Source organism: Idiomarina sp. OXR-189 (assembly GCF_034373425.1).
GTDB classification, from domain to species: Bacteria; Pseudomonadota; Gammaproteobacteria; order Enterobacterales; family Alteromonadaceae; genus Idiomarina; species Idiomarina zobellii.
The window spans coordinates 288,358-343,505 of sequence record NZ_CP139706.1 but is presented as its reverse complement, the minus strand read 5'-3'; the positions used below and the strand labels follow the sequence as shown (position 1 = coordinate 343,505).

Genomic DNA, 55,148 nt, shown 5'->3' with positions numbered 1-55,148 from the left:
CTACTCTTTTCATAATGGTCTCCTATTTACTGACCCAGTACTCAGTTTAGTATTAGCCAGAAACAAGGATTTAGTCAGGCATCAAATGAAGAATAAATAAAAACTGAATAGCTGTGCCTAGCCAGGCTTTTTGAAAACAAAGACATTAGTTAATTGCCGGAATAAAGTCTTCTTTTTCCAACACTTGAATTAAGCTTCTCATCAAGAAGTTATTCATAAAGCTCACGCTATAGGTACGCCCATTTTCCTTGAGAGGACGAATAAAACCCGATTCTTTCATCTTAGACACCAAATGCGTTCGTTGTCGAGCACTTAAAGCACCTAATTCCTCTTTCAGTTCACCGGCTTTAAAGTGCTGCTTTTTTATCCCCACACTCAATACTCTGGCCTCTTCGCTGTTGATATAGCCTCTTTCAATAGCGAGCTCGAGAGTCGGCACCAGAATTTTTTTATAGAGAAGCTTGAAGTCCAAAAGCTTATTGACTTTAGTTACCTCGTGCAAAATACCCGTAAGCACGTAATCACACCAGCTCAGTAAAGACTCGTCTGTTCCTGTATCTGCATCTGATAGTCGCTGATAATAAAAGTCTTTATCGTTACAAAAAACGGCTGTTGGATTGAGTATCTTGCCGTCTTTTACGTTAAACCCATATTTAATAAGTAATGCATAGGTCAACAGCCTAACAACTCTGCCATTCCCGTTACCAAAAGGGTGGATCCAAGTAAACCGGTGGTGTGCGAGTGCCGTTTTCAGAAGGTCGTATTTATCTGCGCTTTTTTCATTGATGAATTCAACCAGTTCATCCATATAAGACTGCACCCGAAATGATTCAGGTGGAACGTGGTTTGATTGAGTAATTTCCACGTTCCAAGTTCGGTAAGCTCCGGGCGTTCGATCGCCTTCGCGCCCCAAGTCACCAACGACTAAATGGTGTAACTCTCGAATAAAATGGTGAGTAATGTCAGAGCCTTCATCAATATTCTCTTCAATAAAGTCCATGGCAGCTTCAACATTAGCAATCTCTGAGAATCGTTCATTTGAACGTTCACTACTCTCAATTTTCTTTTCAATATATTCAGAAATTGTCGTTCTGTTGCCTTCGATTCTTGCCGAGCCAACACTTTCCAAAATATGGAAAATTTCTTTAAGTTGAAAAAAAATCCACGGAGCCGTCGTTCCTTGCAAGCGCAGTTTTCGCAAGTGGTTTAACTCAATTAACGTATCTGTTAACTGAGAGTCGAAACTTGGACTAACAAGCCTTAACGAGAATTCCATTTTGCCACCATAGGAAATACACCAATTTAACTTTAGTGATTGATTTATATAAACTTTATAAAGTAAGTAAAACTCAGTTATTTACATTGTAGCTTATGTGGTAATTACAACAAGAGAATTTATAAGAACAAAACAGAAGGAGGCGAATCAGCGGCCTTTCACCCACTTTCGCTAATGTTCGAAGTCGATTTCCAGGGTTTTATATTCTGAAGTTGCTCTTTCAGCTCTTCTTTAGCTACCTCAGTGTCATAAGCAACTTGGGCGCGTAGCCAGTATCCATTAGACAGACCAAAGAAACGGCATAATCTAAGATCAGTATCCGCCGTTATAGAGCGCTTTCCAGCGACAATTTGCCCAATTCTCTGAGCAGGGACATTAATTTCTTTTGCCAGACGATACTGAGAAATTCCCATCGGCTCCAGGAACTCTTCTTTTAGTAGCTCCCCAGGCGTTACAGCATAAATTTTTTGCATGACTACCTCTCAGTGATAATCGACTATTTCAACATCTTCCGCACCAACGTTAGTCCACAGAAAGCAAATTCTGAACTGTCTGTTAATACGAATACTATACTGGCCGTAACGCCCCCCCCCACAAAGGCTCTAATCTATTACCTGGAGGAACTTTTAAGTCATCTAGCTGATTAGCTACTTGAAGTTGCCTTATTTTTCTTAAAGCCACTCGCTCTATGCTAACAAACCGCCTAACACGGTACCCCATGGCCAGCTTTTCAGTTTCTCTACATTTAAATGATATTATCATGCATTATTAACGCGCTGCGTTAATAATGCAACACGTTACCATCAGAAATTAATTTGCATGAGTTTAATGGTGTAGCTTTGGTGGGTCGACAGCTTCGATTAAGTTTACGAAATAATCAGAAACATTATACGTTAGGTCTTACAGCTTCTCGGAGGTACGCTTGTAGTGCAAGCGATACAAAACAGCACTCCCGCTAAATGCAAAATATCCCCGAATGAGTTGGTCAACATGCTGGTACCAAATAGCGTGGCAGTGCCTGAAACATGAGACACCGCCTGGTGCTCAAAACCAAGCAAGCCGATGGGCATTAATGCACCCGGCAACAAATGCCAGTACAAACGCACCATACTCAATCCATTTAGGTAGCTTAGATATCAATTTTTTTGGTCTTCTCCCGGTAGTTTCTGGAGATTTTAATGCCTGCTAAAAGCTCTAAGTTACAGCCACAACTTCTTACCATCAATCCAGCGAATAGAAACGGCATACCAGTAGGCAGAGCCCCAAAACACTAAAAATATGAGCAGGAAAGGATGAAAATACATGCCAACCAAGCCTAAGAACCCAATCACAAAGCAGGCTAACTCCCACCTTAAAACCGCGCTCCGTTTACGAATACCCCATACGCCCATACGAACCCACAGTGGAGCTTCTTTCCAGGCTTCTGCATCTTTATCAATCACGTCAATCTCCTCGGTTAACTTTGTAATATCAGTTTCAAATACCGAAGAGAGTGAGTTGATGGTTTCCATGCTCGCTGCATGACCAGCTTCAACACGCTGAATAGTTCTAAGACTTAAACCAGACAATGTTGCCAAGTGATCCTGAGACCATCTTCTTTTCTTTCGAAGTGTTTTTATTATCATAATTCGACTCCTCGGTGAGCGGCTAACCTACCGAAATTACTACGTTGTCGGTAACGACAGGAAGACGACATTACCCCGCCAGAGCATATGAAAGCTATTCTTAAGCAATAACTTCCAAGCCCTTTTTCTCTGCGATGGTCAACATTTTCAAAGCTGCCCCCCGAGGTTTACTATCCCCTTGTTCCCATTTCTTTACCAATTTATCACTGACATTAAGGTATTGGGCAAATACAGGCTGTGACAATTTATACTTAAGCCTCAAGGCTCTGACTTGATCAGCGGTAAACTCATGAACATTAGTTAAACATAATGCATCAAACTGACGCATTGTCGTTTTATCTATCACTCCAGAGCTTTTCAGCCCTTTTGCTGTTCGATGAACAGACTTTAAAATATCACTCATAGCTCACCTACCTCCATAAGTTCACCATCTTCTACAAGCCTATTTAGCTGAGATGAGTCCAAACTGACCAACGTTTTTGCCAACTCTTTTAACGCCAACTTTTCCTTAGGGCTAATATTCGCTTTTTTATTTTTCGCAAACACGTATAGAAAAAAGTATTTTTTACCAATAGCGGCTGCGATAATTGCTCTAAAACCACCCCGCTTTCCTCTCTTTCCAACAGCAAAACGCTTTTTAAATAAGTTACAGCCCAGATCCACATCAATAAGCCCTTCGCTCATTTCCCTACAAGCTTCAATCAAGTCGGTATCAGACACAGCTTCTTTCTTTAATAAAGAAGCAAACTCCCTCGTCTTATATATCAAAGTATACTCCATAAGGGTACATTTAAAAAGGAGCGTTTACTTTATATCGCTTTGAAGAGAGGTTTATAGTGGTCAGGAGAGTAATTTAATGTCCGACTTTCATCCAACATTAGGTCACGATGACGTCACCACCTGATTCCGCCCGTCGCGCTTACCTTCATAAAGCCTGTTGTCGGCGCGGGTAATGAGTGTGTCGAGGTCGTCTTCTGGGGTGGCAACGGCAACGCCTATAGTCACGCTCAGTTGCAGGTCTTTAAACTCTCCACCTAACGATAATGCTTCGACGCCCTGCTTTAAGCGCTCGGCGACGGCGGTGGCGTCATTAGGGCTGGTGTGTGGTAAGCCAACCACAAACTCTTCTCCACCAAAACGGCCAATAATGTCGGTTGGGCGAAGTGAGTGCTGACAGACTTCAGCTATTTTAGTCAATATCACGTCGCCCTGAGTGTGGCCCCAAGTGTCATTGATTTTCTTAAAATGGTCGACATCTATCATGAACAAACAAAATGGCATCTCTTCCAGACGTGAGCGCTGAAGTAACGCCTGAGCTCGTTTCATAAAATAACTACGGCTATCCACGCCGGTGAGAGTGTCACGCTCCGCGACCATACGCAGTTGTGCTTCTAATGACTTGCGGTGTTTTATTTCCTGCAGCAGTTCACGGTTTTGATCGCGTTCCTCATTGAGCAAGGCATACTGTTGACGCTGCAACCGCTCCAGGCGTCTTAGTGAGGAGTAGCCGACAATATTGGCCATTGCGAGTAATAGCCCAATGCGAACAGCGCCTTCTGCACTCACTCCGGCATATATCATCGCTGCGGCTAAAAAGGTAATACTGACAAACGCACTTGCCAGCGCTGCTACCGTCAATAAATTCGGAATCAGCAAATAGAACGCGACTATCGCAACGGCAATAGAGGTGACCTGAGTTGAGAGACTCTCAGGTCGAAGCGGGACAATAAGAATAATACCTATGGCAAAAATCCAGAGAGGCAGTGCGTGTAACCAGGCTTTGTCAGCATAGCCACCTACTTTGCCAATAATGAAAGCCAACGCTAAGCACGAACTCACCACCGTAATGCGCATAGCCAGCAGTAAATAATACTCTTGGCTTAGCCCGAGGAGGTTATAGTCAGTAATGCCAAACATGGCGAAAATAGCAGACGCCAGAATTAACGCCAGCCGAGCGTCGGACCGAACGTTTGATTCAGTAGAATGCCGATAACTTATTTCTTTTTGGCGGTCACTAAATTGGCCTGTCAGCCAGTGTATGTCATTTTGTTTTTGTTGTTGTGACAAATGCTGTTCCTGTTAAAACGGTGTCGATTATTAGCCAACTGTTTTGATTTTGACCTTTTCTTCACCGTTTTGCAGTACTTTTTTAACGTTTCATGAACAAAAACACTAACCTTTCAACGCCTGCACGGTCTTTCTCGTGTTACTAATGTTCTCAGTCAGCTCATTAAGCAGCTTTTGATACTCCGCAGATTTTTGTCCCAGCTTAGTGTTTTTTACTGCTGTCTCTAACGCCCCATCTTCCTGCAGGCATTTATCCAGAATTGCGTTCTTCGCATCGACCGATAACAGCTTCGTCAGCTCACCTTCAATAACCTGCATCAACGTTTTGTCGGGGTCGGGTTTGGCCGGCAACTCACCCAGATCTTTTACAACATTTTGAAACGGTTCAATAAAAGACGCCCGCTCATTAGCAATGGCTTCCAGCTTATTTGCTAACTCACCGTCTTCTAACACGTTCGTTATTTCGCGATAGTAGTCCTTGGTTTCAACAACCAATTTTAGAATTTCAATACTATCGGCTTGGTCATCTGTGCGTAATATCGACATATTATTCTTTGCTCTCAATTGACTGTGGCATATTGCCCACAATAACCTCTATTGCTTCGGGTATCACCTCAAAGTCAGCTGGCGTGTCTGTTTTATGTTCACCGTCGGCATGAATCTGTTTGGGCTTAGACGTTTTAATACTGACTTTCTTCGCTTTTTTACATACGACGCGCTCCGCCACCCGCAAGTTGCCGTTTCGCAAATTAAACCCCAGCAACAACAACTGCCACCAGCGCTGCGGCTTCAGACAAAATAAGTTCAGCTGGCCGTCTAGCAGGGTTGAGTCTTCATCCACAATATTGCCGCCACCATAGAAACGACCATTACCAACCGCCAAGTGAATTGCTCTTAAGGATTCCTCGCAGCCGTCAGCCTTTATATTCACCTTGAAGCTTTTATTGCGCTTAATAACGCTAATAAAAGCTCCCAAATACGCGAACACACCAAAGTACTTTTTCATGTCTGAGGTAAGCTCGTGCGTAACCTCTACTCCCAGACCGATATGAGCCACATTCACAAAGTAATGGTCATTCACCTTCGCAAGGTTAATGCACTTTCGTTTGTTATTGGCAATAACCTGGGCCGCCGGCACTATATCCTGCGGCACACCCAAGGAGCGCGCCAAATCATTCGCTGTACCCATGGGCAAAATTGCCAGGGTTTGCTGTGTTTTATGCACCGACTCCAGCGCTGCGCTAATAGTTCCGTCGCCCCCTGCGACAATAATGACACCGTCTTTCTGCTCGTAATTTTCAATACAGGACACCATGTCCGAGGGGCTTTCAGTAACGCACACGTCCACTTCAACGCCAGCGCTCTGAAGCAAATCAGTTGCTTGATCAAGCTCTTCAGAGTGGCCATTACGGCTTTTCGGGTTCACCAATAACAACGCATGCTGCATTGCTTCAGGTCCTCTTTAACAAGTGCTGATTTTAATATAAGCGGTTTATTGGGGAGCTTCAAAGCGCTGACGGAACCTTTACGTTGGAATTTCTGATAGGGAGACCAATACACATTGAGCATTGTGCCTCTGGAGGCACTTTTACATTGCTGTGTTACCTAATATCAGCTGCCTAAAGAGAAAAACACACCGACAGCCAGCTCCGCCCAAACATAGATAAAACTCATTAAGACAACAATGGCTGCAAGCTGGAATTGTTTTTGGACAGCTTTCGAGCGAGAAGTATTAGTGAAGAGCCAACCACTAACAATAACGCACCCATTATCACGAAATCGGAAAGAGCCCAGTGAACCTCGTTGCTAAACTGCATGGCAACCAGCGGAATAAATAGAAGGCCGCAGGTAATCAGTAAGACCCAGGCAAATGCGGTTTTTTGTTGCAGTGTTTCTCTCATGGTTCTATTCCTTTGATACGGGCTACGAACACAACGCTCAGCCACATCATTAGTAGTCTTTTCAATCAGCATTTGTTTCAAGTTCATCCCACGCAGATAAGTTATGCTTCCGGGCTGTGAACTTATAATTAATACCCATAGCAAGTCCGAATACACAACCAACAACTACCACGGTGGTGACGAAATGCGTCAATGGCATATTGAAAGAGTATAGCTGCAAAAACCAGCATAATGGCGCCCAGAAGGCAGTGAAGCCCAAACCCATAAACAGTGTATTTCGGGAGAAGCTGTTGTAATGGAAGGGCCTTACATTTAAGCCCAGCCACCACAAAAACAGCAAAGCCGGCGGCTTAGAATTAGTTTCCCAAATTCCCGCTTCCTTAAGCTCTCTTAGAGCAGCCTCTTTTTGTGCTTCGAACGACATTTTCTTAAAATTCCCTTTTATTCTTTTTAGTCTGTTTGGCCTTCAACCATGAGCCAATTTAAGACCAACAATACCCGCACAAATTAACCCTAAACTGACCAGTTTCAGAGCGTCCGCTGACTCGCCGAACAAAAACATACCCATAACCGCTGTACCGACGGCACCAATGCCCACCCAAATAGCGTAGGCAGTACCGACGGGTAACGTTTTCAGTGCCAAGCCTAACAAGACAAAGCTACCGACAAGAGCAACTGTGGTGCCAATGGTTGGCCAAAGTTTGGTAAAGCCGTCTGTGTATTTTAGACCAACCGCCCAAGCGACTTCCAAAAGACCCGCGATAAATAGAATGACCCAACTCATAAGCACCTCTTCATGATTGTGGGGCCGTCCCCGAATGCAAATTGAGCGGTGAGGTCGTCCTCACTTCCGCTTAGTTTACGCCATAAGCGCAATACTAACTTTCATCGTGGTTATTATCACGATATAAGCCAGAAAGCCTATCGATTTTCTGCGCCTTTGAGGCAGCAATTCCGAAACAACAGAGCCGTCACTATTTCGCAATTTAGAAAACCAAAAGATCATCCAAAATATTGTTAGCGTCGCAGGCTTATCGTTAATGACTAACTTACTTCTTCTAAACGGCAGCAAGCCAAGAAAGACTGAGTAAACCAGAGTGCCATTTTCTTTTAGCTCGAACTTTGTCGTCAGACGGTCATAAGAAACATCCAGCTCTGACGATTCAAATTTATGTTGTCGCTTTTGGAATCTTTGGAATTTCATTTTAAACACTTATGCACCGCATGTGGTCAATAATTCGGCTTATCCTGCTCACGTTGCTTAGCTTTGCCTTCTTTGTATTGAGCAATCGATTTATTCAAATGTTCAGCATTCGCCGGTGAACGAAGCAAGTGAACAGTTTCCATTAGGCTGTTGTAATAACTTAAAGGCATCACCACAACATCTTCAGAACCGCTGCGGGTAATAACCGTTGTATCGGCATCTTTTATTACGCTATCCAAAACTTCTTTTAAGTCTTTTCTGGCTTCGTTCAAAGAAACTATTTTCATTTGTCACCTCAATATGCCCTCTCTTAATTGGGCATGTGCAGTATTTATTCTGGCTCGCTGGCCGCTTACTCAGGTAACGCATCAAAACTCGGCACATTACTCAAATCAGCTGACCACGCAGCGCAGTCAGCAACAAAGATCTTAGCCGTAGGCGTAACTGATATTGGCGTATCGAGGCTACCGGCCGGCACCACAACACAATCAATAGACTCAGCGACTGTGAGAAGTGCGGAGCCGCAACACTGACAAAAACTCTTCGTATGCAGCGAGCCAGAGTATTGATAATGGGTTACGTCCGCCTCGCCTTTTAACCAAACCAACCGCCCTGCTTTAGCAAACAAGTTAGCCGCATGAGCAGAGCCCGTGTCTTTCTGGCAGCGGCTACAATGACATAAATAAAATGCGTCAAAGTCACCACTGACCTCGTAGCTGACACGACCGCAAAGACACGAACCGTAATATTTATTCACCATGACATTACCTGTTAAATAAACCTGCCTATCAATTGGCTTGGTTAGCCACTGCGTCCAGTAAAACATCTTCCAATTTTGAGAACAGCAAACCGGTTTAGCTAAATTTTTCCATAACAAAGTTACGCAGCTTCTGACCACGAATTTCTATCGTTTGCTCCTTTGCGACCTTAAAGCCAAATTTCTCGTAAAACGGACGAGCTGTAATGCTCACCTCAGAGTAAAACCGAGTAATTCCTTGTAACTCACCCACTCTCAGCACGTGCTCCATTAAGTGACGCCCGATACCTTTCCCCTGATGCTCATGGTGGCAAAAGAAATGATCAAGTAGCCCATCTTCCTGCAGGTCGGCATAACCAACAATTTCTCCGTCACTTTCAGCAACAAACGGAGAGATAGCATTCATTTTTCGCTGCCATACCTCAGGAGAGAAATCGTCCGGCGCCCATGCTTCGACCTGCGCTTGTGTGTAGTCACGTGAGTTCACATTACGAATGGTGTGATAAAAAATTGCCCATAAATCACGCGCGTCTGATTCGTTATATTTTCTGATGTTTATCATGTTGGTGTTTGCCGCTCACGCTCAATCACTATCATGACCGAGGTCTAAATAAGCGATGAGATACCCATATTCTTTATCCGTAAGCATCCCTTTTGCATGATGCTGCTTTGCCAGCTCATGGCTCCACGCTTTTCCTTCGGGAGGGGGCGGAACCAACAAATCTTTTTCGAGAAGAGCGGTATCTTCGACCGTGTACCCTCTGGATACCGCTTCTTGAGCGCAGTGCGCCAGAACATATTCAACCGCATACTTATCAACACTCGGCTGCCATGTGTATTCCGTTTCGCACGCAACCTTTCGCTCGCCCTCGGCGGTGAAATACTCCAAACGCCCCGATGTGCAAGCCGATACGAATAAAGCCAAAGCGAAAACAATACAGGTACTTTTAATTTTCACCGGTGTGGTTCCTGTTTATATAACGCCCGCGTCACAGGCTTCATTGGAATGGAGCCTTTTGGCATATAATTGCGCAGCACTGCTAAAAGGTGTAACGGAAGTTAAGTCCTTGGTGGACGCGCTTGTTACAACTGTTATCTTGTGGTAATATGCCACAATTGATGCAAAATGACACAGGAGCTCTAATTATGGCTACAAACAGCATAAGATTAGACCAAGAACTTGTAGAAAAGGCTACTATTATAGCCAAGGCTTATAACAGAACGCCGCCTAAACAAATTGAGCACTGGGCTAGGATTGGTGAAATTATGGAAGATAACCCAGAGCTACCCTATGAGTTTGTGAAACAAGCTATTATTGCGCAAGCTGAAAAAGATGCGGGTAAGCTCGAGAGTTACGATTTTGACTAAAGTTAAAACAGTATTACAAACGCCAACTTTTAAGAAGGCCGTTAAAAAGTTAAAGCCTAACCAAAAGAAAGATCTCGACAATGCAATCAGGGAGTTGATGAGTGATCCATTTTTAGGCCAGCAGAAAAAGGGGGATTTAAGTTTTTTACGGGTTCACAAATTTAAAATGAATAAGCAGCTCACTTTACTTGGCTATAGTTATGATGACGGAGTTTTTGCTTTAGAACTTATGACTTTGGGCAGCCATGAAAACTTTTATCGTGATGTGAAACGAGTTTTCTAAGGTTGTAACGCTCGAGCACAGCGACACGAACAATGTGACTGTCCTGCACCGCAGACGCGAGCTGCTGTGACTTGTTATCCGCTATCCGAAAAAACACGCGTATTCATCTTCTATCACTACCTCAAGAAACCTGCTCAGTGTCTTCACTTTTATTTCTGGCTCATATTCATGCCATTTTAAGTCAGCTCTCATCCAAAATATTTTCCAACAGTTCTCAGTTTTAACAAATGTGGTCTTCGCAACGGGGTGCTCCAATATTTCTGAATAATCATCCCATTGGGGTCTTATCTCGAATATCTCGATACTTTGCCCATTAATTCTGTAGCCAAGATCTAACTCACTTCTAATGTGCATGGGAGGACGATGCTTCTCCAGAAAAGCATTCAGCTGTCTTTCATATTTTTTAATTTCAAATTCACTAAAAGCCATAAGATCCACGATTATTTAATTTGGCACATAACGCTCGCAACAGTGGAAATTGCGAGCACAGCGAGTAATTTTCCGGCTGCTTGCGCTTGTTATACTTTACCAGCATTCACTTCACCATGGCCTAATTCGGCCAGAAGCAGACATTAAATTTTCCTATGACTCTGACCCCGTTGACCACCATACCATCAACTTTAAAATCTAGACCACTCCAAGCACCGCGCCGCCCGGTATTACATACGGCTAAACCAGCAATATAAGTCTTCATTCCGGGATGAATTCTCCCCGTAATTTATCCAAGTACGACAGCGTGTGGCCCAGAAGTATGTTTAAACCGTTTCAAATATTGTAGTCATCAAAAAACCGACTTATTGATAATGCTGGTACACGAGGGTCTTGTTCTAAGGCATTATTTAAAGCTTCTCGGTTATCCCTTAACATCCTGCGAAGATTCCGAATATCTTCTGGAACCCCAAGGGAATCCAAGAACCTAGCAACTCCAAATACAGCTAGCCTATCTGTAACCCCAGAGTTAATTAATCTCAAGTGAATCTGACGATTGACACCATATTGCATATACTGAGGCCAATTCACGACATGATCTGGAACTTCGTCTTCATAAAGTTCAATTGCGAAACGTGTAAGCTGAGATAATGTTTGCTGTAATTCAAAGCCTATAACTGTACAGACATAGCTAACAACATCATCTACATCCTGCTCAAGATCTTCAGCTATTTCTATATAAAAGCTACCAGATACCCAACCATTTAATACATCTATTATAAGATCAGCACTATCCTCATAGCCAATATGATTCAACACTGGCTTAATTATATTTTTATACCAGTGAGATTCCTGTGGAGCGGTTAGAGATCGCCATATATCCTGATCAAGTATCTGACTTGCTTCAACATAATTAAGAAAGTTAAGCGAAGAACCTGTGTTCCTCATTATGGCTCTCATTGCAGGGTCTGTCTCATTGAATATTCGTTCAGTCCTTAAAGAAAAAACCATTTTTAATAGATCGGTTAAACCCTCTTCATCACAAAACTTAGATGCTAAATTTTCAGACAGCATCTGATCTAAAAATGTATCTATGTCTTCTTCAGGAATGTCTTCTGGTAAAGACTGTAAAAGTGACATATCAATTGATTCAAAGATATAAGAAATATCTTGTGCAACATTGGAATCAAAGAACTCCTGATTCAAGGTTAAGTTCGTTGCCTCTAGATAGTTTTTAAGAGCTTTAATGAGCGAGAATAAAAAGCCATGAGCTGACTCCAAATCAACATCATTTATAACTTCTAGGGCATAGTCTCTTTCTGATTCATTAGCAAAAATAACTCTGCCACGAGTTTCCTTTCCCGCTCTACCTGCTCTACCAATAATATTTTTTATATTCCTCTTTTCAATAAAATCCTTAATTCTTCCATTGAATCGCTTGACCGTATGTAAAACTATAGTCCTGATTGGAAGATTTACGCCTTCCGCTAAAGTGGAAGTGCATATCAATATATTTAATTTTTGATCATTAATTGCTTGTTCCATTTCTCGACGTAATTCTTGAGGAAGATCCCCATGATGATACCCAATTTTCCTCTGAACCAATCTCGTTAACAAATGCCCTTCGCCTAAAACTGTTGAAATATAATTAACAAGGTCTACGGGCTGACCTTCCTCTTGATACTGTTGTGTAATAAACGCATTTTTTTCCAACATATCCAAACATTTATTCGCCAAACCTCTAACACCAGACTGACCTTTTTCTGTAGTAAATAGAATTACAGAACCTGATATAGAAGACTTAAAAGCTGAAGCACAAGCCAAAGTTAACAGTGAACTCCAATTTGGTAAGAGATTACTATTCCCTGTACTTTGATTAGTAAATTTCAGTTCGTCTTTTTGAATGAAGTCGCTTAAAAAATAACTATAAGGCTGATCCAAGTGAGGGTTAAAATCCAAAAACCACTTATCATTAACAGGTCTAACAAAAGAGTAATCTGTTACCACAGGCTTATAAGTTGAGTTAATTAAACTGCTCTCATCACCACCTAACCAGTCATTGATCTCTGAAACATTTGGCAGGATAGCTGATATAAAAACAATCTTATCTACAGGGTTCTCTCGTCTTTTAAATTTGGTCAGCAATAATTCATATTGCAGCCCTCGATTACCATCATCAATTAGGTGCCCCTCATCACAGATCAAAACATCAAACCTATCAATGAAATCAGGGATAACTTGACAGAGCGCCTCAAATTTTTCAGGCGTAGAAATAACAACATCAGAATTTTCTACAGTCGTAGACTCTGATCGAGTAGGTATATTACCCCCATAACTAGCTGAAACTTCTATACCAACATTACTCAGCCTAGAATACATTCCAGCCTTTACTTCTGCTGCAAGCGCCCTGAAAGGCACAAGAAATAAAACTTTATTGCCCCTTACTTTAACTTCATTAAAAATGATAATTTCACACAGAGAAGTCTTTCCTGCAGAAGTTGGCATCTGCATGCTATAAGCAGGTTTTTCTCCAGTAAGGATTCCAGATTCCACTGCTTTCACTTGTGAGGGCAATAACTCCCAGATAGGATGACCTCCGTTTGACGATAGCAACTCATTCCATACGGACATATCCTCACAGTCAGAATATCGCTCAAGAAGAATCCAAACATTTACACTTTTAAATCTATTAATACACTCATGAGCAATTTTTGAGCTAACAAAAAGCAATGGATCATGCTGAAGCCCTATTGCAACCTGCTCAGATAATATATCAAGAATATGGTCAAACCTTTGATACTCGCCCCTATTCACCGCGTCAAAAATCTCAACAGATAACTCGGTTTCTTCATCAGAAATGCGAGATAAAAATGAATATAGGAATTTCTCCTGCTCTATTTCAAAAATATCTGGATCAATATCTTTTGCAATTAGAAATGCTGTTGGTGGTTGGTCTGCAAGATAATAAAGTGCCGCTGAATACAAAAGGTTACGATTTTTCTCTACTCCACTTATATACTTTGATGCTGCACTCTTTGAGAAAACCAGTAATGTCTTAGCACATGATAAAAGATTAGATTTCTTATCATCAGATTCTTCCCTCAACGTATTAAAAATATGAGAAAAAGTAGCTATATAAAGATCATCCACTCTATCATTAACAGTATAATCAGCCCAGCTCTGTTGAGGTATATTGAACTCAGCTGCGGCCTCCCAGGACTCAAACTCAGCCATCATATGAAGTAATAACTCACTCATAAATCAGCCTCAGAACAAGCTCGTTCAAAAACTGATTCATAACGAACTTTAAGGTCATCTATCCCGATAACAATTACTTCAAATTCATCGGTTCTGTCTGGAAGGTCAATATCTTTTGTTATTTCATCATCTAAAAGATCTCTATCAACAACCGCTACAGCCTTGTATAACTTCGAGTAAGTAGTATTCAACCCGTCAGCGAATCGTGATGCTAAAGCTATATCATCTTGCTCCCCTTCATCAATGGCTTTTTCTTTAAGCCATACAAGTGTTTTGGCAAGCCTGCCAGTTCTATCTGACTCATATCCTGAGATAGCACTTGTAATAGGATCAAATGTACTAGAAGTTGCTTTCTGTTTAGATTCAGCGCATATAACAAAGTCATCCTCTGAAGGATTATTAAAATCTTCAATATTAAATAAAACAACATCTGAGTGTGGCGCGGCCTTTTTCCTATCTTGCTTGTATCTCCACTTCTTAATTAGTTTCAAATTTTCTTCGTACTGCCTATCTAAAAAATAAAGAGTGAATATTTCTCCGAAATCACCTGACATTACACTTCCCTTATCAGGAATCTTATTAGCGATCAATTCACTATAGGCTAGTCCTGTTTGATTAGCCCTTTCTTGCAGTTTTTCTTGAGAGATATAACAGCTGGCCAGCCTATCTACAAGATAATCCTCTAGCTGCTGTGCAGAATTGTCGGATAAAACATGGCAAGTAACATCTAAGCTACCTTCAGGACGCTCGTTCAGCTCTTCTATAAAATCCATTATTATTTCTTCTTAAAATTCTCAGACTGCTCAAATCTGTATAAACCTCATCAAACCAACGGAGTCATACCTTACACTTGACACTAAAAGATACCTATCCACCGTCCGCTTCGGGTTAAGATCGGACTAACTACAACACCGTATAACTCCGGTGTAATTTGCAGAGTGAAGCGAAGCGTAACGATGTCAAATTGACACCTTTGTTAGGCAATTCACCCGAACAAGTTGGGGTTGCGCCATAGCTCACACATTCTCTGTTCAATAATATCTCTGCGTCCCCAGAGTGAGTTAGCAGAGTATGAGTTTCCAAAAAGCTGTATTTGATATTCTTTAGCCATTTTCTCTCGATCGTTTTCTGTCGAAAGAATCACGGCCATGATTATTCCAGTGATGTATGTACTAGGAAGACACCACACTTTTCCAATTTTTATCTCACCACTTTCGTTAATCTGTAAGCGTTCATCTAGCTCGCCTTCATGAACAATGCTAGTGCGACCGAATTTGTATATGGCCGTGGGAAAATCGACATCGTCGACCATAATCCCTTTAAATACATTGTTTGTTGCAATCCCGGTAATAAGTGCTTCTTCATCTCGAATGAAAGCCTTAACTCTAGAGCCTACACCTTCTTTCGGACGCCGTTTCTTCGCAGTTTTGTCAACCGCAGGGAAAAGTTGTATAAACGTAGCCTCAAAATCTTTTGCTTGTAAAGCCGCAATACTTCTATCTATACATCGACTAATTGACGTTGTCATTTCTCGCCTGCCTAACGCCTAAATCAGCTGCGCGTTTTTTGCGTCGGCTGTATTTTCTTGTTAGCTGTATCTGGGATGCACTCTGCTCGAATATACAACACACCACCTTCACTCATAAATTCTTGCTCTACATATTTCACTAGCACTTCGCGCTGAGGGGAACCTAAAAATATTACCTTTAAATCGCGATCGATATTCGTACAGCTATGCATGCCAAAATCAGCAAAGTCGGCGATTTGTTCTATTTTTTCTTTATATGTATCTTCATTCCAAAATAGGCTAGATGTAGGTCCACCAATCAACCCTAGAATAATTCCGTTAACAAAAAAGATGATTACCTTCATCCAACCAGTACCAGAATCATCTTCACTGGGCTTCACCATCTGTTTAAACATTACAATTAGGGCCAGCCCTAGATAGGTAAGGAAGAAAGGCATAAACAAGCTAAATGCGTATAAAACGTAAGCAATAACTTTTGTATAAACTAAAGCCGAACTATCGGCTAGAAATACTTCATTTAAGAGTTCCGATGAACGCATCGAAGCATAGAAAATAAAAGCTGACACTAACAAACCGGTTATTACGGAAGAGGTTTTAAAAGACCAAAACCATTTAGTAAAAGCCGACTTTTCAACCGCTACCAGACAGACCCATGTTGATACTAAGAAAGCAAATGTAAAAAGGGCATACGAAAGAATACCAGGTGACTCTATGTTGGCTGCTCCCAGCATGATAAGAAATGCCAATATGCTGAAACCGACCAAGGGGATTAATACGTCTTCTTCTTTTTCTTTCACTGCTTCCTCAGAATTTAGATTCTTGCTCATTTTTTCCCTATACAGCTAACGCCGCCATAAGCCGCGCGAGCTTGCGAGCGTCGGGCGACCGAAGGGAGCGTACTTGATAGCTTGGTTATGCATATTATAGGTCTCCTGCGTCCTGAACTACTTCAGACCAAGATTTATCGGAATGCCACTCGTCGTACTTTACCATCATTGGCAAGTAATGCTCTGGAATGTCTGATTCCGGTGCGTTGCTATACACATACGCCATACCTTCTCTAAACCATTCAGGTTTCATCATGGTCGAAACAGGGCCAATTTCATAAAATTGGAACCAATGAACCAATTCGTGCTGAGTGATGTAGCGTTGCCACGATTCAGGAGCTATAACCGTACCGAGAAACGGATAAGAAATCGCTCGCTCATTTCCTCCACCAAACGACTGGTAGCACTCTGCAGTAGAGCAATAAACAAACGTGGGGCTAGCTCTAAGTGGAAGTTGAGCTGCAGAGATGTTCTTTACCGCAGAGCCATAAAGCTCAATAGCTTGATACATCCCACTCGTATCCTCCACGCACACTGAGCTGTTGCACGTCACTCCATTTAAATGAGGCAGAAGTAACCTTAACGGCTTTGCATATGACCAAGCGAGCGCTGGAATTGACGCAATTACTAAAACCAGAAATAGTTTTCGTATCACACTGAGTCCTTATGCATAACGCCCGGCACAGCGGCAGCCGTAACGGAGCGGTTTTGTGTTAATGTTTGAGCGCAGCGAATAACACAAAACCGCGTAGTATAGGCTGTCCGTCTGCTGCCGATTGTTAGATGCCAGTGCCACTTAATGAACGCTTGCTTTAGAAAGCAAATTTAAAACCAATACACCGCAAACTATTAAACTAATACCCACGAAACCCCATGCATCAATCTTTTGCCCGTAAAGCCCCCATGCAACAGCAGTGACTAATACTACGCCAAGGCCAGACCAAATTGCATAGGCCACCCCTATAGGAATAGACTTCAAGACCAATGAAAGGAAATAAAATGCAATTCCATAGCCAACAATTACGATGAAAGATGGTACGAGCTTCGTAAAACCTTCACTGGACTTTAATGCAGATGTTGCAACTACCTCTCCAAGAATTGCAACAGTAAGAAATAACCAGCTTTTCATGATCCGCCTCCAATATGATTCGAAAGGATTATGTGTTCTTTTCTCTTAAAGTTGCAGTCTTGAAGAAAAAAATTATTCGTGCGCAACTTTCCGGTTAATTACATCTAACATTTGTATATTGTGCGTGCGCACTTTGTTCTCCGTTAAACGGCAGATATTTTTTCGTAACTATTTAATAACTCAATCTATTTTTCAAAGAAGCTGCAAAAAAAACGAAAAAACAATCCGAGCATGCTCATTTCCATTCTAACGAGTGCACGGTATCTAACTTTACGTTTTTATTATGTCATTGACATTAAACGAGTTAAATACGTAATACAACAACAAACTATGCATTATTGCTTACAAAACTAAGCCACAAGTTAAGCTAAAGTAAATCACTCAATTCAAAAATCGAGGATGGTAATTGATGTCTAGCCCATTTATTGAGCAATTACGCGCTGATATGCGCTTACGTGGTTACAGTTTAAAGACTGAAAAATCATACTTAGGCTGGGTCCGTCAGTACATTTTCTTTCATAAAAAGCAACACCCTAAAAATCTGGGCAGTAATGAAGTTCGCGAGTTTCTAAGTTGGCTAGCTAACGAGCGCCATGTCGCTATCAATACTCAAAAAACGGCTTTAAATGCTTTGGTCTACCTCTATCAGAAAGCGCTTGGTATAACGCTAGGGGATTTAAATTTCAGCCTAGCAACCAAGCAGAGACAATTGCCAGTTGTTTTATCGCCCAACGAAGTGATGAGTATTCTTAGCCAATTATCTGGACGTAACCGCTTAGTCATTGAATTACTTTACGGCAGCGGCCTTAGAATAAGTGAGGCGCTAAATTTACGAATTCAGGATGTGAACCTAGAAAATCTTTCTATTACCATTCGTGATGGGAAAGGCAAGAAGGATCGGCAAACTTTGTTAAGCGAACGCTTAATTCCTCAGATTAAAGAGGCGATAAGTACAGCATTAAAGATACAAGCTAATGATAACAGTAACGGCGTCGGCCCATCACTACCCAGTGCACTTGATAGAAAATATCCCAACGCTTTCAAGCAACCAGGTTGGATGTTTATCTTTCCATCGGCTTCTTTGTGCGCACACCCATACACCGGCGTTATTTGTCGACATCATCTTCACAGCAGCGTTATTAGAAAGGCTCTTAAACCAGCAGTCATTCAAGCGAAGGTTTTCAAAAAAGTTAATTGCCACACTTTTCGCCATTCCTTTGCCACACATCTGCTGCAAAGCGGTTGCGATATTCGTACAGTTCAGGAGCTGCTGGGCCACAACGATGTTAAGACCACCCAAATATACACGCATGTTGTTGGTCAACATTACGCGGGTACATCGAGCCCGTTAGACAATCTGGCATTTCCCTCAAACTAATAACCCAGTAAAATCCCCTAATCATTCAACGCAGGCACAACGAATCAGCGTATGAAAACCAATTTAATTACCCTTGGCGGTTATGAAAAGTTGCAACAGGAACTCGAGCACCTTTGGCGGGTGGAGCGGCGCGAAACCGTGGATAAGGTGTCGTGGGCGGCGAGCCTGGGCGACCGGTCGGAGAACGCAGACTACAAATATAACAAACAAAAGCTACGCAAAATTGATGGTCGTATTCGCTACTTAACCAAACGCCTGGAACAGGTGAAAGTGGTGGACTATTCGCCGCAACAAGACGGTAAAGTGTTTTTTGGTGCCTGGGTAGAAATTGAGGACGAGGACGAGAACGTTCGCGCCTTTCAAATTGTTGGGCCGGACGAGATTTATGATCGCAAAGACGCGGTGTCTATCGACTCGCCCATGGCGCGTGCACTGCTGAAGAAAGAGGTGGACGACGAGGCCGAGGTACGCACGCCGCAGGGCACCAAGACCTGGTTTATTAATAAGATAAGTTACCAACAGCCCGCGTAGTCAATTCGTGATAGTATTCGTCCCCATTATTTGTCGTAACGTTTTAAAACCAAGAGATGTACTATGAGCCAGATACCGCAATTACTTGCTAATGAACTGAAGGTCGACGAGCGTCAGATTGCCGCTGTTATCCAGTTGCTGGACGAAGGCTCGACGGTGCCTTTTATTGCCCGTTACCGTAAAGAGGTCACCGGCGGTTTAGACGACACGCAATTACGTCAGCTTCATCAGCGCCTGAACTATCTGCGCGAGCTGGACGACCGCCGTCAGGTGATACTGAAGTCGATTGACGAGCAAGGCAAGCTGACCGACGAACTGGCTCAAAGCATTAAAACCGCCGACTCGAAAACCGAACTGGAAGATTTATACCTGCCTTACAAGCCTAAGCGCCGCACCAAAGGCCAAATTGCGATTGAAGCAGGCATTGAGCCGCTGGCCGATTTACTGTGGAAAGACCCAACGCAGAGCCCTGAACAAGCCGCGGCTGACTACGTTGACGCCGACAAAGGCTTTGCGGACGCCAAAGCGGTGTTAGACGGTGCCCGTGCCATTTTAATGGAGCGCTTTGCCGAGCAGGCGGAGTTGCTGAAGCGTTTACGTTCACACTTGTGGCAGAACGCGCACTTAACCAGCACCGTTGCTGCGGGCAAAGAAAAAGAAGGCGCTAAGTTCCGCGACTACTTTGAATTCTCTGAGCTGTTTAAAACCATTCCGTCGCACCGCACGCTGGCGTTGCTGCGCGGTCGTAATGAAGGCTTTTTGCAGCTGTCTATGGACGCTGACCCGGGTAGTGAAGACAAAACCTCCGGCTCGCACTGCGAAGTCATTATTGCTGACTTCCTGAACTTTGAGCATAAAGGCCGCGCTGCCGACGACTGGCTGCGTCAGGTGATTCAATGGACATGGCGGGTGAAGCTGTCACTGCATATGGAAACCGAGCTTATGGCTCGTGTGCGTGAGCGCGCCGAAGAAGCGGCCATTCAAGTATTTGCCAGCAACCTGAAAGACTTGCTGATGGCGGCACCTGCGGGTGCTAAAACCACCATGGGCTTAGACCCGGGCGTTCGTACCGGTGTTAAGGTTGCGGTCGTGGACGAAACCGGTAAAGCGGTTGCTACTAACACGGTATTCCCGTTCCAGCCGCAAAACCAAATGGACAAAGCCATGCGCACGCTGGCAACCTTGTGCAAGCAGTACAAGGTTGAGCTTATCAGCATTGGCAACGGTACTCACTCGCGCGAGACCGACAAAATGGTCGGTGACATGCTAAAACAGCACAGCGAAATTAAAGCCACCAAGGTTATAGTGAACGAGGCTGGTGCATCGGTTTACTCGGCGTCTGAACTGGCAGCGCAAGAATTTCCCGATATGGACGTGTCATTGCGTGGCGCAGTGTCTATTGCCCGTCGCTTACAGGATCCATTAGCCGAGTTGGTTAAAATTGAGCCTAAATCCATCGGTGTTGGCCAGTATCAGCACGACGTTAGCCAGTCACAACTGGCTCATAGCCTGGATGCAGTGGTTGAGGACTGTGTAAACGCAGTGGGCGTGGATGCCAACATGGCTTCTGCGGCATTGCTTCAGCGCGTATCGGGTTTGTCGAAAACGCTAGCGAAAAACATTGTTGATTACCGCGACGCCAACGGTGCCTTTGCTAACCGTAAACAGTTACTCGATGTACCACGCATGGGACCGAAAGCCTTTGAACAGGCGGCGGGTTTTATGCGCATTAATAATGGCGAACAGCCGTTAGACGCGTCGGCCGTTCACCCGGAAGCCTATTCAGTGGTCGAGCGTATGGCAAAAGCGAATGAACTGCCGGTACAAGAGCTTATTGGCAACCATTCATTGGTTAAAAGCCTGAACGCTGCCGACTACACCGACGAGCGCTTTGGCCTGCCAACGGTCACCGATATTTTGGCTGAACTGGAAAAACCAGGCCGCGACCCGCGCCCTGAGTTCAAAACGGCAGAATTTAAAGAAGGTGTTGAGAAAGTCAGCGACCTGAAGCCCGGCATGCAGTTAGAAGGTGTAGTGACTAACGTGGCTAACTTTGGTGCCTTTGTCGATGTTGGCGTGCATCAAGACGGTTTGGTTCACATTTCCGCTTTGGCAGACAAGTTTGTCAGCGACCCACGCGAAGTGGTGAAAGCCGGCGATATTGTTAAGGTAAAAGTGCTGGAAGTAGACATTGAGCGTAACCGTATTGGTTTAACCATGCGTTTAAATGACGAAGTGTCTGCGAAGCCGGCAGCTAAGACTAAACCACAGGGTAGCAGCTCTAGTAAAGGCAAGCCTCAGCGTGATCGTGGTCAGCCAAACAAGCAACCACAAAATGCTGCCATGGGTAATGCCTTAGCCGACGCTTTCGCAAAAGCGAAACAAAAATAAATAAGAGAAAGGATTAAGCGGTAGCGCTGAATGAGTCCACGGATGGACGAACTTTATTGTCGTAGAAAGAAGCAACCATAGCGCCGCGCTCTGGCGCAGACAGAGTTTTCTTGCCTTGCTCAGCGGGTGCTGCGCTGTCAGAAGAGTCTTTGTCCGAGCCCTCACCTTCTAAGCTTTTCTTAAATGGCGCATTAATGCTGATATCAGGTGCTTGCTCGCCGTCTTTCTCTTCACCTTGTACTTGCTGTTGCGCTAATTCTGCACGAGCTTGTGTGGCTTTGTTAGCAGCATCCGCAGCAATTGAGCGGTCAGCGGCGGAGGGTTGTGCCGGTGCTAATGCTGCACGGCGTACCACCTGCATTTTCTGAATGGTGGCTTGCGGGTCGCCCTGAACCGGGCTGACATCAATTTGAACCTCACCACCGACGGCATAAGACTTGCCGTCAGGCCCTCGTTCGTATTCATAAGAAGGTGAACCGGCATATTGTCCGCCAACGGCGGCATGTGCTTGCTCGTGCACACGCACTTCCTGATCACGACTTTTCAGTTCATCAACTTTTTCGAGCTCCTGCTCGTCCAGTTGTTGGCCATTCGGTTTCTTTTCTTCGGTCGCGTCAGCTTTTTTCTCGTCCTTAGTTTCTTCGGACTCAGAGCCTTTAGTCTCAGCACCTTTTTCACCCTCAGCTGAGTCCTGGCCTTTTTTGGCGACCTTGCCATTGGGTGAATAAGTGGGGGCTGCGCTGTCCGCGCTGTTGTTTTGCTTTTCTGTTGCGGTAGGTTCACTGACCAGCGCTTTAGCGGCATTGTCCGTCTGCATCGACTCCATAGGAGGAGCCGATGTAACAGGAATAGCCGGTAGCGCTGTAGTGATATTCATGGCTAGAACATTCAGTTACGCACTAGTATCGATAAGAGTGCCCAACATTTCGTCAGCGGTTTCTACTGTACGAGTATTGGCTTCAAAGTTAGTCTGCCCTTCGTTTAACGAAACCAGCGAGTCAGTTGTACTGGCGGCGTTAACACTTTGCGCCGTTTCAGTCGCTGTTTCGGTAGCTGGCTGACCACCATTTGTATTGGCATTGTCTTGCTGCTGCACGTCGTTACGACCCGCTGCAGATGCAATTTCCTGGCTTGCTTCAGACACTTGCTGGTTTGCACGTTGCATGCCCTGCAGGCCTGTATTCATTGCTGCGCCAATTTCCATAGTCACCTCTCTTGCACAATAAATTCATTGCGCCTACTTCGAAGAATGTACCCTCCAGTATTGATTATATTTTGTTCATTTTCAAGTACTGAAGGGTTAAATTCTTTTACGCGTGTTGTTGAATTTGGTTCAACAAAGCTTTCCAGTGACGCTTCTGCTCAGCAAGAGATTCACGCATGTCATCGACCTGTTTTTTCAATGCATCAATGTCATGGTTTAAGTGATCTTTTAAGTCCTGCGTTTTAGAGTCCAGCAGCTTTTTACGTGCTTTGTAGTATTCGCGTAACTGCGTACCCAGTTGTTCGTAGTGCTCGTGCGCTTTTTCGAACAATGACTCTGGTGCGCTCAGGGCCTTCTGACGGGCAACTTTTAACTGCATTTGCAGCTTCGCTCGCTCAACCTGATACGGCGAGCTGCGTTTTAGGTTACGTGCTAAGCCAAACCAACTGCTGGCACGAATAAGCCATTTGGTCGGGTCAAACTGCCACCAGCGAATGCCGTTGCGATAATCACTCGCAAAAATATGGTGATAGTTATGGTAGCCCTCGCCGAAGGTCATAAACGCCAGTACGCCATTGTCGCGCGCCGTGTTTTTGTCCGTGTAAGGCTGTTTGCCCCAAATATGCGCCAGCGAGTTAATAAAGAACGTCGTGTGGTGGTTAAGCACCAGGCGCAATACACCAATAACCAATAAGCCGGCCCAAACATCGCCCAGCATAAAGCCGGCGGCAATTGGCCAACCGAAGTTCACGAACAGCGTCAGCGGCAGGTAATACTTGTGCTGCCACATAACGATAGGATCTTTCTGTAAGTCTTTGACATTGTCGTAGTCGGAATAACGACTCGCCTGATACTCGCGTAGCATCCAGCCAATGTGCGAATACCAAAAACCACGCTTCGCCGAATACGGGTCTTTGTCGTTGTCATCGACATGTGTGTGGTGCACACGGTGATCGGACGACCAGTGCAAGGCACTGTTTTGCAGCGCCACAGCGCCGCCTATTGCGAATAAAAAGCGCAATACCGGGTTAGCGTCGTACGTACGGTGCGCCCATAAACGATGGTAGCCCGCAGTAATGGAAATACCCGCAAAACATGCGGTACCAAACATAACCCACCAAAATTCTGCGCCAATACCGACGGTGAACGCATATAAAGGAACACCAATGGCGGCTATAGCGAAAGTAATGGAGAACACTAGGGTGTTAAGCCAAATAAGAGGGGGTTTTTCAAAATTCTTTTGCATGTATATAACCTAAAACAATCAAAAAAGTCAGGTGACAAAACAGCGTACACCTGTTCGCTGAATGTACGGGTTTTGCGTTCAAATTACAAGCGGAAAATGTGTAAAGACCTGTGTTACTATTCGTTCAATAACAGCGAAGGATGGCAACAAATATGGCTGGGGTTCGAGCAAAACAGAAAGAAAAAACGCGCCGCGCACTAATAAATGCGGCAATGAATCAGCTTAGCGCTGAAGCCGGCTTTTCCAGCTTAAGTTTACGAGAAGTAGCACGCGAGGCAGGTATTGCACCAACGTCTTTTTACCGGCACTTCCGCGACATGGATGAGTTAGGGCTCACTCTGGTTGATGAGTGCGGTTTAGCCTTGCGTCAACTACTTCGCCAGGCACGACAACGCATTGAAACCGGCGGCTCTATTATCCGAGTGTCAGTAGAAACTTTTATGCAATTTGTGGCGGAAAACACGGCAATTTTTCGGCTACTTCTGCAAGAGCGCTCGGGCCGTTCGCGCAGCTTTCGTTTGGCGGTTGTGCGTGAAATTGAGCATTTTAAAGCAGAGCTCGAAGAGTATTTAGTGAATGAGCAGTCGTTCTCTCGTGAATTAGCAGAGCTGCAGTCAGACACTATCGCCAAGATTGTATTCAGTGCCGGTGCTGACTGTTTCGACGTAAACGAAGAAGAACGCGAACGCATTACCGAAACGACTATAACGCAAGTGCGTCTGGTTGCGCGTGGCGCCGAAGCAACAAAACGATTTATGAAGTAAACCTAAACATTAGAACAACAACGGAGACAACTATGCTTTTACGTGTAGCAGGGGGTATCGCGTTAGCGACTTGGGCAGTCGATGCCGACGCCCGTGAAATGACGCTAATGGATACCGTAACAACAGAGTCAGTACGTATGGCTGACCTATCGCCAACAGGCGAATTTACTGCGGTCCTTCGCTCTATTCCACGTGCGCCGTATGAAGACGACGATGGTTACGGATACACTGAGTTAGCGCTTATTAACACGCAAGGCGAAGCTACGTCTTACCTGAGCAAAGATGACAAGTTCAGCCGCGTTAGCTTTGGCCCCAAAGGAGAGTACCTTTATTTCACCGCTAAAAAAGACGGCGACGACTACCAGGAATTGTACCGCATGCCGGTTAATGGTGGTGGCGTACAGTCGGTGTTTGAATTCGACGGTAATATTGGCAGCTACGATTTAAGCGAAGACGGCGCACAGTTAGTATTCTTGTCGTCTGGCCCTAAAGACAGCGACAAAGAAAAGCTGTCTAAAAAAGGTTTTAAAGCCGAAGTGTATGAAGAGGACTTAACCTACACCCAGGCTTATCACGTAACGCTTGGTGAGGAAGACACTGAAGCTAAGGCGGTAACGCCGGATGATCAGCAAGTTTACTCAGTAGCATTTCACCCGAACAACGAACAGCTATTAGTTCGCACAGCGCCCACACCGCTTATCGATGACAACTATATGAGCAGCCAATACCAGTTAATTGGTTTAGATGGCGAAGTGGCTGCTACTTTTGAGGCTGAAGGCAAGTTGGGTCGTGCTGAGTTTTCACCGGACGGTCGCTACTTAGCCATGATTCGTGCAGCAGACTATAACGACCCGTCTGCCGGCTCTTTGTTTGTTTACGACACTCGCGAACAAGAGCATCGCAACGTATTGCCTAACTACGAAGGCTCGGTGAAAGACTTCATCTGGCGCACCGGTGAAGAGCTAGTCTGGCTTGGCCACCGTGGTACAGAGTCAGAAGTTCAGGCATTAACGCTTAAATTCCTGGAAAGCCGCGTTCTGGTTGAGCCGGGTGAAGCCATTGTGACCAGCATTGACGGCGAAGCCGGTAAGTCGGAATTTGTACTGACTGCACACCGCCCTTCTCACCCAAGCGAAGCTTTTAAGTACGCCAACGGTGGGTTAGAGCGCTTAACAGACTCGAACCCTTGGTTGTCAGAAATTGATATGCCACGTCAGGAAACCATTACCTATGAAGCGCGCGATGGTTTAGAGCTGGAAGGTATTTTGGTTTATCCGAAAGACTACGAAGAAGGCAAAAGCTACCCGACCGTTATGGTCATTCATGGTGGTCCTGAGTCGCATTACAGCAACGGCTGGTTAGATCGCTATGCGTCGCCGGTTAAGCATGCTGCGTCTAAAGGCTATGCATTGTTCTTCCCGAACTACCGTGGCAGCACCGGACGTGGCGTTGAGTTCTCAAAGCTTGGCCAAAACGACTACGCGGGTAAAGAATTCGACGACATTGTTGATGCCAAAGAGCACCTAGTGGCCATGGGCATTGCTGATGAGTCTCGCGTTGGTATTACCGGCGGCTCTTACGGTGGTTATGCTTCCGCCTGGGGCGCAACGGCGCAAACTGAGCACTTCGCAGCTAGCGTTATGTTCGTCGGTATTAGCAATAACTTGTCAAAATTCGGCACCACCGATATTCCTAAAGAAATGCACGCCGTTCACGCGCGTAGCTACCCTTGGGATAAGTGGGAATGGTACTTAGAGCGCAGCCCTATTTACCATGCAGAGAAGGCTCGTACGCCAATTCTGATTATGCACGGTAAAGAAGACACGCGTGTGCATCCGTCACAGTCGATGGAGCTATACCGTTACCTGAAAACTCACGGTAATGTGCCAGTACGTTTGGTGTTCTACCCGGGCGAAGGCCATGGTAACCGCAAAGTGGCGGCACAGCTAGACTACAGCATGCGCTTCATGCGTTGGATGGACACCTTCTTAATGGAGAAATCAGAAGAGAAGCCTCCGTTTGAACTGCCGCACGCAGAACAACTGAAGTAAGTCTTATCGCCCCGTTCAATCGGGGCATTAAAAAACCCCGCAGCACATAGTGTGTTGCGGGGTTTTTAGTATTTAACCTTATACCGTTGGCTAAAGCTTAGGACCAGCTGCCACTAAGGCTTTACCGTTCTCGGTGTCGGTAAACTTCTCGAAATTGGCCACGAAACGTTCCGCTAAGTCTTTAGCACGAACGTCCCACTCGCCGTCTTCTTCATAAGTTTTACGCGGGTCTAAAATGCTGCTGTCTTCAACACCAGCTAACTGAGTTGGCATAGCCAGGTTAAAGTAAGGCAGTTCAACAAACTCAGCGTCTTCAATAGAGCCGTCTAAAATAGAGTCGATGATAGCGCGCGTTGCCTTAATAGAAATACGCTTGCCTGTACCGTTCCAACCCGTGTTAACCAGGTAAGCTTCTGCGCCAGCTGCTTCCATACGTTTTACCAGTACTTCTGCATACTGAGTTGGGTGCAAACTTAAGAATGCCGCACCAAAACAGCTTGAGAAAGTTGGTGTTGGCTCAGTCACACCGCGCTCAGTACCCGCCAATTTCGCGGTAAAGCCAGACAAGAAGTGATACTGCGCCTGCTCTTTAGTCAGCTTAGACACTGGAGGTAATACGCCAAACGCGTCAGCCGTCAGGAAAATAACTTTCTTCGCGTGACCCGCTTTAGACACCGGCTTAACAATGTTGTCGATGTGGTAAATAGGGTAAGAAACACGAGTGTTCTCGGTTTTCGAGTTGTCATCAAAGTCGACAACGCCATTTTCATCAACCGCAACGTTTTCTAATAGCGCGTCGCGACGAATCGCGTTGTAAATATCCGGTTCTGCTTCTTTCGACAGGTTGATGGTTTTCGCATAACAGCCGCCTTCAAAGTTGAAGACACCATCGTCGTCCCAACCGTGCTCGTCGTCACCAATCAGTGCGCGTTTAGGGTCAGTCGACAGCGTGGTTTTACCGGTACCTGACAAGCCAAAGAAGATAGCAACGTCACCTTCTTTACCCACGTTTGCTGAACAGTGCATTGACGCAATGCCTTTTAGCGGCAGGAAGTAGTTCATCATTGAGAACATACCTTTCTTCATTTCGCCGCCGTACCAGGTACCGCCAATTAACTGGATTTTCTCAGTTAAGTTAAACGCCACAAAGTTTTCAGAGTTCAGCTCTTGTTCTTGCCACTTAGGGTTAATGCATTTCGCACCGTTCATGACCACGAAGTCTGGCTCGAACGTTTCCAGCTCTTCTTCGCTTGGGCGAATGAACATGTTTTTCACGAAGTGCGCCTGCCATGCCACTTCAGTAATGAAGCGAACCGCTAAGCGTGTATCTTCGTTAGCACCGCAATAGGTGTCGACGACAAACAAGCGTTTGTTCGACAGCTGCTCAGTTACTAAGCCTTTCAGTTCTTTCCAGGTTTCGGTCGACAGAGGTTTGTTGTCGTTTTTACCCTGATCAGCCCACCACACAGTGTCACGCGTAGTGTCGTCACGAACAATATATTTATCTTTTGGTGAACGGCCGGTGAATATTCCGGTATCGACAGCAACCGCTCCTAAATCCGTTACCGTGCCTTTTTCGTAACCCTGCAGGTCATCGCGAGTTTCTTCTTCAAACAGCAGGTCGTAGGACGGGTTGTGGACGATTTCTTCGACATCGGTGATGCCGTAGCGGCTCAGATCCAGATTTGGCATGACGTAAGGCTCCTGAGATTACGGTCTTGTACGTTAACGTTTAGGTCAGCTGCGTTTACTCGAAACGTCCTGTTCAGTAATTGGGCAACCGGCTGAAATTCAGGGCGCGAATAGTAACCCGATTGACTAAAAAAAGATAGGGCAAAATTTTCTCAGTTCGTTAGAATGCCCGCCTGACTTAAGTAGGGGCAGTAAGCTTTTTGGACATTTATGCGTGATTCATTTCATAGCCGCATTGGCTTTATTTTAGCGGCCGCGGGTTCCGCTGTCGGACTCGGCAACATTTGGGGCTTTCCGACGCAAGTAGCCAACCATGGTGGTGGCGCTTTTTTACTCGTGTACCTGTGCGTTATTTTTATTTTGGCTATTCCCGCCCTTTATAGCGAACTGCTCATAGGTCACAGCGCACAGGCTAACCCGGTTAAGTCATTGACTCTGCTTTCCGGCGGTAAAGCTCGCCCGGTCGGTAGGTTAATGGGCTATTTGAACGTACTGGGCTCATGCTTAATGCTGAGCTTCTATCACGTAGTCGCCGGTTGGATGGTGGTTCACGCACTCGGCTTCTTAGCCAAAGGCGTTGGCCTCACATCGGTGTCCGAATTCCTGCTGAACAGCTCTATGCCGCGCGACTTAATATTCACGGGGCTGTTTTTAACCGCCACCGCATTAGTCGTCTTCCAGGGCGTGGAAAAAGGTATTGAGCGTTGGTCCAAGCGTTTAATGCCAACATTGGTGGTTCTGCTAGTCGGCCTGATTATTTACATGCTGACGTTACCAGGCGCCAGCGTCGGTTTAGAACGTTACCTGATACCGGACTTCACACAAATAACCAATACCAGTATTTTAGTTGCCGCTATGGGTCAGGCATTCTTCTCACTGTCGATTGGCCTGGGCGGCATGATGATTTATGGCTCGTACTTAAAGCCCGGTGCAAAACTGGGTCGTTTGAGCCTTTCAGTTGCAGCGCTTGATACCTTCATAGCGTTTTTAGCCGGCTTACTGATTATTCCAGCACTATACGCAGGCATTCATTTAGGCGTTTCCGTTGGTGAAGGCACCGAGCTGGTTGGCGAAGGACAGCTCATTTTTGCGGTACTGCCGGAGCTATTCAACAGCATGGGCGTTGCCGGGCCGTTTGTCGCGTTTGCATTCTTTAGCTTACTGAGTATTGCCGCGCTAACCTCGACCATTGCTCAGGCGGAAGTTCCTGTGTCTTATTGCATTGAAGAGCGCAAACTGAGCCGCCCGGTTGCAACCGCCGCGTCATTAGCGCTTATTGGTGTGTTCTCACTATTACTGATTTTATTCTTCGAGCCACTGTTTGGTTGGGTCGTCACCGCTGTGACACAGTTCCAGCTGCCGCTGTCTGGCTTATTCTATTTACTGGTAGTGGGTTGGTTATGGCGCCGCAGCAACCACTTAAAAGAAATTGCTGCGGGCAGTTTCGGGCTTACGTTATTGCGCTGGCACATTCGTTACTTATGCCCGGTTCTAATGAGTATCGTATTTTACCACGTAGCCCTTAGCTAATACTGTCGGGTCAGGCATTACTGACCCGGACGTTTCCCCGCAAATTTCTGCTCTAAAGCCGACGCCACTCGCGCGTCGGTAAAGCCAGATACATCACCGCCATGCAATGCCACTTCTTTCACCAGCGACGACGAAATGAACGAGTTTTCTTCAGCTGGTGTTAGAAAGACGCTTTCCAAATTAGGATCCAAACGGCGGTTCATGTTCGCCAGCTGGAATTCATACTCAAAGTCGGACACCGCACGCAGTCCACGAATAAGCACCGTTGCATCGTATTCGTGAGCAAAGTCCACCAAAAGACCCGAAAAACCGACCACACTGACATTATCGAGCTTTTCGGTCACTTGCTGCGCCAGTAAAACCCGCTCTTCTAGCGTGAATAAAGGTTTTTTACTGGGGCTTTCTGCTATACCAACAACCACTTCGTTGAATAGCGCTGCTGCGCGTTCAATAAGGTCTGCATGCCCATTGGTAATAGGGTCAAAAGTGCCTGGGTAAATAGCTCGGCGATGCATAAACTCTCCTAAACCGACAAATTATCGCTCAAATTTCCCTAAAGAGTACACGCAATTGGACACCAAACAAAAGTCTGAAATTGAAATTAAGGATGCGAGTTGGGGCTAACATCAGTAAACTAGAGGGTAACGAATTTTTCAAATCATGGAGTCGAACATGAGTTCTGCGTTTTACCAGCAACTGGCCGACCAACTGGCTGAAACCAAAGCCGAAGGGCTTTACAAGAAAGAGCGTATTATTACCTCTGACCAAAGTTCTGAAATTACTGTTAATGACCACCGTGTGCTTAACTTCTGCGCCAATAACTACTTAGGTTTGGCGAACCACCCTGACCTTATTGCGGCAGCCAAAAAAGGTCTGGACGAGCATGGTTTTGGTACGGCTTCTGTCCGTTTTATTTGCGGTACACAGGACATTCACAAAACGCTGGAACAAAAGCTGAGTGACTTTTTAGGCACCGAAGACACCATTTTGTATTCGTCGTGCTTTGATGCGAACGGCGGCTTGTTCGAAACGCTTATGGGGCCGGAAGATGCCATTATTAGTGACGAGCTGAACCACGCCAGCATCATTGACGGCATCCGTTTGAGCAAAGCCAAGCGTTACCGTTACAAAAACAACAATCTGGAAGACCTGGAAGCACAGCTTAAGCAGGCTGACGCTGACGGCGCACGTCATAAGCTTATTGCGACCGACGGCGTGTTCTCTATGGACGGTGTTATTGCGGACTTAAAAGGCATTTGTGACCTGGCCGACAAATACAACGCACTGGTTATGATGGACGACTGTCACGCCACTGGTTTCTTAGGTGAGAACGGCAAAGGTACACACGAATACTGTGACGTATTGGGCCGTGTCGATATTATCACCGGCACCTTAGGTAAAGCATTAGGCGGTGCATCTGGTGGCTACACTTCAGGCAAGAAAGAAGTGATTGATTGGTTACGTCAGCGTTCACGCCCATACCTGTTCTCTAACTCGGTAGCACCAGCCATTGTTCAGGCGTCTATTCGCGTACTGGAAATGCTGGAAAACGGTCATGAACTGCGCGCTCAGTTGTGGGAAAACGCCCAGTACTTCCGTGAGAAAATGACCGCGGCCGGCTTTACCCTGAGCGGTGCTGATCACGCCATTATTCCAGTCATGGTTGGCGACGCACGCTTAGCATCGGAAATGGCGGATAAATTGCTGGAAGAAGATATCTACGTGATCGGATTCTCCTTCCCTGTCGTTCCTAAAGGCAAAGCTCGTATCCGCACGCAAATGTCGGCGGCTCACACACGCGAACAATTGGATCGCACCATTGAAGCCTTTACCCGCATTGGTAAAGAGCTGGGTGTGATTTAAGGAGTATTGAAATGAAAGCTTTGGCGAAACTGCATTCCAAACCCGGCATTTGGATGACCGATGTCGAGAAGCCGGAATGCGGCTATAACGATATTCTGATTAAAATTAAGAAAACGGCAATTTGTGGTACCGACGTACACATTTACAAGTGGGACGACTGGTCGCAAAAAACCATTCCGGTACCTATGGTAGTCGGTCACGAGTACGTGGGCGAAGTTGCTGCTATGGGCGACGGTGTTCGTGGTTTTGAGATTGGTGATCGCGTTTCTGGCGAAGGCCATATTACTTGCGGCCACTGCCGTAACTGCCGCGCCGGCCGCCGTCACTTATGTCGTAATACGTATGGCGTTGGTGTTAACCGTCCGGGCGCATTCGCTGAGTATTTAGCACTGCCCGCCGAAAATGCGTTTAAACTGCCAGACGACGTGACCGACGAAATGGCGTCTATTTTTGACCCATTCGGTAATGCAGTACACACAGCGTTGGCTTTCGATTTAGTCGGCGAAGACGTATTGATTACTGGCGCTGGCCCTATCGGCATTATGGCGGCAGCGGTGGCTCGTCACGTTGGCGCGCGCCATGTGGTTATTACCGATGTTAACGAATACCGCCTGGACTTAGCCCGTAAAATGGGTGTCACCCGTGCGGTCGACGTCAGCAAAGAAAAGCTGTCTGACGTAATGACAGAGCTCGGCATGAAAGAAGGCTTTGACGTGGGACTTGAAATGTCAGGTGTACCTTCTGCGTTTTCACAAATGCTGGCGACCATGAACCACGGCGGCAAAATTGCTATGTTAGGTATTCCGCCAGAGAATGTCGCCATTGACTGGAACGAAGTTATTTTCAAAGGTCTGGTCATTAAAGGCATTTACGGTCGTGAAATGTTCGAAACTTGGTACAAAATGGCGAGCTTGCTACAGTCAGGCTTAGATATTTCGCCGATATTAACGCACGAAATGTCAGTCGACGACTTCGAAAAAGGCTTTGAAACCATGATTTCAGGTCAGTCGGGTAAAGTCATTCTGAACTGGGACTAAACCCTATGAGTGCAGACGAACGTACCTACGAATTAGTGGAGCTAAACACCGCGGCAGAGCACTGGCAAGCCGGTGATGCGGTGTTTGCCGACATTCGCGACCCACAGTCTTTTGCGATGGGTCACATTCCGGGTGCGCAGCGCATCGACAACAGTAATTTGGGCGTATTTTTGGAGTCTGTCGACAAAAACGCCCCTATTATTGTGGTTTGTTATCACGGTATTAGTAGCCAGGGCGCCGCAGAATATATTGCGGCGCAGGGCTTTACTAATGTCAGTAGCATGAACGGCGGTTTTACCGCCTGGTCAATGTCTTACCCCGAGCACGTTAACAAGGAATAAACCATGCGCCGATTGCTGAGCAGTAAAGACCCGGAATGGATGCGAAAGCTCTACCAATATCTGCGTCAGCACGGCATACCGGTTAGCGTCACGGAAAAAGGCGAGCAACTTGAACTATGGCTGCACCAAAGCAGCTACGAGGCGCTCGCTAAAGATCTTGTTCAACAATGCAAAGCGAACCCTGAGCTGCTCGACGAAAAGCCGCAGCAGTCGGCTTCAACACAAGACTCAAACCAACCTTCTTCAACGTCGCGTCGCTCAGCGCCTATTTCCTTGACACTTTTAGCGCAAAGTGGCTGGCTCACACGAATAGTCGCAGCACTAGCGGCTTTGGTCTTTTTAGTTCTGAATATGTGGCCTGAAGCTACGTTAGAAGCTCTAAAAATCAGTCGCTTCTTTAACGCACTGCCCTTTGACCAGCCCTGGCGTTTTGTCACTCCGGTCTTCATGCATTTCACGCTGCTTCATATTGTGTTTAATGTATTTTGGTGGTGGTATTTAGGCGGTCGTATAGAGAAGACACTGGGCACTTCCTGGCTACTGGCCCTATTCTTGTTTTCCGGCATTACCGCCAATGTTATTCAGTACCTAATGAATGGTCCTAACTTTGGTGGCATGTCCGGTGTGGTTTATGGTCTGCTTGGTTTCTGCTGGGTGTATAGCTTCCGCCGGGCGACACCGCTGTATCTGCCGCCGGGGCTCATTGTCTTTATGCTGCTTTGGCTAGTGCTGGGTTACACCGGCGTACTTTGGGTCAACGTAGCCAACGAGGCGCATTTAGCCGGATTACTGTCAGGGTGCTTAGCGGGCTTTGTGGTGCGGGCGCTAAACCCGACACCCAAAATTCGTTACTGATAAATATACTTGGTAAAAATAACTTCTTTTATGACCGGGTTGCCGGTTTCCTGAGTCATTAACTCTTTGGCGCGCTCCAGGCATTTGAGTCGCAGCTGGTCACGTCCTGTCATAGTCCGAACCTGACGCTCCGTTGCCGTACTGAATATGTTTATAAAGGCATCCCGCAGTAACGGTGCATGATGTTCGACCACACTCACGTAGCTAGGGTCCGGAACCATAACTTCTACCGCAACGCGCACAAACCCCAGGCGGTAATCATTCCCTTCTTTTAAAAAGTTTGTTGTTATGTCGGGTTCAAAACCATAGTACGCAACCTCGTCTTGCGCGCTTGCAACTGTGCTTAATAAACACATTGTTAGCAGTAAACCCAATGTCCGAATCAGTTTCATATAGCCACCCAGCTTTCGCTGTTCAATTGTTTCCTTTTTGCTATCATAGCGATAGAGCTTGATAACGCCAATACAAATGACAACAGAGTTATACCCAGCACCAACATTTCCTGTCAGTGAACCGCTTAAATGGCAGGCTCCTGATAAGGTCGAGCTAACCTCTACACAGCATGACTGGCTGTGCTTCGAGGGCTCTTTAACCCAGCGTCTGAAAAGTAATTGCGGGCATTTTGAGGTTCGTTTATTAGGGCAACAGGAAATGCTGCCTCATGACGAAGAGTGCCGTCGCTTAAAGCAGAGTCAGCCCGCGGTAGTGCGCGAAGTACTGCTATACTGTGATGGTAAACCCTGGGTGTTTGCCCGCAGTATTTTCGCAAAAAGCGCCGAAAACAACGAGCAGTTGCAACTTTCAGAATTAGGTAACCGTTCACTCGGCGACTCGTTGTTTCAACGAGAGGACTTAACTTCAGGGCCCATTGAAGTAGCGACTGTGGCGGAATCTCATGTTATAGGCAAACTGAACCAGCAATGGTTTAGTCAGTCGAAACCCTTATTAGGCCGCCGCCGAATATTCTCGACCGCAGGCGAGCAACTGTTAGTGAGCGAGATATTCTTAACGTCGTCACCACTTTACGACCATGTGTTAGAGGTACAGAGCAAGTGATAGCACAAAAACTTCAGGCTTTTTGGCAGTTAATGCGGGCGGACCGTCCCATTGGTACTTATTTGCTGGCGTGGCCGACAATATGGGCTTTGCTAATTGCCGGCACTGGTAACCCGCCGCTGAAAATTGTGGTGATATTTTTGCTGGGCACTTTTGTGATGCGTTCCGCCGGTTGTGTGATCAATGACTTTGCCGACCGCAACTTTGATGGTCATGTCAGGCGCACTAAGCAACGCCCTATTCCCGCCGGAAAAATTTCCGCAACGGAAGCTATTATTGGTTTCTTTATTTTGCTGGCTATTGCTTTTGGACTGGTGCTTCAGCTGAATACCAACACCGTTATGCTGAGCTTCCTGGCTGCCGGCGTTGCCGCACTTTACCCTTTCTGCAAACGCTGGACTCACCTACCCCAAGTGGTACTGGGCATAGCCTTCAGTTTCGGCATACTCATGGCGTTTACGGCACTAGAGTCCAGTGAGTGGTTTATCGCTGCTCTGTTGTTTATCGCCAATATTATTTGGACCGTGGCTTACGATACCGAATACGCCATGGCCGACCGGGAAGACGACTTAAAAATTGGTCTGCAAAGCACGGCTATTTTATTTGGCCGTTACGACAAACTCATCATTGCGTTATTGCAACTGGTTGTCATCGGGTTGCTGGCATGGGTGCTCTATATACTCACAGCGGACTGGATAGCCTGGGCGGCGCTTGCGGTAAGTATACTACTGTTTGCGCACCAGCATTGGTTAATACGCCATCGCGAGCCAATGAAATGCTTCCAGGCCTTTTTGCACAACCATTACGTCGGTATGGTTTTCGCGATAGGCCTGGCGTTACATTACTGGTATTAAGGTTAAGCGCTATTCACTCGGCTGATTGACGAACTGCTGCACCGACTGCCTTATCGTTTGCAGGACAGGCCCGTCAATCAGCTCATCGACCTGGTCACTTAACGCCCCAACCGGCTCTGCGGCAATTTGCTGACCATCGTCATCAATTTCAACCAGCCCCTGCTGCTTAAGACTAGCAATTAATGTCGCCATGACTTTCTTGTCATAAAACTCCGGCGCGTCAATTCCGTGGATAGAACTCAAACGCTCGGCCAGAGTAATAGACTGTTTCTCAAGCTCCGCCCGCATTATCGGCTGTGCCTGCTGCAGAAGCTCTAACACAATACAGTAGCGCTGCAGAGTTTCACTGGCACTGTTGGCTAGCAAGCGCAAACGATACCACTGCGCACTTTCACGCTTCGCAATGACACAGTCGCTACCTTCGCGGGTAATTAATTGCTGACGTGCCAGCTCCTCACACAGCGCCTCTACCCACAGCGGAATATCCTCGGCGGTGTGACTCAGGTAAAGTTCAGCTTTTAGCATGGGGTAAATTGCTTGAGTGCGCTCGACAATTTCATCTACCGACACGCGCTTTTTCGCCATAATGATTGAGGCAATAATGCCCGGCACAACCATCATGTGCAGTATGTTGTTGCGGTAGTATGTCATCGCAATAGCCGACATACGTTCGAGCGAGATAACTTCGCCCATAGTATCTGACTCAACTTTAAACTTATCGGTGCGCAGCGCCTGCTGCCACAATTCTTCCGGTGTTTCTTTAGGCACACTAATATCGGTACTGTAAGGCACTTCTTTTAACACACCCAGATACACTTCCAGCTGAGCTAATAGCTCTTCTTTCGTCAGCGCATGATGCTCAGAGCTGAGTAATGCCAGAGCCGTTAGGTTCACACTGTTTGCGGCTGCAGAGTCGTTTATGCCCTGCATAACACGCTCAGCCAAACCATTGACCACGGGGGTTAACCAATTCGGTCTTAGCGGCTCTTCGGCCCCTCGCGTTACCGACTTATGCCAGTCGGGCGCATTACAGTCTAGCGTATGCTTTAAATCGATAGGCTGGCCGAAAGTTACAAAGCCCTGACCAAAATTACGCAATTTGGTAATTGTTTTTAGAATTTGAAAAACGGATTCTTTCTCTTTGTCCTTACCTTTTAACTCCTTCAGGTAAGTGGCGACTTCCATGATGTGTTCATAACCAAGATACACCGGCACCAACGACACTGGACGTTGTTGATCACGCAGCATACCCTGAACGGTCATAGCGAGCATGCCAGTCTTTGGCGGCAATAAACGCCCAGTTCTGGAACGACCGCCTTCACTGAAGTATTCCACCGGGTAGCCTTTTTGAAACAGCCAGCACAAGTACTCGCGAAATACCGCGGAATAAAGCTTATTGCCACGGAAACTGCGGCGTATAAAGAATGCTCCACCACGACGGAAAATGCCGCCAACCGGGAAGAAGTTCAGATTGACCCCTGCTGCAATATGCGGAGGCACCAAGCCTTCTTTATAAATAACATAGCTCAGTAGCAAGTAATCCATGTGACTTCTGTGACACGGCACGTAGATAATTTCGTGTCCCTGCTGAGCAAGACGACGTATGCGTTCACCGCCTTTTACATGAATACCGTTATAAATACGGTTCCACATCCAGGTCATAAAGCGGTCAAGTACTCGCACTAACGTCGAGCTGTAATTCGCCGCAATTTCGTCAATGTAAGAGAGTGCTTTTTTGCGAGCTTCCTCTTCACTAATTTTTTTGCCTTTGGCCTCGTCGGCAACGGCCTTCTTGAGCGCTGGCGTGTTAATGAGCTGCGCCATAAGCTCTTTCCGATGACTGAGCTTGGGTCCGGCAACTGCATGACGCATGCGAACAAAGTGAACACGGGCAACACGCGCCAATTTATGGGCTATGCGCATGTCTGCGCCGTAATCATTAGCCATTTGACCTAAACTGACGCTACGCGAGAAGCGCAACAAGACCTGACGACCTGAAAAAAGCACAAGCCAGAATTTACGAATAGCGCCTGGGTTATCGAGGTCACCTGTCATTGCCTTGCCGGCAATTGCTTCCTGGCCTGCCTGGCGCCCCCAGAACACCCCAGCGGGTATCAGCTGTAAGTCGAGGTTGCTATTGTCTTTATGTAACTTCAATAACTGATGGAATTCTTCCACCGCTTTTTCAGAGGTTTCGTTGGCAAATTCTTCCAAATACATAACCCGGCTGTATTCTTTGCCATTAATTTCAAGCGGTTCGAGAGGATCAGGCAGGCCTCGGCGCTTAGCTGCACGCTGCAATATGGACAGATCAGCAGTGGAGGTTGAACGCATAACGTAAGCCACCGGCTTTTGCACCGTGGTTTTGTGATCAGTTTCATCGCCGTCCCAAATATCTTCGAACCGTGTTAGCCAACGTAACGGATACTTCAACACCGCGTAAAAAGGGCTTTTTTTGCTCATACATCAACCTCTGTTTTAAACAGAGCTATAGGATACCAACTTAAAAAATAAAAGTCGTTGGTGAAATGACTTGCGAAATAAAAATACCTGTATATACTCACAGTATAACTGTACATAAACACAGGTTCGAATATGCGCCCTTTAACACCAAGACAGTCTGAAATATTAGAGCTTATTAAAGACAACCTGCACGCAACCGGTATGCCGCCGACACGTGCGGAAATTGCTTCCAAGCTTGGCTTTCGTTCTGCCAACGCCGCCGAAGAGCATTTAAAGGCGTTAGCGCGTAAAGGTGTTATTGAAATTATGCCAGGTATGTCTCGCGGCATTCGCTTAGTGGGCGACGACTTTGATGTCGCCGAAGGTTTGCCGCTGATTGGCCAGGTCGCCGCCGGTGAGCCGCTGCTTGCAGAACAGCATGTTGAAGGGCATTACAAAGTCGACGAATCATTATTTCAGCCTGCCGCCAGCTTTCTCCTGAAAGTTAACGGTATGAGCATGAGAGACATTGGTATCTTGGACGGTGACTTACTTGCCGTGCATAAAACTGAGCAAGCCAGAAATGGACAGGTTGTTGTTGCTCGGGTTGAAGACGAAGTCACGGTAAAACGGTTTGAGCGCAAAGGTCGCACTGTCTTGTTACATCCGGAAAATCCAGAATTCTCCACCATCACTGTTGATCTAGCATCGCAAGTATTCGCGATTGAAGGTCTGGCGGTTGGTGTTATCAGAAATGGAGCTGCACTATGAAAATTCAACAGAACAACAAATTGCACCACCCGGGTTTGTGGAAAGCTGCACCGACGGATATTAAGTTTGAACAAGAAACAGGCGCAGAGGCAGTCGAGACAGACGCCTTATCACCAGCTGTTCAGAATGCTTTACAACAAAAGCCAAGTGAGTGGGTTACTGTTATCGGCGGTGACAAAAATGTCATTGCCCAGCTTATTGAATCCGGTGTTGCGGAGCATCAAATTCGTTGGTTACGCAGTCACTCTGCCGAACGTTGTGAGTGGGCATTGGAGCAAGCGCTATTAGCGGGAAACAGCAGTATGGTTATTGCCTATCTCGACTCTGTCTCAAGCCGCACATGGCAGCGCGCAAAAATGGCAAGTAAATTAAGTCACACTCAATACTTCCTGTTTGATAAAAACACACTAACATCCCACCTCCACTAAATCCTCGTTAGTGTGTTTCTTCCTTGATAGGCTGCTTCGGCAGCCTTTTTTTAACAGATCAGTTCATTTATTGACCATTTGTTTGATTTGATCTGGATCTTTCTTTGTAAATTAGTTAATAAATGTACTACCCGACTATAAAAATATTATAACAACGATAATTATAACAAAGAGTCTGTAGAGAAAGTGATTTCTGGGGAGAAGCTGTTCCTTTTTCTGCTTACCTCTTTGTTCTTCGAATTTTGATCGGAATTGGCCTTTCGGTCTCATTGAAGAATAAGAGGAGAAGTCACGTGAAAATGAAGCCTCTGTGGGCACTATTGGCTATGTTGAGCTTACCTGCTAGCGCAGAAAACCAACTCAACCTAACCAAGGGTGTTACTGAAGTCAGTAACCGAGTTTACGACCTGCACATGACGATATTTTACATCTGTTGTGCCATTGGTGTGGTCGTGTTCGGTTTAATGTTCATTTCGATGATTCGCCATCGCAAATCGAAAAACCCCAAACCAGCGAATTTCCACGAGAACGTAAAAGTTGAAATTGCCTGGACCATTATTCCACTGTTAATTCTTGTGGGTATGGCCATTCCGGCAACAACAACTCTAATTGCTATGGAAGATACATCAGACGCTGATGTCACTATTCAGGTTACGGGTTCGCAATGGAAATGGCACTACAAATACTTCGAGAATGACGTTGAGTTCTTCAGTCGTTTGGCGACTCAACAAGAACAAATAGACAATAAATTCGACAAAAGCGAAAACTACTTACTCGAAGTCGATCGCCCGCTGGTTATTCCAACGGGTCAAAAAGTCCGCTTCCTGGTAACTTCCGACGACGTTATTCACAGTTGGTGGGTTCCTGACTTCGCGGTTAAGAAAGACGCTAACCCCGGCTTCATCAACGAAACCTGGACCAAAGTAGACGAGCCTGGTATTTACCGTGGTCAGTGCGCCGAGCTTTGCGGTCAGGATCACGGATTCATGCCTGTGGTTGTTATTGCCAAAGAGCCGGCTGAATACGAAAAGTGGATAACCGAGCTTGAAGCAGAGCAAGAAGCCGCTCGCGAGCGTGAGCAAGAGCTCTTAGCCATGGAAATGTCAGAAGACGAACTCATGGACTTAGGCGAGAAAGTTTACAACAGTACTTGTGCTTCATGTCACCAACCTACCGGCCAAGGTGTTGACGGCGTATTCCCTGCATTGGCAGGAAGCGGTGTATCTGTCGACCCAAACGCTAAAGCAAAACATATAGACATCGTTGTTAATGGCGTTACCGGCACTGCTATGCAGGCGTTCGGCCAACAGCTGAGCATGCGTGAGCTTGCAGCTGTTATCACCTACGAGCGTAATGCCTGGGGTAACGACACCGGCGACCTGATACAGGCAGCCGACATTAACGAAGTCATGAATCAATAAGGAGACGGTGATGAGCACAGCAGTCGAAGCAAACCATCACGACGCACACCACGATCATAAGCCGTCTGGTATTGGTCGCTGGCTATTTACAACCAACCATAAAGACATTGGTTCAATGTATTTATGGTTCAGTTTTATTATGTTTTTAACCGGCGGTGCCATGGCTATGGTTATCCGCGCGGAACTTTTCCAGCCGGGTCTGCAACTGGTTGATCCGCATTTCTTTAACCAAATGACCACGGTGCACGGCCTTATTATGGTCTTTGGTGCTGTTATGCCTGCCTTTACCGGCTTGGCTAACTGGATGATTCCAATGATGATTGGGGCGCCGGACATGGCATTGCCTCGTATGAATAACTGGAGCTTCTGGATTCTTCCATTTGCTTTCATTATTCTGCTGGGCTCTTTGTTCATGGAAGGTGGCGGTCCTGCCTTCGGTTGGACATTCTACGCGCCGCTTTCAACCACTTACAGTTCAGACTCTACCGCACTGTTCGTGTTCTCGGTTCACATTATGGGTATTTCATCCATTATGGGTGCTATTAACGTCATTGTGACCATAATGAACATGCGCGCGCCTGGTATGAACTACATGAAAATGCCGCTGTTTGTCTGGACTTGGTTAATTACCGCATTCCTGCTAATTGCAGTTATGCCAGTATTGGCAGGGGCAGTCACCATGGTATTGACCGATAAATACTTTGGTACTAGCTTCTTCGATGCCGCAGGCGGTGGTGACCCGGTTATGTTCCAGCATATTTTCTGGTTCTTCGGGCATCCTGAAGTCTACATCATGATTCTACCGTCCTTTGGTATTATCTCGGCAATTATTCCCGCGTTTACGCGAAAACGGCTGTTTGGCTACTCGTCGATGGTGTATGCAACCGCCGCCATTGCGTTACTGTCATTCCTGGTGTGGGCTCACCACATGTTTACCACCGGTATGCCGGTCTTCGCAGAGCTGTTCTTTATGTACTGCACCATGCTCATAGCGGTGCCAACCGGGGTGAAAGTCTTTAACTGGGTTGCCACTATGTGGAAAGGCTCGATGACATTCGAGACGCCTATGCTATTTGCGCTAGCCTTTGTCATTCTGTTCACCATTGGTGGGTTCTCTGGGCTTATGTTGGCAATTACACCGGTCGACTTCCAGTATCACGATACTTACTTTGTGGTTGCACACTTCCACTATGTATTGGTGTCCGGTGCTATTTTCTCGATTATGGCAGCGGCTTATTACTGGTTACCGAAGTGGACAGGCCACATGTACGACTCGACATTGGCGAAAACCCACTTCTGGGCATCAGTCATTTCAGTGAACGTACTGTTCTTCCCAATGCATTTTGCGGGACTGGCCGGTATGCCTCGTCGTATTCCTGACTATGCGACTCAGTTTGCGGATGTGAACCAAATTACCAGTATTGGTGGTTTTGCGTTCGGTCTGTCGCAGCTGATTTTCTTGTGGGTAGTTATCAAATGTGTGAAAGGCGGCGAAAAAGCAGAAGCTAAGCCGTGGGAAGGCGCGGAAGGCCTGGAATGGACAGTACCTTCTCCGGCTCCGTATCACACCTTTGAAAAACCACCGAAAGTGGATTAAGACCTATGTCTGAAGAACGTCCGAATAACAGCATTCTGGTTAAGCGACTGTTACTGACAGTCGCTGGGATGTTTGCGTTTGGGTTCGCACTGGTGCCGTTGTATGACGTGTTCTGTGAAGTGACTGGCTTCAACGGCCGTACCAGTAATGAAGCTGCGACTTATGAAATGGTCGAGGTAGACGAATCACGTACTATCAAGGTTCAGTTCCTTACGCGTAATGCTAAAGGCATTCCCTGGAAGTTCGAGCCGTCAGTAAAAGAGGTTCGTATTCATCCAGGCGAAACGAAAGTGGTTAATTTCCTGGCAGCAAACCCAACCGAGTCCGATATGGTTGCCCAGGCAATTCCATCTGTAGCGCCGGCTGAGGCCTCTCTCTATTTGAATAAAGTGGAATGCTTCTGCTTTAATCAGCAGCCGCTGGCAGCTAACTCAGATACGGAAATGCCTATGCAATTTTATGTCGATCCGGACATTCCAGACCATATTACAACCTTTACCCTGTCATACACGCTGTACGATATGACAGCCAATACGTCCGCTGAGCGAATGGCTCAGTTATTAAAAACAGAATAAGGAAAGACGTTATGGCAGAACAACAAAGTTATTATGTTCCTGCTTCCAGCCCTTGGCCGATAGTCGGCGCTATCGGCCTGGGACTTATTGCGTGGGGCGCAGGCCACACCGTTATTGATATATCGAAAGAACAAGACGGCTACGGCAGCACCGTACTTATTGCCGGGCTTGTTGTCATGGCGGTTATGCTTTTTGGCTGGTTCCGCGACCAAATTCACGAGTCGATGAAAGGTTTGTACAGCGACCAGTTAGGCGTTTCTTACAAGCAAGGCATGAGCTGGTTTATTTTCTCAGAGGTTATGTTCTTCGCCGCCTTCTTTGGTGCCTTGTTTTATGCCCGTGTTATCGCCGTTCAATGGCTAGGCGGTGACAGTAATAACGCAATGACCAATGAAGTGCTTTGGCCGGAATTTGTCGCACACTGGCCATTGGTGAATACGCCGGGCGGCACAGAAACACAGGCAATGGGTTGGTACGGCCTGCCGGCTATTAACACCATCATTCTGTTAATTAGCTCGGTGACCTGTCACTTTGCGCACACAGGCCTTGAGCAAGGAAAGCGTAAGCAACTGACCGGCATGCTGGGTGTGACCATTATTCTTGGTCTAATCTTCCTGTACCTGCAAGGTGCGGAATACGTACACGCATACAAAGACCTTGGACTCACCCTGGACTCAGGCATTTACGGTAATACCTTCTATATGCTTACCGGCTTCCACGGTCTGCACGTGACCTTAGGTACCGTCATGCTCATTATTATGTTCCTGCGGGTCCTGAAAGGCCACTTCACACCGGATAATCACTTCGCATTCCAGGCCACGAGCTGGTACTGGCACTTTGTTGATGTGGTTTGGTTATGTTTATTCGTGGTGGTTTACGTACTGTAAGAAAAGCGCCCCGTTTAATAGGGGCGTGGATTTAACGGCAAAAAGCCGCCGTAAGTGGCCGCTATTAATGCAATTAAAATAATAGCGGCTATTCCCACTCGTTTTCCCAAATAATGAGACATCGGTGGTTTGTTGGGATCGTTACGCAGCATCGAAAATAATGCGCGAAACAAATTCACCACCATATACACGAGCAGTAGAACAATAATGACCTTAAAAACGACCAACATAAAAATTCCTCTTGTTGCAACAATCATTACTTTGCTGGCAATTGGGGTGTTGGTCAAGCTTGGCTTTTGGCAGTTAGACAGAGCTGAGGAAAAACAGCAGCTGTTTACCGACTACGAGTCTCAACAAACTAATGAAGCTCGGCCTTTAAGCTCTATCAAAGACTTAAACGCAGATAAGCACCGGTTTACTTATGTGTCAGTCAGCGGCGAATTTCAGCCGGCACCGGTGTTATTACTGGATAATAAAATTCAGGACGGAACTGTTGGCTACAATGTGTTGGGCTTTTTTCAACCAGACTCGCCCGAACTGACAGTACAACTGGTTAATTTAGGCTGGATTCCGGCGCCCACATTACGCAGCGACATTCCCGAGATTGAGTTACCTCACGGCAAGCTAACACTCACCGCCTATCTGTATTTTCCAAATTCAAACGAGCTAACCCAAAATTCCTTCGAATACGCCACAGATAATGATTCCGTTCGTATTCAGGAAGCGACACCAAATGCACTTTCTCAGGAGTTCAACCTGACACCCCGCTCTCACCTGCTACTGCTTGAAACCCCAGAAAATATCGGCTGGCAACGAGACTGGGAACCACAAGTCATGAAACCAGAAAAACATTATGGATATGCGACACAATGGTTCTCTCTTGCGGTCGCATGTTTGGTGATTTTCGTAATTGCTGTTATAAAACTTAACAAACAATCAAAAAAAGAAGAGGAGACCCAATGAGCTCCCCAAATCGCTCAAGAAAAGCTATTTTAACGGTGTTTGCGTTATTCCTATTACCAGTCATAGCCGCCTGGGTTATTTTGTCGCAGAACTGGTATGAAGCAGGCACCAACAAAGGCACCTTACTACAGCCGCCTGTTACGCTGAGTTCAGAAGTCGATACACTGCCGGAAGGCTGGAAACTGGGCTATATACCTCCCGAAAACTGCGACCAAACCTGCAAAAATGCTCTCTACGTCATGAATCAGGTTGATGTAGCCATTGGCAAGGACACCGATCGCTTAACTCCGGTCACTTTTCACGACAACAATGACCAGCTTTCAGATTATGAGCGTGATGCGCCGCAAATAACTCCAATAACAGCGCCGGCTATCATTCGCGAGCTTCATAATTTACCCGCCAATACGCTGTTCATCATCGACCCTATGCACAACGTTATGCTGTACTACCCAACACATAGCGACAAAGAAGCGATGATTAAAGAAGGTAAAAACGTACTGGCTGATCTTCGCAAGCTGCTTAAGCTCAGTCGAATTGGATAAGGAGCTTAGCAGATGAGAACTCTGGTTAAAATTAGCGTATTTTTTGCCTTTGTTGTTATTGTTCTGGGCGCTTTTACTCGCCTGACTGAGGCGGGCCTCGGTTGCCCGGACTGGCCGGGCTGCTACGGTTTTTTGAAAGTGCCTTCGCAGGAAGAGCATATTATGCAGGCGGAGCTTCGCTTCCCGGACGCCCCGGTTGAACAGGACAAAGCCTGGAATGAGATGATCCACCGATATTTCGCGGGCACACTTGGCATTCTTATTCTGGTGATTGCTGCTGCCTCCTGGGTAAGAAGCCGCAAACCTAGCCACTACCCAACACCAGTGAAATTGCCGACACTGCTGCTAGGCCTGGTCATTTTCCAGGCCGCACTGGGTATGTGGACTGTGACTATGAACTTACAACCGCTGATAGTCATGGGCCATTTGCTGGGAGGGTTCTCGGTCATATCACTACTTTACCTGCTGTCACTGAGGCTGTCCGACTTCCGGTTAGCAGGCGGCGACCCCGAACTTCGACGTTACCGGGGCCTGGCATTTTTTGCGATGCTAGTCGTTATTGGACAAATAGCCCTGGGCGGTTGGGTCGCAGCCAACTACGCCGCTGTTGCCTGTACCGAGCTGCCATTTTGTGAGGGCGACTGGACGTCAAACTTAGACTTTGCCGGCGCCTTCAGTATTCCGGAAGCCGACACCTACCAGTTTGGTGCTCACGACTATGATGACCGCATGACCATGCATGTTATTCACCGTATAGGCGCTATTGTGACCTTCTTAGTGTTGTGCACGTTACTGTTCAAATGTTGGCGCAAAGCGAAGTCTCAATTTTTCCGCAGTAAGCTATCTGTTATAGGCTTGTTATTAGTTTTGCAAATTGCGCTGGGTATTAGTAACGTAGTCTTTCAATTACCGCTTTGGAATGCGGTAGCTCACAATGCCGTTGGGGCATTATTGCTGCTGTCTTTGGTCGGGTTGAATTACAACCTGTCCAGAAAAGCGTAAGGAGTTGTAGTTATGCAATCCGTTGCCACAAAACAAATAACAAAAACGCGCAACGCACATTGGCGAGACTACCTTGAGTTAACTAAACCTCGTGTCGTCGCGTTATTACTGCTCACTGCCGTTGTTGGCATGTGCCTGGCCACTGAGCAGCTTGTTTCTCTGTCGGTATTAGTGCCTGCCTTAACCGGTATCGGCTTAATGTCTGCTGCTGCCGCAGCGGTTAACCACTTGGTCGATCGCCACATAGACGCAAAAATGGCTCGAACGCTTCGTCGTCCGCTGCCTCAGGGGAATTTATCGCCCGCTAAAGTCATCACTTTTGCGACCACTATCGGTGTTATCGGTTTTGTCACCTTGTACGCTTGGGTAAATCCGTTAACTGCTTGGTTAACCTTTGCGTCTATGGTCGGCTACGCCTTTATTTACACCATGTTTTTGAAGCGTGCGACACCGCAGAATATCGTCATTGGTGGCTTGGCAGGAGCCGCACCGCCGCTGTTGGGTTGGACCTCGGTTACCAATGAAATATCGGCCTTCCCTATTCTGTTGGTAATGATTATTTTCACCTGGACGCCACCACATTTCTGGGCGCTAGCTGTACATCGTGCCAAAGATTACGCACGGGCAGAAATTCCGATGTTACCAGTAACTCATGGTATCGAGTTCACTAAGACCTGTATTTTCCTGTATACCATTTTGCTGGGCGTGGTTTGTCTTATGCCATTCCTTATTGGCATGACCGGTATGATTTACCTGGTGGGTGTTACAGCGCTGAACGCTATATTCCTGGCTTATGCGTGGAAACTGAAATACGCGCCGAATAAGAAAACAGCCTTTAACATGTTTGCCTTTTCTATTTGGCACCTGATGCTGCTGTTCGTTATTTTGCTGGTTGATCACTACGTATAGGGTAACTTATGAGTCGTTTCATTACCGTCATTGTTGCTGTTATTGCGTTAATTGCCGGCTGGTTGGTGTATAGCAACTTACCACAGGCGAAACCCGAAGCGCTTATATACGAGCCGCCTCGCGCACTGAAGCCTTTTACCTTAACCAGCACTAATGACGGGGAAGTTTCAAACGACGCGCTGAAAGGCCAGTGGACCTTGCTGTTCACCGGCTACACCTTTTGCCCTGATATCTGTCCGACCACCATGTCAGACATGAAGCAGGCACTGCCTGAGTTGCAAAACAGTGCCGATGAACCTGTGAAAGTCTGGATGATTTCGGTAGACCCTAAACGTGACAATATAGAGCGACTTCAAGAATACGTTGGCTATTTCGGCGACAATTTTGTCGGTGTGCGCGCTGAACATAAGTCGCTGTTTCCCTTCGTACGCGACTTGGGGCTAATGTACTCCATACCGGAAGAAGGTGAAGAGAATTACCTGGTGAATCACAGTGCCGCCATTATTTTGGTGAACCCCGATGGACACCGCAAAGCTATTTTCAATGCCGACCACAAGCGTGGGGAAATACCTGTGGTCGACATGGAACAGCTAAAACGCGACTTTTCAATTATCGCTGACTAGCTCAGTCGGGCCAGGAGCCTTGTGCGTCGGGACGAATAAGCGCTATTGAATACCAATAGTAACGCGACTCCGACGCACTGGGCGCGGTGCAATTAACACGCGAACGACCCACCGGTAAGTCAGTGGTTACTTCTACGGTAAAACGCGTGTCACTGTGCCATTCCGGCTCTAACACCTGGCCACCTGAGAAACACCGTAGCTGATTCGTGCGCACATCTTTTAACGCTCCATCACCCGTTAGAGTAACCTCCAGTGTCGGTTGCGTGTTTTCATAATCGAGCAATGGCTCTTCAGGTGTGTAACTGACCACCGGCATCGCCTTGGAGCGTAGCTTTGTCTTTAGGGTGTCTAAGTTGGCATAAATACCCGATGCCGGGAAACGAGTAATCGCAGTTTCTTCGCTCCACTCCGACCAAGGCCCAGAGTGCTGAGCAAATGCCAGAAAGCCCCAGTCATCGAGCAGCACTCTGAGTTCGTTATCGTACTCTCCATATGGGTACGCGAAATACTTTTCCTGCTCTCCTAAGTTTTCATCGATAGCCTCTTGTGCGCTGACGACATCGTAATGCATGCGCTCAACCCACTGCTCTTTGGTTTCATCGGGCTCACGGCGAATTAAGTGTGCGTGAGTCTGACCGTGGTTAGCAATGCGAGCACCTCGAGCTTCCAAATCTTTCAGCTCCTCCCAGCCCATATAATGACCTTGGTGCTTAGCCATTAAGTCCGGGTTCACAAAAACGGTATATGGCATTTCATATTGCTCTAGCAAGTCAGCCGCGTTTTCATACACATTTTGGTAACCGTCATCGAACGTAATAACAACCGCTTTTTCAGGTAACTCCCCGTTACCCTCAATGGCTTCTTGCGCCTGCTTAATATCAATGACGTTAAAATTATTGTCTTTTAAGTAGTCCAAGTGCGCTTTAAACGTGTCAGGATCAATAGAAGTGACCGCCGGCGTACTGTCGCTAACGTGGTGGTACTGCAAAACAACGACACTATCATTGGCCGCCAAGCTTTCTGATGAGCAGCCTAAGCTTAATACTGCGCAACTGCCCGCCAGTAATTTGTTCAACACCTTCATAGTCACTCCTGATACAGTATAAGTACTTGAATTAATACTTTAAAAAGTCACGAAAAGTTTATGCGAACGTTTTTGGGGTTTCCAACCGTTGACCACAGGCATGTCTTTGCCATTGCACTGCCTATGATTGTGTCCAATATCGCTGCGCCACTTCTCGGCTTGGTTGATACTGCCATCATAGGGCATTTGCCAGACGCTATCTACTTATCGGCGGTTGCCGTCGGTGCCATGGTCGTCAGCTTTATTTATTTGCTGGCTGTGTTCCTGCGTATGGCGACCACGGGCTATATAGCGCAGTCTTATGGGGCTAAAGACTTGAGTGCACAGCGCCAGCATTTCAACAATGGTGTCATTATTGCAGTCATTCTGGGTTTGGTTATTGCCTTTGCCAGCCCCTGGATTAACGACGCCGCCATGTGGGTTGTCGCACCTTCGGCTGAATTAGAACCCTACGCCCGCGAGTACATTAGTATTCGTTTATGGTCAGCCCCTGCCGCCCTTATGACGTTGGTAGCTTTAGGTGTGCTACTGGGCCGCCAAAATAGCCGCAAAGCCATGTTGTTGGTTATTATCACTAACGCCGTTAACGTGGTGATGGACGTTGTGCTGATTATCGGCCTCGACCTCAACGTGAAAGGTGCGGCCTGGGCGTCGCTGATAGCTGAGTGGGTCACCGCGATTATTGGCTTCTACTGGACCGCCCGGGCGCTGCAATGGTCACTGCCGCATTTCGCTATTAGCGGACAGGCACTAAGGCGCTTTCTTGGTGTTAACGGTAACATCTTTGTTCGGAGTTTGGTTTTACAGCTGTGTATGGCGACTATGACTGGTTACGCAACTCGTTACGGCAGTACATTGGTAGCGGTTAACGCGGTTCTCATGCAGTTTTTAATGCTGATATCTTTGGGGTTAGATGGTATTGCTTATGCGGTCGAGGCGCTAGCCGGAGCTGCAAAAGGCCAGAAAAAGCCCGATAAAATTCGCTACTGGTGCAAAATAACCCTGCTTTGGTCGTCATTATTTGCCGTCAGTTACACCTTAGTGTTTGCCATTGCCGGTGAGCAAATCGTTCGTTTAATTACAGACATTCCTGAAGTCGTGAATACCGCCATGAACTATCTTCCATGGATAATTCTTATGCCGATTATCGCGCACTGGAGTTATTGGTTTGACGGGGTATTTATTGGATTATCGATGAGCAAAGGGATGCGCAATACCATGCTGCTATCCGCTTTAATCGGTTTTATGCCGTTGTGGTGGTTAGGATTGCCGCTGGAGAACCACGGTTTGTGGTTGGCTCTCAGCGGCTTTTTATTCATGCGTGGTGTTACCCAGGCTATTTGGTTATGGCGAACTAGTAGTAAGAGTGCTCACCGTGCTCATGTTCGGTAACATCGCGTACACCGGTAATTTCATCCGGGAAGCGCTCCAGCAACTCTTTCTCAATACCATTTTTAAGTGTCACGTCTATCATGCTGCAACCATTACAACCGCCGCCGAATTGAAGTATCGCGACACCGTCATCGGTAATCTCAGTGACCATAACCTGACCACCGTGGTTTGCTAGCTGCGGATTAATTTCCACCTGAATGACATACTCAACACGGTCTACTAACGGCGCGTCGTCAGCTACTTTGCGCGCTTTTGCGTTGGGCGCTTTCAACGTCAATTGAGAGCCTAGTTCCTGCTCTTCAAAGTCAATGGCTGCGTCTTCAAGAAACGGTGCGCTACCCGAGTCGACTACCGCGTCGAAACCGTTAAATGGCAAGCGCTCATCGTCTGGTTCAACTGCGTCTGGTGGACAATAAGAAACACCGCATTCTGCGTTTGGCATACCCGGATTGACCACAAACACACGAATGTTGGTGCCCTCTGGTTGTTCTGCCAATAGCTTTTGAAAATGCGACTGCGCGGCTTCTGAAATACGAATCATAAACTGGTTACCTCACGGCTTATACCTGAGTAAATTACTAGGGTATAGTGTACCTGACATCCCACTCACTTTCTAGTCACCCTGATTATAAGCAATAGCCCATGCGTCAACATATTTTGCCCCTTTTCTATAAAGCGCATCTGCCGCTGCCATTACCGTCGCTCCGGTGGTAATAACGTCATCAAGTACCGCAACTGACTGTCCGTTAAAATCACCCAGGGCCAACTGACTTTTATGGCTGTTATGCCAACGCTCTCGTTTACTGGTTAAATGCTGCATCGGCTTTTTTCGCACGACTCTAAGCGCATTAGATACATACCTAACATTCAATAAGCCAGCGACTTCACGCGCAACAAGCGCTGTTTGATGAAAGCCGCGCTTATGCCAGGAAGCTTCGGTCATGGGCATAGCGACAATAGAGTCCGGCAGCGGCTTGCCCTGATAACACAAGGTGATATGCGCCGCCAGAATTCGGGCGAACACTGAAGACAACTCAGATCGATACTGAAACTTATAAAGTTGCATCAGTTGGCGGGTTTGAGGCTCCCAGCGCAGGCTGGCAAACCAATAGCGACACTGCTGCTCGGTTAATGCATGACTTAAGTCTGCCAAGTGCTGACAACAAGCTGGATACCAGCGAGGTAACGCCAGCTCACAGTAGCCGCAAAAGCCGCTATTGCCAGCTTGGTTCGTACCACAACTCCAACACTTGCCGCGACCAAACTGGTTGGCGATATCTCTTAAAAACGCTAGCATAAGCGCAGTTAACCGTTTGCTATTAACGTTGAGGAAGTATAGTGAGTCTATCTATTCAGTGCCACGGGGCAGGAACGCCTTTAGTTGTAATCCATGGCTGGGGAATGAACTCGAACATATGGCAGCCGGTTATTCCTTCCTTAAGTGATAAGCACAGGGTGTACTCTGTTGACTTACCGGGCTTTGGTGACTCCTCATGGCCGTTCGAAGAAGCGGTTAATTTAGAGATTTTAGTCGACGCAATAGCGCCTGCATTGCCTGAAAAGTGCCATGTTATGGGCTGGTCACTGGGTGGCTTAGTTGCTACACAGTTTGCCCTGAAGCATCCAAATAGAACGTTGTCGCTGACAACCGTGGCATCTTCCCCACACTTTGTTGAATCGGACAGCTGGCCAGGTATAAAGTCTAATGTTCTTGAGCAGTTTCAGCGCCAGCTCGATTCCGACTTTCGCAAAACCATAGAGCGTTTTTTGGCAATACAGGCAATGGGCAGTAGCGACGCCAAAGCACAAATAAAATTAGTAAGAGAGCTTATTTTTAGTAAACCAACACCGGGTCAGAAAGTGCTTAAAGAAACATTAAAGCTGCTGCAAGAGTGCGACCTTCGCGAACAGCTCGCCAATATAGAGGTACCTTTTTTACGGCTTTATGGTCGCCTGGACAGCTTAGTGCCGGAGCGCGCCATCACAAACATTGACGCACTGGCGCCGCAGTCGGCATCGTTCACGTTTAATAAAAGCTCGCACGCACCGTTTTTATCAGAGCCAGGCGACTTCTCCCGTATACTCACTGAGTTTACGCAGCGTTAGCGCTGGCAGGTAGTGCAATATACAGTACTGCGTTGACCCAGCCGAATTTCTTTCAAGCGCTGACTGCAAACCATGCACAATTTGCCACCACGGCCGTATACCTGAAGCTTTTGTGCAAAGTAGCCCGGCGCGCCGTCTACTTGGGTGAAGTCACGAAGTGTCGTGCCACCCTGCTCTATTGCCTGCGCTAAAGTGTCTTTGATAATAGGTACTAACTTCTCGTAGCGCTGTTTACTGATCTTACCGGCGGCGCGTTTAGGATTAATACCGGCTTTAAACAGAGCTTCGTTCGCGTAGATATTACCAACGCCAACCACCACTCGGTTATCCATAATAAAGGTCTTTACCGGTTGCGTGCGTTTGCGCGACTGCTCGAACAAGTAGTCTACGTGGAACGCATCTGTCAAAGGCTCGGGCCCTAAATGTTTCAGTAAATCATGAACGTCGGGCTGCTCTTTGGTAAATAGTAAGGCGCCAAAGCGACGCGGGTCGTTCAAGCGCAAACTCTGCCCATCGTCGAACTCAATACTGATGTGGTCATGCTTGTAAAAAGGCGTTTCAACAGGCACCACACGTAATTTTCCGGACATACCTAAATGCAGAATTAAGGTGCCGGCATGGGTCTCCAATAGCAAATACTTCGCTCGCCTTTTAACATTTAACAGCGTTTGCCCTTCAACTTCTTTCACTGTCTCAGGTACAGGCCAACGCAAACGGCTATCACGGACATTAACGTGACGTATTTGGCGACCTTCTATGTGCGGCGATATGCCTAACCGACTGACTTCAACTTCTGGTAATTCAGGCATGTACTAACGTCCTAATAACTGACTTACGTGTAAATTCTCAATTTTAAAATTCTGCTGCTGGTTCGGTAACCGTAGAATTAAATACGGCGACGCATACAACTCTACCCGGGCGGTATTACCGTCATTAAACGACAGTAAAACATCGGTAATTTTATCGGTAGCCTGCACATCAACCGGTGTCATCTTTATCGACAACCAGTTATTGACCACTCCACTGATTTGCTGATTTGTCAGGCGACAGTCGTTTGCACACTGCCATTCGCTGTTTGCCAGTTGTAGAGTTAAATCGGGCATTTCTATGGCAGACAAAGAGCCGTTGTCAGGAATCAACCCCATTTGCTCCGCAGACTCAGGCGCTGCTTCATTCGTTTCTTTCAATGGCGGCGCTACGTACCAAAACACAAACATAATAATTAAAATGACGTACACCAGAACATTGTTCCAGGCTCGTTTTGTCATTGTCACGCCAAAGAGTTTGCGTTTTTCGTTAACCTTCATAAAAGAGCACCCAAGTGAGTTATTTTTTGCTTGTCGCTATGGTAAGAATACCCTATATTTCGCGCGACAAAAAATGAATATGGTCATACCGCTATGCTGCTACCTACTATCATCGACTGCGTTGCCGACAACGGATACTGCATTGTCGATAATTTCCTGCCAAAGCAGCAGTCACAAGCTTTGTATGACTACTCTCAGCAACTGCCCGCACAATATTGGAATATGGCTGGCATAGGCCGACAGCAGTCACAAACCATAAACACTATGGTTCGTAACGACCGTATTTACTGGCTAACCCCGGACCAGCCTGAACACGCTGACTATCTCGCTACTATGGAACAGCTGCGTGTTGAATTTAACCGGTCGCTGTTTATGGGTTTGTTCGATTACGAATGCCACCTGGCGCACTACCCAAACGGCGCGTTTTATAAAAAACACTTAGACGCTTTTAAAGGGCGCAGTAACCGAGTGCTCACCACGGTATTTTATTTAAACCCGGAATGGCGGGAAGAAGATGGCGGACAACTGCTGATATATGGCGCAAAAGGCGAAGTGCTGGAGACTGTATTACCCCAACAAGGCCGCTTAGTCGTGTTTTTAAGTGACCGATTTGTGCATGAAGTACTGCCATCAAAACGCGACCGGTTTAGTGTC

Annotated in this window: 65 protein-coding genes and 1 pseudogene (2 of these 66 only partly in view); 28 read left to right on the top strand and 38 right to left on the bottom strand. The window is 46.5% G+C overall.

All coding sequences use genetic code 11. The features are described 5' to 3' along the window. From UM402_RS01670 to UM402_RS01585, 18 genes and pseudogenes are all read right to left on the bottom strand, one after another. A protein-coding gene (locus UM402_RS01670) for an SDR family NAD(P)-dependent oxidoreductase (RefSeq protein WP_058576659.1) crosses the window boundary here: on the bottom strand, positions 1–13 show its 5' end (the start). The gene continues 758 nt to the left of window position 1, outside the view; only the first 13 of its 771 coding nucleotides appear in the window; the start codon lies at positions 11–13; its stop codon lies off the left edge, out of view. A 132-nt stretch (positions 14–145) separates the two neighbouring features. Further along, entirely contained in the window at positions 146–1,276 is a 1,131-nt protein-coding gene (locus UM402_RS01665) for a Fic family protein (RefSeq protein WP_053953145.1), read from the bottom strand. Positions 1,277–1,434: 158 nt separating this feature from the next. Next, complete coding sequence (locus UM402_RS01660) at positions 1,435–1,749, bottom strand: HigA family addiction module antitoxin (RefSeq protein ID WP_058576658.1); 315 nt, start codon at positions 1,747–1,749, stop codon at positions 1,435–1,437. A gap of 471 nt (positions 1,750–2,220) precedes the next feature. After that, positions 2,221–2,416: pseudogene (locus tag UM402_RS01655) on the bottom strand (DUF1275 family protein); the annotation flags it as partial. Positions 2,417–2,475: 59 nt separating this feature from the next. Beyond that, on the bottom strand, positions 2,476–2,901 hold the full coding sequence (locus UM402_RS01650; RefSeq protein WP_063744289.1) for a helix-turn-helix domain-containing protein: 426 nt from the start codon (positions 2,899–2,901) through the stop codon (positions 2,476–2,478). A gap of 100 nt (positions 2,902–3,001) precedes the next feature. Next, the gene (locus tag UM402_RS01645; RefSeq protein ID WP_058576656.1) at positions 3,002–3,304 is read right to left on the bottom strand and encodes a helix-turn-helix domain-containing protein; all 303 of its coding nucleotides are present in this window, start codon (positions 3,302–3,304) and stop codon (positions 3,002–3,004) included. Next, on the bottom strand, positions 3,301–3,669 hold the full coding sequence (locus UM402_RS01640) for a type II toxin-antitoxin system RelE/ParE family toxin (protein ID WP_322295429.1): 369 nt from the start codon (positions 3,667–3,669) through the stop codon (positions 3,301–3,303). Before UM402_RS01640 ends, UM402_RS01645 begins: the two co-directional genes overlap by 4 nt. 114 nt (positions 3,670–3,783) lie before the next feature. Next, positions 3,784–4,968, bottom strand: a complete 1,185-nt coding sequence (locus UM402_RS01635; protein ID WP_058576654.1) for a GGDEF domain-containing protein — start codon at positions 4,966–4,968, stop codon at positions 3,784–3,786. A 105-nt stretch (positions 4,969–5,073) separates the two neighbouring features. After that, the gene (locus UM402_RS01630) at positions 5,074–5,514 is read right to left on the bottom strand and encodes a hypothetical protein (RefSeq protein ID WP_058576653.1); all 441 of its coding nucleotides are present in this window, start codon (positions 5,512–5,514) and stop codon (positions 5,074–5,076) included. A 1-nt stretch (position 5,515) separates the two neighbouring features. Then, entirely contained in the window at positions 5,516–6,415 is a 900-nt protein-coding gene (locus UM402_RS01625) for a lipid kinase (RefSeq protein ID WP_058576652.1), read from the bottom strand. A 226-nt stretch (positions 6,416–6,641) separates the two neighbouring features. Beyond that, positions 6,642–6,869, bottom strand: coding sequence for a hypothetical protein (locus tag UM402_RS01620; RefSeq protein ID WP_058576651.1), 228 nt, complete (start codon positions 6,867–6,869; stop codon positions 6,642–6,644). 61 nt (positions 6,870–6,930) lie between these two features. Next, positions 6,931–7,293 carry a DUF6404 family protein gene (locus UM402_RS01615; RefSeq protein ID WP_058576650.1) on the bottom strand — a complete coding sequence of 121 codons (363 nt, stop codon included), beginning with the start codon at positions 7,291–7,293 and terminating at the stop codon, positions 6,931–6,933. Between the two features lie 42 nt (positions 7,294–7,335). Further along, a complete protein-coding gene (sugE, locus tag UM402_RS01610; RefSeq protein ID WP_058576649.1) occupies positions 7,336–7,653 on the bottom strand; it encodes a quaternary ammonium compound efflux SMR transporter SugE in 318 nt (105 codons plus the stop codon). 75 nt (positions 7,654–7,728) lie between these two features. Beyond that, the gene (locus UM402_RS01605) at positions 7,729–8,073 is read right to left on the bottom strand and encodes a hypothetical protein (RefSeq protein ID WP_058576648.1); all 345 of its coding nucleotides are present in this window, start codon (positions 8,071–8,073) and stop codon (positions 7,729–7,731) included. 26 nt (positions 8,074–8,099) lie between these two features. Further along, positions 8,100–8,360 carry a type II toxin-antitoxin system Phd/YefM family antitoxin gene (locus UM402_RS01600; RefSeq protein ID WP_058576647.1) on the bottom strand — a complete coding sequence of 87 codons (261 nt, stop codon included), beginning with the start codon at positions 8,358–8,360 and terminating at the stop codon, positions 8,100–8,102. A gap of 65 nt (positions 8,361–8,425) precedes the next feature. Then, positions 8,426–8,899: a GFA family protein gene (locus UM402_RS01595; RefSeq protein ID WP_322295428.1), complete on the bottom strand. Its 474-nt coding sequence runs from the start codon at positions 8,897–8,899 to the stop codon at positions 8,426–8,428. Between the two features lie 28 nt (positions 8,900–8,927). Continuing rightward, positions 8,928–9,392, bottom strand: a complete 465-nt coding sequence (locus UM402_RS01590) for a GNAT family N-acetyltransferase (RefSeq protein ID WP_058576646.1) — start codon at positions 9,390–9,392, stop codon at positions 8,928–8,930. A 21-nt stretch (positions 9,393–9,413) separates the two neighbouring features. Next, a complete protein-coding gene (locus UM402_RS01585; protein ID WP_058576645.1) occupies positions 9,414–9,788 on the bottom strand; it encodes a hypothetical protein in 375 nt (124 codons plus the stop codon). Between the two features lie 188 nt (positions 9,789–9,976). On the opposite strand from UM402_RS01585, the gene UM402_RS01580 reads away from it, so the two are divergent. Next, positions 9,977–10,198, top strand: coding sequence for a TA system antitoxin ParD family protein (locus tag UM402_RS01580; RefSeq protein WP_058576644.1), 222 nt, complete (start codon positions 9,977–9,979; stop codon positions 10,196–10,198). Beyond that, entirely contained in the window at positions 10,191–10,481 is a 291-nt protein-coding gene (locus tag UM402_RS01575; protein ID WP_058576643.1) for a type II toxin-antitoxin system RelE/ParE family toxin, read from the top strand. The genes UM402_RS01580 and UM402_RS01575 overlap by 8 nt, the downstream gene beginning before the upstream one ends. Positions 10,482–10,562: 81 nt before the next feature. On the opposite strand, the gene UM402_RS01570 is transcribed toward UM402_RS01575, so the two are convergent. The 7 genes from UM402_RS01570 to qacK all read right to left on the bottom strand — a co-directional run bounded on the left by UM402_RS01570 (position 10,563) and on the right by qacK (position 17,652). Then, on the bottom strand, positions 10,563–10,910 hold the full coding sequence (locus tag UM402_RS01570; protein WP_058576642.1) for a DUF3024 domain-containing protein: 348 nt from the start codon (positions 10,908–10,910) through the stop codon (positions 10,563–10,565). 336 nt (positions 10,911–11,246) lie between these two features. Further along, positions 11,247–14,168: a DEAD/DEAH box helicase gene (locus UM402_RS01565; protein WP_058576641.1), complete on the bottom strand. Its 2,922-nt coding sequence runs from the start codon at positions 14,166–14,168 to the stop codon at positions 11,247–11,249. Further along, positions 14,165–14,941 carry a Hachiman antiphage defense system protein HamA gene (locus tag UM402_RS01560; RefSeq protein ID WP_058576640.1) on the bottom strand — a complete coding sequence of 259 codons (777 nt, stop codon included), beginning with the start codon at positions 14,939–14,941 and terminating at the stop codon, positions 14,165–14,167. Before UM402_RS01560 ends, UM402_RS01565 begins: the two co-directional genes overlap by 4 nt. Positions 14,942–15,153: 212 nt before the next feature. After that, on the bottom strand, positions 15,154–15,696 hold the full coding sequence (locus tag UM402_RS01555) for a hypothetical protein (protein WP_058576639.1): 543 nt from the start codon (positions 15,694–15,696) through the stop codon (positions 15,154–15,156). Positions 15,697–15,719: 23 nt separating this feature from the next. Further along, entirely contained in the window at positions 15,720–16,523 is an 804-nt protein-coding gene (locus tag UM402_RS01550) for a hypothetical protein (RefSeq protein ID WP_058576638.1), read from the bottom strand. Positions 16,524–16,617: 94 nt separating this feature from the next. Then, a complete protein-coding gene (locus tag UM402_RS01545; RefSeq protein ID WP_058576637.1) occupies positions 16,618–17,034 on the bottom strand; it encodes a hypothetical protein in 417 nt (138 codons plus the stop codon). Between the two features lie 285 nt (positions 17,035–17,319). Then, the gene (gene qacK, locus UM402_RS01540) at positions 17,320–17,652 is read right to left on the bottom strand and encodes a quaternary ammonium compound efflux SMR transporter QacK (protein WP_058576636.1); all 333 of its coding nucleotides are present in this window, start codon (positions 17,650–17,652) and stop codon (positions 17,320–17,322) included. A 409-nt stretch (positions 17,653–18,061) separates the two neighbouring features. On the opposite strand from qacK, the gene UM402_RS01535 reads away from it, so the two are divergent. The 3 genes from UM402_RS01535 (at position 18,062) to UM402_RS01525 (ending at position 21,952) form a co-directional block, all read left to right on the top strand. Further along, on the top strand, positions 18,062–19,030 hold the full coding sequence (locus tag UM402_RS01535; protein ID WP_058576635.1) for an integron integrase: 969 nt from the start codon (positions 18,062–18,064) through the stop codon (positions 19,028–19,030). A gap of 51 nt (positions 19,031–19,081) precedes the next feature. Then, on the top strand, positions 19,082–19,561 hold the full coding sequence (greB, locus tag UM402_RS01530) for a transcription elongation factor GreB (protein ID WP_058576634.1): 480 nt from the start codon (positions 19,082–19,084) through the stop codon (positions 19,559–19,561). Between the two features lie 63 nt (positions 19,562–19,624). After that, positions 19,625–21,952, top strand: a complete 2,328-nt coding sequence (locus tag UM402_RS01525; RefSeq protein WP_058576633.1) for a Tex family protein — start codon at positions 19,625–19,627, stop codon at positions 21,950–21,952. Between the two features lie 13 nt (positions 21,953–21,965). On the opposite strand, the gene UM402_RS01520 is transcribed toward UM402_RS01525, so the two are convergent. From UM402_RS01520 to UM402_RS01510, 3 genes are all read right to left on the bottom strand, one after another. Continuing rightward, positions 21,966–22,829, bottom strand: coding sequence for a putative metalloprotease CJM1_0395 family protein (locus UM402_RS01520; RefSeq protein WP_322295427.1), 864 nt, complete (start codon positions 22,827–22,829; stop codon positions 21,966–21,968). Between the two features lie 15 nt (positions 22,830–22,844). Next, positions 22,845–23,156, bottom strand: coding sequence for a flagellar basal body rod C-terminal domain-containing protein (locus tag UM402_RS01515; RefSeq protein WP_053953168.1), 312 nt, complete (start codon positions 23,154–23,156; stop codon positions 22,845–22,847). 106 nt (positions 23,157–23,262) lie between these two features. Then, a complete protein-coding gene (locus UM402_RS01510) occupies positions 23,263–24,402 on the bottom strand; it encodes a fatty acid desaturase (protein WP_058576631.1) in 1,140 nt (379 codons plus the stop codon). 152 nt (positions 24,403–24,554) lie between these two features. Between UM402_RS01510 and fabR the strand changes: the two genes are divergently transcribed. Then, positions 24,555–25,166, top strand: a complete 612-nt coding sequence (gene fabR / locus UM402_RS01505; RefSeq protein WP_058576630.1) for an HTH-type transcriptional repressor FabR — start codon at positions 24,555–24,557, stop codon at positions 25,164–25,166. Positions 25,167–25,198: 32 nt separating this feature from the next. Continuing rightward, positions 25,199–27,217 (top strand): alpha/beta hydrolase family protein, encoded by a 2,019-nt coding sequence (locus UM402_RS01500; protein WP_058576629.1) that lies wholly within the window; start codon positions 25,199–25,201, stop codon positions 27,215–27,217. Between the two features lie 90 nt (positions 27,218–27,307). Here the strand turns inward: UM402_RS01500 and pckA are convergent, their stop codons facing one another. Beyond that, positions 27,308–28,909 carry a phosphoenolpyruvate carboxykinase (ATP) gene (gene pckA, locus UM402_RS01495; protein WP_053953171.1) on the bottom strand — a complete coding sequence of 534 codons (1,602 nt, stop codon included), beginning with the start codon at positions 28,907–28,909 and terminating at the stop codon, positions 27,308–27,310. Positions 28,910–29,119: 210 nt separating this feature from the next. Here pckA and UM402_RS01490 point away from each other — a divergent pair, with 210 nt between their 5' ends. Further along, on the top strand, positions 29,120–30,439 hold the full coding sequence (locus UM402_RS01490) for a sodium-dependent transporter (RefSeq protein WP_053953172.1): 1,320 nt from the start codon (positions 29,120–29,122) through the stop codon (positions 30,437–30,439). A 17-nt stretch (positions 30,440–30,456) separates the two neighbouring features. Here UM402_RS01490 and coaD read toward each other — a convergent pair whose 3' ends face one another. Next, positions 30,457–30,954, bottom strand: a complete 498-nt coding sequence (gene coaD / locus UM402_RS01485) for a pantetheine-phosphate adenylyltransferase (protein WP_053953173.1) — start codon at positions 30,952–30,954, stop codon at positions 30,457–30,459. A gap of 157 nt (positions 30,955–31,111) precedes the next feature. Here coaD and UM402_RS01480 point away from each other — a divergent pair, with 157 nt between their 5' ends. From UM402_RS01480 to UM402_RS01465, 4 genes are read left to right on the top strand one after another with little or no spacing between them, the layout of a single operon-like run. Next, complete coding sequence (locus tag UM402_RS01480) at positions 31,112–32,302, top strand: glycine C-acetyltransferase (RefSeq protein WP_058576628.1); 1,191 nt, start codon at positions 31,112–31,114, stop codon at positions 32,300–32,302. Between the two features lie 11 nt (positions 32,303–32,313). Beyond that, positions 32,314–33,339 (top strand): L-threonine 3-dehydrogenase, encoded by a 1,026-nt coding sequence (tdh, locus tag UM402_RS01475; protein ID WP_053953175.1) that lies wholly within the window; start codon positions 32,314–32,316, stop codon positions 33,337–33,339. 5 nt (positions 33,340–33,344) lie between these two features. Beyond that, positions 33,345–33,680: a thiosulfate sulfurtransferase GlpE gene (glpE, locus tag UM402_RS01470; RefSeq protein WP_082343175.1), complete on the top strand. Its 336-nt coding sequence runs from the start codon at positions 33,345–33,347 to the stop codon at positions 33,678–33,680. 3 nt (positions 33,681–33,683) lie between these two features. After that, the gene (locus UM402_RS01465; RefSeq protein ID WP_058576627.1) at positions 33,684–34,535 is read left to right on the top strand and encodes a rhomboid family intramembrane serine protease; all 852 of its coding nucleotides are present in this window, start codon (positions 33,684–33,686) and stop codon (positions 34,533–34,535) included. Here the strand turns inward: UM402_RS01465 and UM402_RS01460 are convergent. Continuing rightward, positions 34,529–34,927 carry a flagellar basal body-associated protein FliL gene (locus UM402_RS01460; protein ID WP_053953177.1) on the bottom strand — a complete coding sequence of 133 codons (399 nt, stop codon included), beginning with the start codon at positions 34,925–34,927 and terminating at the stop codon, positions 34,529–34,531. The two genes, UM402_RS01465 and UM402_RS01460, sit on opposite strands and share 7 nt — an antisense overlap. 76 nt (positions 34,928–35,003) lie before the next feature. On the opposite strand from UM402_RS01460, the gene UM402_RS01455 reads away from it, so the two are divergent. After that, entirely contained in the window at positions 35,004–35,591 is a 588-nt protein-coding gene (locus tag UM402_RS01455) for a chorismate--pyruvate lyase family protein (RefSeq protein ID WP_058576626.1), read from the top strand. 32 nt (positions 35,592–35,623) lie between these two features. Continuing rightward, the gene (gene ubiA, locus UM402_RS01450) at positions 35,624–36,445 is read left to right on the top strand and encodes a 4-hydroxybenzoate octaprenyltransferase (protein ID WP_058576681.1); all 822 of its coding nucleotides are present in this window, start codon (positions 35,624–35,626) and stop codon (positions 36,443–36,445) included. A gap of 9 nt (positions 36,446–36,454) precedes the next feature. Here the strand turns inward: ubiA and plsB are convergent, their stop codons facing one another. Beyond that, positions 36,455–38,908 (bottom strand): glycerol-3-phosphate 1-O-acyltransferase PlsB, encoded by a 2,454-nt coding sequence (gene plsB / locus UM402_RS01445; protein ID WP_058576625.1) that lies wholly within the window; start codon positions 38,906–38,908, stop codon positions 36,455–36,457. A 132-nt stretch (positions 38,909–39,040) separates the two neighbouring features. Here plsB and lexA point away from each other — a divergent pair, with 132 nt between their 5' ends. The 6 genes from lexA to UM402_RS01415 all read left to right on the top strand — a co-directional run bounded on the left by lexA (position 39,041) and on the right by UM402_RS01415 (position 44,566). Continuing rightward, positions 39,041–39,658: a transcriptional repressor LexA gene (gene lexA, locus UM402_RS01440; RefSeq protein ID WP_053953180.1), complete on the top strand. Its 618-nt coding sequence runs from the start codon at positions 39,041–39,043 to the stop codon at positions 39,656–39,658. Then, the gene (locus UM402_RS01435; protein WP_053953181.1) at positions 39,655–40,086 is read left to right on the top strand and encodes a hypothetical protein; all 432 of its coding nucleotides are present in this window, start codon (positions 39,655–39,657) and stop codon (positions 40,084–40,086) included. Before lexA ends, UM402_RS01435 begins: the two co-directional genes overlap by 4 nt. 299 nt (positions 40,087–40,385) lie before the next feature. Next, on the top strand, positions 40,386–41,507 hold the full coding sequence (gene coxB / locus UM402_RS01430) for a cytochrome c oxidase subunit II (protein ID WP_058576680.1): 1,122 nt from the start codon (positions 40,386–40,388) through the stop codon (positions 41,505–41,507). A gap of 10 nt (positions 41,508–41,517) precedes the next feature. Further along, positions 41,518–43,104, top strand: a complete 1,587-nt coding sequence (ctaD, locus tag UM402_RS01425; RefSeq protein WP_058576624.1) for a cytochrome c oxidase subunit I — start codon at positions 41,518–41,520, stop codon at positions 43,102–43,104. Positions 43,105–43,109: 5 nt separating this feature from the next. Further along, positions 43,110–43,679 carry a cytochrome c oxidase assembly protein gene (locus UM402_RS01420; protein WP_058576623.1) on the top strand — a complete coding sequence of 190 codons (570 nt, stop codon included), beginning with the start codon at positions 43,110–43,112 and terminating at the stop codon, positions 43,677–43,679. Positions 43,680–43,690: 11 nt separating this feature from the next. After that, positions 43,691–44,566: a cytochrome c oxidase subunit 3 gene (locus tag UM402_RS01415; RefSeq protein ID WP_058576622.1), complete on the top strand. Its 876-nt coding sequence runs from the start codon at positions 43,691–43,693 to the stop codon at positions 44,564–44,566. Positions 44,567–44,580: 14 nt separating this feature from the next. Here UM402_RS01415 and UM402_RS01410 read toward each other — a convergent pair whose 3' ends face one another. Continuing rightward, positions 44,581–44,796, bottom strand: a complete 216-nt coding sequence (locus UM402_RS01410) for a DUF2909 domain-containing protein (protein ID WP_058576621.1) — start codon at positions 44,794–44,796, stop codon at positions 44,581–44,583. Between UM402_RS01410 and UM402_RS01405 the strand changes: the two genes are divergently transcribed. From UM402_RS01405 to UM402_RS01385, 5 genes are read left to right on the top strand one after another with little or no spacing between them, the layout of a single operon-like run. After that, positions 44,774–45,529, top strand: a complete 756-nt coding sequence (locus UM402_RS01405; RefSeq protein WP_058576620.1) for an SURF1 family protein — start codon at positions 44,774–44,776, stop codon at positions 45,527–45,529. The two genes, UM402_RS01410 and UM402_RS01405, sit on opposite strands and share 23 nt — an antisense overlap. Continuing rightward, positions 45,526–46,071, top strand: coding sequence for a hypothetical protein (locus tag UM402_RS01400; RefSeq protein WP_053953187.1), 546 nt, complete (start codon positions 45,526–45,528; stop codon positions 46,069–46,071). Before UM402_RS01405 ends, UM402_RS01400 begins: the two co-directional genes overlap by 4 nt. A gap of 12 nt (positions 46,072–46,083) precedes the next feature. Beyond that, complete coding sequence (locus UM402_RS01395) at positions 46,084–47,073, top strand: COX15/CtaA family protein (protein ID WP_058576619.1); 990 nt, start codon at positions 46,084–46,086, stop codon at positions 47,071–47,073. A gap of 12 nt (positions 47,074–47,085) precedes the next feature. Next, a complete protein-coding gene (cyoE, locus tag UM402_RS01390) occupies positions 47,086–47,982 on the top strand; it encodes a heme o synthase (protein WP_053953189.1) in 897 nt (298 codons plus the stop codon). Positions 47,983–47,990: 8 nt separating this feature from the next. Further along, positions 47,991–48,605 (top strand): SCO family protein, encoded by a 615-nt coding sequence (locus tag UM402_RS01385; RefSeq protein WP_058576618.1) that lies wholly within the window; start codon positions 47,991–47,993, stop codon positions 48,603–48,605. 1 nt (position 48,606) lies between these two features. Here the strand turns inward: UM402_RS01385 and UM402_RS01380 are convergent, their stop codons facing one another. Further along, on the bottom strand, positions 48,607–49,689 hold the full coding sequence (locus UM402_RS01380; RefSeq protein WP_058576617.1) for a polysaccharide deacetylase family protein: 1,083 nt from the start codon (positions 49,687–49,689) through the stop codon (positions 48,607–48,609). A gap of 60 nt (positions 49,690–49,749) precedes the next feature. Here UM402_RS01380 and UM402_RS01375 point away from each other — a divergent pair, with 60 nt between their 5' ends. Then, a complete protein-coding gene (locus UM402_RS01375) occupies positions 49,750–51,081 on the top strand; it encodes an MATE family efflux transporter (protein ID WP_058576616.1) in 1,332 nt (443 codons plus the stop codon). Here the strand turns inward: UM402_RS01375 and nfuA are convergent. Both nfuA and UM402_RS01365 read right to left on the bottom strand, forming a co-directional pair. Further along, positions 51,044–51,622 (bottom strand): Fe-S biogenesis protein NfuA, encoded by a 579-nt coding sequence (nfuA, locus tag UM402_RS01370; protein WP_058576615.1) that lies wholly within the window; start codon positions 51,620–51,622, stop codon positions 51,044–51,046. The genes UM402_RS01375 and nfuA overlap by 38 nt on opposite strands. Before the next feature lie 72 nt (positions 51,623–51,694). Next, a complete protein-coding gene (locus tag UM402_RS01365) occupies positions 51,695–52,378 on the bottom strand; it encodes a ComF family protein (RefSeq protein ID WP_058576614.1) in 684 nt (227 codons plus the stop codon). 41 nt (positions 52,379–52,419) lie between these two features. Here UM402_RS01365 and bioH point away from each other — a divergent pair, with 41 nt between their 5' ends. After that, on the top strand, positions 52,420–53,187 hold the full coding sequence (gene bioH, locus UM402_RS01360) for a pimeloyl-ACP methyl ester esterase BioH (RefSeq protein ID WP_058576613.1): 768 nt from the start codon (positions 52,420–52,422) through the stop codon (positions 53,185–53,187). Here the strand turns inward: bioH and mutM are convergent. Next, the gene (gene mutM, locus UM402_RS01355) at positions 53,184–53,996 is read right to left on the bottom strand and encodes a bifunctional DNA-formamidopyrimidine glycosylase/DNA-(apurinic or apyrimidinic site) lyase (protein WP_058576612.1); all 813 of its coding nucleotides are present in this window, start codon (positions 53,994–53,996) and stop codon (positions 53,184–53,186) included. The two genes, bioH and mutM, sit on opposite strands and share 4 nt — an antisense overlap. Before the next feature lie 3 nt (positions 53,997–53,999). Continuing rightward, positions 54,000–54,494 (bottom strand): hypothetical protein, encoded by a 495-nt coding sequence (locus UM402_RS01350; RefSeq protein ID WP_053953197.1) that lies wholly within the window; start codon positions 54,492–54,494, stop codon positions 54,000–54,002. A 93-nt stretch (positions 54,495–54,587) separates the two neighbouring features. On the opposite strand from UM402_RS01350, the gene UM402_RS01345 reads away from it, so the two are divergent. Then, a protein-coding gene (locus UM402_RS01345; RefSeq protein ID WP_058576611.1) for a 2OG-Fe(II) oxygenase crosses the window boundary here: on the top strand, positions 54,588–55,148 show its 5' portion. Its footprint extends 57 nt past the window's final position; only the first 561 of its 618 coding nucleotides appear in the window; its start codon is at positions 54,588–54,590; its stop codon lies beyond the right edge, outside the window.

What these genes read in the sequence shown, in the direction of transcription:
- UM402_RS01665 (WP_053953145.1), bottom strand. Translation starts at nt 1,276, where the DNA reads ATGGAATTCTCGTTAAGGCTTGTTAGTCCAAGTTTCGACTCTCAGTTA.
- UM402_RS01660 (WP_058576658.1), bottom strand. Translation starts at nt 1,749, where the DNA reads ATGCAAAAAATTTATGCTGTAACGCCTGGGGAGCTACTAAAAGAAGAG.
- UM402_RS01650 (WP_063744289.1), bottom strand. Translation starts at nt 2,901, where the DNA reads ATGATAATAAAAACACTTCGAAAGAAAAGAAGATGGTCTCAGGATCAC.
- UM402_RS01645 (WP_058576656.1), bottom strand. Translation starts at nt 3,304, where the DNA reads ATGAGTGATATTTTAAAGTCTGTTCATCGAACAGCAAAAGGGCTGAAA.
- UM402_RS01630 (WP_058576653.1), bottom strand. Translation starts at nt 5,514, where the DNA reads ATGTCGATATTACGCACAGATGACCAAGCCGATAGTATTGAAATTCTA.
- UM402_RS01625 (WP_058576652.1), bottom strand. Translation starts at nt 6,415, where the DNA reads ATGCAGCATGCGTTGTTATTGGTGAACCCGAAAAGCCGTAATGGCCAC.
- UM402_RS01620 (WP_058576651.1), bottom strand. Translation starts at nt 6,869, where the DNA reads ATGAGAGAAACACTGCAACAAAAAACCGCATTTGCCTGGGTCTTACTG.
- UM402_RS01615 (WP_058576650.1), bottom strand. Translation starts at nt 7,293, where the DNA reads ATGTCGTTCGAAGCACAAAAAGAGGCTGCTCTAAGAGAGCTTAAGGAA.
- sugE (WP_058576649.1), bottom strand. Translation starts at nt 7,653, where the DNA reads ATGAGTTGGGTCATTCTATTTATCGCGGGTCTTTTGGAAGTCGCTTGG.
- UM402_RS01605 (WP_058576648.1), bottom strand. Translation starts at nt 8,073, where the DNA reads ATGAAATTCCAAAGATTCCAAAAGCGACAACATAAATTTGAATCGTCA.
- UM402_RS01600 (WP_058576647.1), bottom strand. Translation starts at nt 8,360, where the DNA reads ATGAAAATAGTTTCTTTGAACGAAGCCAGAAAAGACTTAAAAGAAGTT.
- UM402_RS01595 (WP_322295428.1), bottom strand. Translation starts at nt 8,899, where the DNA reads ATGTTTTACTGGACGCAGTGGCTAACCAAGCCAATTGATAGGCAGGTT.
- UM402_RS01590 (WP_058576646.1), bottom strand. Translation starts at nt 9,392, where the DNA reads ATGATAAACATCAGAAAATATAACGAATCAGACGCGCGTGATTTATGG.
- UM402_RS01580 (WP_058576644.1), top strand. Translation starts at nt 9,977, where the DNA reads ATGGCTACAAACAGCATAAGATTAGACCAAGAACTTGTAGAAAAGGCT.
- UM402_RS01570 (WP_058576642.1), bottom strand. Translation starts at nt 10,910, where the DNA reads ATGGCTTTTAGTGAATTTGAAATTAAAAAATATGAAAGACAGCTGAAT.
- UM402_RS01565 (WP_058576641.1), bottom strand. Translation starts at nt 14,168, where the DNA reads ATGAGTGAGTTATTACTTCATATGATGGCTGAGTTTGAGTCCTGGGAG.
- UM402_RS01560 (WP_058576640.1), bottom strand. Translation starts at nt 14,941, where the DNA reads ATGGATTTTATAGAAGAGCTGAACGAGCGTCCTGAAGGTAGCTTAGAT.
- UM402_RS01555 (WP_058576639.1), bottom strand. Translation starts at nt 15,696, where the DNA reads ATGACAACGTCAATTAGTCGATGTATAGATAGAAGTATTGCGGCTTTA.
- UM402_RS01550 (WP_058576638.1), bottom strand. Translation starts at nt 16,523, where the DNA reads ATGAGCAAGAATCTAAATTCTGAGGAAGCAGTGAAAGAAAAAGAAGAA.
- UM402_RS01545 (WP_058576637.1), bottom strand. Translation starts at nt 17,034, where the DNA reads ATGTATCAAGCTATTGAGCTTTATGGCTCTGCGGTAAAGAACATCTCT.
- qacK (WP_058576636.1), bottom strand. Translation starts at nt 17,652, where the DNA reads ATGAAAAGCTGGTTATTTCTTACTGTTGCAATTCTTGGAGAGGTAGTT.
- UM402_RS01535 (WP_058576635.1), top strand. Translation starts at nt 18,062, where the DNA reads ATGTCTAGCCCATTTATTGAGCAATTACGCGCTGATATGCGCTTACGT.
- greB (WP_058576634.1), top strand. Translation starts at nt 19,082, where the DNA reads ATGAAAACCAATTTAATTACCCTTGGCGGTTATGAAAAGTTGCAACAG.
- UM402_RS01525 (WP_058576633.1), top strand. Translation starts at nt 19,625, where the DNA reads ATGAGCCAGATACCGCAATTACTTGCTAATGAACTGAAGGTCGACGAG.
- UM402_RS01520 (WP_322295427.1), bottom strand. Translation starts at nt 22,829, where the DNA reads ATGAATATCACTACAGCGCTACCGGCTATTCCTGTTACATCGGCTCCT.
- UM402_RS01515 (WP_053953168.1), bottom strand. Translation starts at nt 23,156, where the DNA reads ATGGAAATTGGCGCAGCAATGAATACAGGCCTGCAGGGCATGCAACGT.
- UM402_RS01510 (WP_058576631.1), bottom strand. Translation starts at nt 24,402, where the DNA reads ATGCAAAAGAATTTTGAAAAACCCCCTCTTATTTGGCTTAACACCCTA.
- fabR (WP_058576630.1), top strand. Translation starts at nt 24,555, where the DNA reads ATGGCTGGGGTTCGAGCAAAACAGAAAGAAAAAACGCGCCGCGCACTA.
- UM402_RS01500 (WP_058576629.1), top strand. Translation starts at nt 25,199, where the DNA reads ATGCTTTTACGTGTAGCAGGGGGTATCGCGTTAGCGACTTGGGCAGTC.
- pckA (WP_053953171.1), bottom strand. Translation starts at nt 28,909, where the DNA reads ATGCCAAATCTGGATCTGAGCCGCTACGGCATCACCGATGTCGAAGAA.
- UM402_RS01490 (WP_053953172.1), top strand. Translation starts at nt 29,120, where the DNA reads ATGCGTGATTCATTTCATAGCCGCATTGGCTTTATTTTAGCGGCCGCG.
- coaD (WP_053953173.1), bottom strand. Translation starts at nt 30,954, where the DNA reads ATGCATCGCCGAGCTATTTACCCAGGCACTTTTGACCCTATTACCAAT.
- UM402_RS01480 (WP_058576628.1), top strand. Translation starts at nt 31,112, where the DNA reads ATGAGTTCTGCGTTTTACCAGCAACTGGCCGACCAACTGGCTGAAACC.
- tdh (WP_053953175.1), top strand. Translation starts at nt 32,314, where the DNA reads ATGAAAGCTTTGGCGAAACTGCATTCCAAACCCGGCATTTGGATGACC.
- glpE (WP_082343175.1), top strand. Translation starts at nt 33,345, where the DNA reads ATGAGTGCAGACGAACGTACCTACGAATTAGTGGAGCTAAACACCGCG.
- UM402_RS01465 (WP_058576627.1), top strand. Translation starts at nt 33,684, where the DNA reads ATGCGCCGATTGCTGAGCAGTAAAGACCCGGAATGGATGCGAAAGCTC.
- UM402_RS01460 (WP_053953177.1), bottom strand. Translation starts at nt 34,927, where the DNA reads ATGAAACTGATTCGGACATTGGGTTTACTGCTAACAATGTGTTTATTA.
- UM402_RS01455 (WP_058576626.1), top strand. Translation starts at nt 35,004, where the DNA reads ATGACAACAGAGTTATACCCAGCACCAACATTTCCTGTCAGTGAACCG.
- ubiA (WP_058576681.1), top strand. Translation starts at nt 35,624, where the DNA reads ATGCGGGCGGACCGTCCCATTGGTACTTATTTGCTGGCGTGGCCGACA.
- plsB (WP_058576625.1), bottom strand. Translation starts at nt 38,908, where the DNA reads ATGAGCAAAAAAAGCCCTTTTTACGCGGTGTTGAAGTATCCGTTACGT.
- lexA (WP_053953180.1), top strand. Translation starts at nt 39,041, where the DNA reads ATGCGCCCTTTAACACCAAGACAGTCTGAAATATTAGAGCTTATTAAA.
- UM402_RS01435 (WP_053953181.1), top strand. Translation starts at nt 39,655, where the DNA reads ATGAAAATTCAACAGAACAACAAATTGCACCACCCGGGTTTGTGGAAA.
- coxB (WP_058576680.1), top strand. Translation starts at nt 40,386, where the DNA reads ATGAAGCCTCTGTGGGCACTATTGGCTATGTTGAGCTTACCTGCTAGC.
- ctaD (WP_058576624.1), top strand. Translation starts at nt 41,518, where the DNA reads ATGAGCACAGCAGTCGAAGCAAACCATCACGACGCACACCACGATCAT.
- UM402_RS01420 (WP_058576623.1), top strand. Translation starts at nt 43,110, where the DNA reads ATGTCTGAAGAACGTCCGAATAACAGCATTCTGGTTAAGCGACTGTTA.
- UM402_RS01415 (WP_058576622.1), top strand. Translation starts at nt 43,691, where the DNA reads ATGGCAGAACAACAAAGTTATTATGTTCCTGCTTCCAGCCCTTGGCCG.
- UM402_RS01405 (WP_058576620.1), top strand. Translation starts at nt 44,774, where the DNA reads ATGACCTTAAAAACGACCAACATAAAAATTCCTCTTGTTGCAACAATC.
- UM402_RS01410 (WP_058576621.1), bottom strand. Translation starts at nt 44,796, where the DNA reads ATGTTGGTCGTTTTTAAGGTCATTATTGTTCTACTGCTCGTGTATATG.
- UM402_RS01400 (WP_053953187.1), top strand. Translation starts at nt 45,526, where the DNA reads ATGAGCTCCCCAAATCGCTCAAGAAAAGCTATTTTAACGGTGTTTGCG.
- UM402_RS01395 (WP_058576619.1), top strand. Translation starts at nt 46,084, where the DNA reads ATGAGAACTCTGGTTAAAATTAGCGTATTTTTTGCCTTTGTTGTTATT.
- cyoE (WP_053953189.1), top strand. Translation starts at nt 47,086, where the DNA reads ATGCAATCCGTTGCCACAAAACAAATAACAAAAACGCGCAACGCACAT.
- UM402_RS01385 (WP_058576618.1), top strand. Translation starts at nt 47,991, where the DNA reads ATGAGTCGTTTCATTACCGTCATTGTTGCTGTTATTGCGTTAATTGCC.
- UM402_RS01380 (WP_058576617.1), bottom strand. Translation starts at nt 49,689, where the DNA reads ATGAAGGTGTTGAACAAATTACTGGCGGGCAGTTGCGCAGTATTAAGC.
- UM402_RS01375 (WP_058576616.1), top strand. Translation starts at nt 49,750, where the DNA reads ATGCGAACGTTTTTGGGGTTTCCAACCGTTGACCACAGGCATGTCTTT.
- nfuA (WP_058576615.1), bottom strand. Translation starts at nt 51,622, where the DNA reads ATGATTCGTATTTCAGAAGCCGCGCAGTCGCATTTTCAAAAGCTATTG.
- UM402_RS01365 (WP_058576614.1), bottom strand. Translation starts at nt 52,378, where the DNA reads ATGCTAGCGTTTTTAAGAGATATCGCCAACCAGTTTGGTCGCGGCAAG.
- mutM (WP_058576612.1), bottom strand. Translation starts at nt 53,996, where the DNA reads ATGCCTGAATTACCAGAAGTTGAAGTCAGTCGGTTAGGCATATCGCCG.
- UM402_RS01350 (WP_053953197.1), bottom strand. Translation starts at nt 54,494, where the DNA reads ATGAAGGTTAACGAAAAACGCAAACTCTTTGGCGTGACAATGACAAAA.